Source organism: Flavivirga aquimarina (assembly GCF_030540835.1).
In the GTDB taxonomy this organism is placed as follows: domain Bacteria; phylum Bacteroidota; class Bacteroidia; order Flavobacteriales; family Flavobacteriaceae; genus Flavivirga; species Flavivirga aquimarina.
On sequence record NZ_JAUOEK010000129.1, the window covers coordinates 1 to 45,439 of the forward strand.

Below are 45,439 nucleotides of genomic sequence, written 5' to 3' on the forward strand. Positions count from 1 at the left end.
TCCCGTGAAAACGGGAATCTAAATACAGAATTTCGGTTTTTGACCTTTTTAGGTCAAAATGAAACCAGCGAAATACCTCTATGTCCCGATAGCTATCGGGACTGCCTCGAGGATAGTTGGTTTCAAGAAATTCTTTATTAATTCAAATTTGTCTAGAGAAATTTATAAATTAAGAATAATGAAGAAATTTTGCTCCCTTTTTATAATAAGCATTTTGTTTATTTCCTGTAACGAGTCTATTCCAAAAGATTATAAGGATACTTCCTTGTCTGTAGATGAGCGTGTAAATGCTTTATTACCATTATTGTCTTTAGAAGAAAAAGTAGCCCAATTGCGAATTTTTCATGCTAACATTGGAGTAAAATCAGATAAAGAAGGTCGTTTAGCTTTATCCGATAAAGTGAAAGAAAAACTAAAACTAGGGATCGCAGGGATTAAAAATCCAGCAGAGCATAATAGCCCGTTAGAAGCAGCAACGCTTAATAATGAACTTCAAAAGTATATTATAGAAAATAATCGATGGGGTATTCCTGCATTATTTGTAACAGAATCTTATAATGGTGTTGATGCAGAAGGATGTACTAAATTTGGAAGGCCTATTACATCTGCGGCTTCATTTAATACAGATTTGGTAAAACGTATTTGGGATGTCGTAGGAAGAGAAGCCCGTTTAAGAGGTATGCACATGTGCCATTCGCCAGAGGCAGATATAGTTCGAGATCCCCGTTTTGGTAGAATGAGTGAGGCTTTTGGAGAGGATACTTATTTAACAACCCAAATGGTTACTCATGCTATAAAAGGTGTTCAAGGAGATTATAAAGGGTTAGGGAATGGGACTCATATTGGAGCTGTAGCGAAGCATTTTGCAGGTTACGGACAAGTTTTAGGAGGGACTAACTTTGCGGCTATAGAAATATCACCAAGAACTTTAATTGATGAAATTTACCCACCCTTTGAAGCAGCTGTTAAGGAGGCCAAAACATTAGGGGTTATGGCATCTCATGGTGATTTAAACGGTATTGCCAGTCATGGAAATCCAGCGCTTCTTACAGGTGTTTTAAGAGATCAATGGGGTTTTGAAGGCTACGTCGTGTCTGATGCAAATGATATTGCCCGTTTGTTTTCTTTTATGAAGGTTGCAGAATCATACGAAGAGGCGGCATTAATAGGGTTAAAAGCTGGTGTTGATGTTGATTTGTATTCTGAAGATGCTTATGCGCATTTACCAAAAATGATTCAACAAAACCCAGAAATAGAAGCTTTTATTGATAAAGCTGCGAAACGAGTTTTGAAAACGAAGTTTATTCTAGGGCTTTTTGATAATCCGTATATTGATTTAAATACCGTTGAAGAAAATGTTAGAAAAAAATCTTCATTAGATTTAGCTCAAGAAGCAGATTTAGAATCCATTATTTTATTAAAAAACGAGAATGAAACCTTACCGTTATCTAAGGAAACTAATAAAAAAATAGCTTTATTAGGTCCGTTAGTAAGCGATAATACAAAAGCGGGATTTGAAGCGGTTGCAGGAAACAATATTTCCTTTGTTTCTGAAAAAGGGTTTAAAATTACAAATGAAAAAAGAGGGATTCCAAAATTAACAGTTAATAATGATGAAGCGGTTGAAAAGTTAATTGGAATTGCAAAAAAATCGGATGTAGTTATTCTTTTTTTAGGAGGTGATAAATTTACTTCAAAAGAAGCTTTTTTTGGTAGTGCTTTAGGAGATAGGGCTACTATAGAACCTCTTGGTCCACAGGATGAATTAATTACAAAAGTTAAAGCTTTAGGAAAGCCTACAATTGTTGTTTTAAAACATAGACGAACATTGGCAATCAATACCATATCAGATAAAGCTGATGCTATATTGGATGGTTGGGATTTAAGTGAATTTGGCGATAATTCTATGGCGAAAATAATTTTTGGTGATGTATCACCTTCAGGAAAATCACCAGTTACAATTCCTAAGAATATAGGGCAGTTGCCATTTCATTACAGTGCTAAAGAAATAAATAATAAAAAAGGATATTTATTTATTGAGAATGGCCCGCTTTATCCATTTGGATATGGTTTGAGCTATGCATCATTTAATTATTCTGATTTAAAAATATCTAATCCAGAAATAACGCCAGAAACTGAAATTACAGTAAGTATTAATATTACCAATACAGGACATGTAAAAGCAAAAGAAGTTGTTCAAATGTATATTAAAGATCATATAGGTTCGGTTGTTAGGCCAGATAAGGAATTGAAAGGTTTTGAAAAAATTGAATTGAGTTCCGGAGAAACTAAAACAGTAAATTTTACTATTACACCAAAAATGCTGGAATTTACAGGCTTAAAAATGGATAAAACTCTTGAAGCCGGAGATTATACTGTTATGATAGGAACGTCATCAAAAGAAGTGAGTACGGTAGGGTTTAGGCTAGTTATTTAACGATAGTCAAATCAGATATATTATTTGAATCTTTCTGGAGAAAAGGGTGTTAAATCAACCGAGGTTTTTTGATTGTTTATTGTTTCAGTTACTAATTTTCCTGTAATTGGACCCAAGCTCCAACCCATCATGGCATGTCCAGATGCAATGGTTAAGTTATTGTATTTACTTGTTCTACCTATGTAGGGTAAACCATCAGGAGAAACAGGTCTTAACCCGGATTTGGCATTGTTTTTTTCCTCTTGATTGATTTCTACATCTTTATAATAGTTTTTAGCTGCTCTTGCTATAGCTTCAACGCGTTTTTTTCTTATAATGGTATTGTTTCCCGAAAACTCCATAGTCCCTGCAAATCGAGTGAAATTTTCCATAGGTGTTACCGCAACTTTGGCTTCTAATAATAAAGTTGGTATGGATATACTTGTAGGTCTGTAAACATCTAAACTATACCCTTTGCCACCTTGTATGGGAATATTCAAGTTTAATGAAGATGCTAAGCTTGAAGTCCAGCTTCCGGCAGCAAGCACAAACTCATCAGCTTCAAAAACCGAATTTTGGGTTATTACAGATGAGATTTGTTTTTTGTTAGCTGTGAATTTTTCAACTTTTTGATTTATTTCAAAAACAACACCTTTAGATTTTAGCCAGGTTTTCATTTGGTTCATAAAATGATTAGGCGTTGTATGGGAATCACATTTATAATGTATCGCTCCAATAGCATGATCTGAAAAAACAGGTTCCATATTGATTAATTCAGATTTCGAAAGATAGGCAAGATCTAAGCCTTCTTCTACGGCTCGTTTGGCAATTTTATATTCTTCTTCCTGAATTTTAGTACTGCTAAACGCCATTAATAGGCCTTTTTTTTCATAATGAAAATGAAAATCCAAGGACGCAAGCATGTTTTCATATAGATATTGGCTTTTTAAATTTAGCGCTTTCAATATGGGAATTGATCTTTCTACATTAGATTCAGTAGCCGATTTTTTAAAGCGTATAGCCCACTTAAAAAAATCGAAATCTAATCTGGGCTTAATGTAAAAAGGACTTGAGCTATTTAATAACCATTTTAAACCTTGCGTCATAATACCCGGGGCTGCTAATGGAATAAAATGACTGGGTATTACATAACCGGCGTTAATGAATGAAGCACCTGTTGATATGTCGCTTTTATCTAAAACGGTTACTGCATATCCTTGTTTTAGCAAGTAGTAAGCACTGCATAATCCAGAAATTCCACCTCCAATTATAACCACTTTTTTCATCTTAATTTCTCTTTACATTTGAGGCCTTTATAATACTTGAAACCCATAAGCATAAGGATCGTTATCGTCAATAATAATTCTATTGTACCCTGTAACTTGAGCCCATCCCTGGATACTGGGAATAATGGCTTTTTCGCCAGCTAATGTTGTTTCTGTTTCTATTTTACCGATAAATTTACTTCCAATAAAGCTTTCATGAGTGTATGTCTCACCTAGTTTTAATTTGCCTTTGGCATGTAATTGAGCCATACGGGCAGAGGTTCCGGTACCACAAGGAGAGCGGTCTATTGCCTTGTCGCCATAAAAAACGGCATTTCTTCCTGAAGATTTAGGATCTAAAGGAGATCCGGTCCAGAGCATATGACTTACGTCTCTAATTGTAGAATCTTCTGGATGTACAAACATATTTGGATATTTGGTGTTTATACGTTCTCTAACGGTTTGCGAATATTTAATAAGGTCGCTTGCTGTGAAATTATCAATACCACTAAAGTTTTTTTGAGGGTCTACTATGGCATAGTAATTTCCGCCATAGGCTACATCAAAATTAATGTCGCCCAGTTCGGGGCAATCAACCACTAAGTTTTTAGCTGCTAAATAGGATTTAACATTAACTAATTTTACCCAGTCTACTTTATCTCCAGTTTGTTTGTATTTAATTTTTACTAGTCCGGCCGGAGTTTCCATTTTTATTTCTCCGTGCTTTTTGGGTATAATTATTCCTTCTTCAATGGCTACAGTAATAGTCCCTATGGTTCCATGTCCACACATTGGGAGGCAACCAGAGGTTTCTATAAAAAGAGTTGCAATATCATTTTTGGTATCGTGAGGTGGATATAAGATGCTTCCGCTCATCATATCATGCCCTCTGGGTTCGAACATCAATCCTTTACGAATCCAATCGAATTCTTTAAGAAAATGTTGTCGTTTTTCTTTCATAGTTTTGCCTATAAGGGTTGGTGCGCCACCTACTACAACACGAACAGGGTTACCACAAGTATGCGCATCTATACAAGAGAACGTTTTTTTATCCATTTCTATTTATTGCAAGAGATTTTAATAAATTTACCTTTGTAGGGCTTTAGGTAACAATGTGTTGGGGAAAGATTGGTAACTTATAGGTCTTACCCATCTTTTTATTGAATTGGTTCCAACGGCAGTAAATCTAGAGTCTGTTGAGGCAGGGTAAGGCCCACCATGTTGCATTGAAGGGCAAACTTCTACTCCGGTTGGAACACCATTGAAAATAATTCTACCAACACGATTTTCTAATGCGTCTACAAGGTTTTCAAGCTCTGAATATTCTTCTTCTTCGGCTATTATAGTTCCTGTTAATTGACCTTCTAAGTTATTAATTATTTTAATTAACTCATCTTCATTTTTACTTTTAACAACTAAGGAAAAAGGACCAAAAACTTCTTGATGCATTTTAGGATTTGCTAAAAAGTCTGCTCCAGACACACTCACTATTTGTGATGCTGCATAATTATTTTTTAATTCGTCTTGGGCTTTGCCTATAACTTCAATACCACTTAGAGCTGTAATATTTGTGCTATTTTTATCGAAACCACTTTTAATATTGGGGTGCAGCATACATTGTGGTTCAATGGCAATGGTTTTTTTTGCTAAATCGTTAATGAAGTTTACTGTTTTATCGCTATCGATGGTTAATATTAAACCAGGGTTTGTACAAAATTGCCCTGTTCCTAATGTTATAGAATTAGCATAAGTGCTGGCTATTTCTTCAGATCTTTTATTTAAGGCCTTTGGCGTTATTATTACAGGGTTAATACTTCCCATTTCTGCAAATACAGGGATGGGTTCTTCACGTTGCGATGCTAAATTAAAAAGTGCCCTGCCTCCGGCTATACTTCCTGTAAACCCTACGGCTTTAACTTTTGGATTATTCACTAATGCTGTTCCAACAATTTTACCTCGTCCTATTAAGTTTGAAAAAACACCATTTGGCATTCCTGTTTTTTCTGCCGCTTTAATAATTGCTGAAGCAACTAATTCTGATGTGCCAGAATGCATTTCGTGTGCTTTTATAATGACCGGACAGCCTGAAGCTAATGCACTTGCTGTATCTCCGCCTGCGGTTGAATAGGCTAAAGGGAAGTTACTTGCTCCAAATACAACGACTGGTCCTAAAGGTATTAGAGTTTTTCTAAGATCATTTTTAGGTAATGGTTTTCTATCAGGAATAGCTTCATCTATGGTGTTTTCTCTCCAATCTTCATTAGAAACTAATTCGGCAAATGAACGTAATTGAAATATGGTTCGTCCTCGTTCTCCAATTGCTCTACCTTCGGGTAGGCCAGTTTCCATAGTATAAATGTCTATTAATTCTTGGTCTAAATTTAAAATCTCATCTGCAATGGCATTTAAGAAATTTGCTCGTTGGGCACCAGATACTTTTCTGTATTTTTTAAAAGCTTCAGATGCTAGTTGAACAGCTTCATCAATTTCTTTAATAGTTGCTTCAAAAAAAGGTGTTGGGTTTTCTTTATTTAGTTTAGGGTTTATTGTTTTATGTTGAATGTCACCTTGTGCACTAAGTTTATTTCCAATATAATTTTTGCCTGTAATCATTTTTTATAAATTTTTATAATCTGGTAACGATGGTCTGTTTTTCATAGCTGTGTTTATAATGTTTAAAACACGGTCTCTTTCTAAACCTTGCAAGGGTAACCTTGGAGCTCTAACATTTTCGGTACCAATACCTGTTGCTACTTCTGCTAATTTAATGTTTTGAACTAATTGAGGACTAATATCTAGTTCTAATAATGGCATAAACCAACGATAAATATTTAAAGCGTCTTCAATTTTACCTGCTTTTACTAATTTATATATAGCGACTGTTTCTGCCGGATATGCACAAACCAAACCTGCAACCCAGCCATCTGCTCCTATAACCAAGCTTTCTAAACCAAGCGTATCAACGCCTGTAAATACTTTTAAACGTTCACCAAAGCGGTTTTTTATTCTGATGACATTTGTAATATCTCTGGTAGATTCTTTTACTGCTTGGATGTTATCATATTTTATTAAATCTTCTAACATTTCTAAAGTTACGTCTATTTTATAATCTATCGGATTATTATAAATCATAATTGGTAATGACGTGTTTTTTGCTATTTCGGCAAAGTAAGTTACGGTTTCAAAATCTGTTGCTTTATATCGCATTGGAGGTAAAATCATTAAACCATTGGCACCAACGGATTCGGCATGTTTAGCAACGGCAATAGCTTGTTTGGTACTTTGTTCGGCAATATTAATAATTACTGGAATTTTTCCATCAGTAATTAAAAGTGTCTTTTTTATTAGAATTTCCTTTTCTTCTTGTACAAGCGTACTTGCTTCGCCTAATGTGCCTCCAAGGATTATTCCATGAACACCAGCCTCCATTTGTGCATTGATGTTTTTTTCGAACGTTACAAGGTCTAACTCATCATTACTTGTAAATTTTGTTGTTACTGCAGGCATAACACCTTCCCAATGTATCATAATCTTAATTTATTTGCTTACTTACAAATTTAGATATTTAACGAAAAAGGTACTATAAGGTTGTTAGCGTATTATAATACTATATTGTAATATGGGAGGTAGTCGCTTAATGACATTGGAGGGGTGCTCAAGACAAGCTTTAAGTCGAAACTTCTTTATTTGTTATGATGACTAGTATAAATAGGGGTGAGCGTATATATGTTACTATCGAGACCTTTAATAGTTTTCGTCTTAATTTTTAAGAAGTTTTGTTAGTGTTCTAATTTTAGAGCCTTAATATCTGTAATTAATTGTGCAATTGAGGCTCTGTTTAATCCATTATAGATACCTCGGATGTGTTTGCTGTTATCTATGAGTAAGAAATTTTCGGTATGTAAAAAATCATTCACATCTTTAGGAACACCTAAATCGTTTTCAACGAAATATTGATTTCTTCCCAGATTATAGATGTCTGTTTTGTTTCCTGTTACCATATGCCATTTATTATTATTAACACCATGTCTTTCGGCATACTTTTTAAGTACTGAAACTGAATCTATAGTTGGGGTAACCGAATGTGATAGGAATAATATGTCTGCATCTTCTTTAAACTCTTCTTGTAGGCTAACCATATTGTTAGTCATTTTTGGACAAATACCGGGACAGCTTGTAAAAAAGAAGTTTACTATATATATTTTATTATCGAAGGTTTTTTGTGTAACTGTATCTCCCAACTGATTTATTAATTTAAAATCGGGGATTTTATGAAACGCCTTTTCTTCTTTGCTATTAGGTACTAACCAATGGGGCGTAAAAGATTCATCATCATAATAAGGCAAATATTTTACCCTACTTGTTTCTTCTACTTTTATATGTTCTTTTTTTATTTCTTTTTTACAACTTATAAAAATTGCAAGCAAAAAAATAAATAATAATCTATTAGTTTTTACGACTTCTAACAACGACTTCATCTTTTAGTTGATAACATAAGTTAGAACGCATTAAACCAAAAATGCGTCCGTTTTTAGCTTCATAATTTACATATAATTTTCCGTTTTTTAACCAAGCTTGTTGCATACCGTTTTCTTTTCCATCTTTTAGATGCCTTAATTTAGCTAGTTGCCCATTGGAATGCCATTGCTTTTCTATACCTTGCTTTAGACCATTTATATAGTTGGACTCTTCTCCCAAAGTGCCATTTTCCCACCAACTTTTATAAACACCCACTAACTTATTTTGGTTATAATAGGATTGTACGCGCAATACGCCATTTTTAGACCATCTTTTGGCAACGCCTTCTCTTTTGCCTTTAAAAAAACCGAGTCTTTCTTCTAGAGTACCATTTGAATGAAATTTTACTGAATAACCATTATAGGGTTGATTTTTATAATACCATTTACCTTCAATTTGATTAAGAATCAATTCTTTTTTAGATACTTCGATATCTTCTATAACTCTTGTTTTTTCTTCAACAGTATAGTCCTTGGTTGTGTTTTTTTCTGCCAGTGTTTCCTTGCAACTTGCAAAGGAAATCACTAGCAATATTAATATAAAAGGTTTCATAAGGAGTTTTTTTAGTAACCTTGGTAAGGTCCTGCAAATGCTAAGTAAGACCCAGTGGTAGAATATATTTCATTAATGATATGGTAATGATATTCTTCTTGACCATCTGTGTATTGTGTTGTAGATGTATGTCCTCCGGAAGCATCTAAATCTGTTGGATAAGTTCCTGTAGAATTGCATTTTCTTCCGTAAAGAAAAACACCATCTAACAATATGCCTACTAAGTTATCATCATCATCTGAAAAAGCCTTTGGTTCTAGGTGATAGTGATACACGCCAGGACCTATATGAGCTCCTGTCCAATCTAAGCTTGCAGCTGCAGCGTCTAATGCACCATTACCTTCTTGGTCGTTAAATAGAGATGAACCACTAACGGCTATACCAATAGTGTTTACTTGTGTAGAAACAGTATTTCCTGTTAAATTGGGAGTTGCATCTACTGTTATTGTTACAGCATTATTATTACTGGTCATGATACTTGGTGTTAGTGCAACGCCAGGCTCTTCTCTATAAAGGGCGTTGCCCTCTCCCCAATAAACTGTTTCATGGTCTGGTAAACCGGTAGTCTCTATAACTACGTTAGACCCATCTAAATAAATGGTTGTTGCGTCTGTATTAAATGCTTCGAAGGCAGCATGTAATGTTGCTGTACCTTCATCATCATCATCGTCTGTTGAATCGTTATCACTTGAGCAGGCCATAAAAATTGATACGAGTACTGCTAGTAATGAGCTAAGTTTTAATAAGTTTTTCATAATAATTGTTTTAATGTTTTATATTTAGATGTAATATATTAAAAAAACTTGTGGGTTTTTTTTAAAAAAACACTCAAAAGACTGTTAAAGAGCTCATTAAGAAGAAAAGCTTCATGATATTTACACCATGAAGCCTTTCAAGCTATTAACCAAAATCATAATCAATTTACTGTCACTTTATATAAAGACTAACTGCTACTGTACATAATACAATATGATTATTAATTGGTTTATAGCAGTTAGTAATTGTTTTAGTGTTTTATATTTAGATGTGTTATTTTTTTAAAACTTGTGTTGCTGTTATATTTTTTTTATAATACACAAAAAGATCTCTAATAAGTATATTGAAAAAAGACTCCATGATACTTGTAACATGAAGCCTTTTAATTGATTAACTAATCATTTAATTCAAATAACTACTAACAGCAGCAGCACGTGATACAACATGGGAATTGAGTGTATTTACAGCTGATTGAAAGTCTGAACTTGAATTTAAAAATGTATACCCAGAAATTTCTGAAGTTGCATAAGATTCTATTAATGCTGCATAGGTTGCATAAGTAGATTGTATCGTACTAACGTTAAATGCTCCATCTACGACCTCTTGTACATAAGTGTCGTATTTTGCTTTATAAACATCATCTTCATACATATACCCAATTAAAGGCCATTGTGCTTCGTTTAAATCTGAAAAATTCAATGATAGAGATCCACCTTGTTTACCAGTTTGGAGTGATTCATTATTATCCCATGGAATCCATGTTAATTTACTGGTACCTGGGTTGTTATATAGAAAATAATTATGTGTCATTCTTCCATAGGTATCCCAATTTTGAATCACTGTATTTACAGCTAAATATTTTAAAAATACATCTGTATCGAACACTGCATCTAAATTAGCTCTCCAAGTTGTTGGGGCACTGGTTCTGGTATCATCATTTATAATGGTAAGTAAACTTTGAACGTCAGAAAAATCAGCTTCATCTTCATTTGTTTTCTTTACGTATTCGTCTTCATCAAAAGTACCTGAAGCAAAACAAGCGGCATCACCATCTGGCTTATACAAGTTCCCGTCATCATCAGAAAATTGGGTCTCTATAACGGTATCGTCTACTTCTTCGACTAAGGTGTATAATCCAAAATATATTGGGCCATCTCCATGATCTACATAAACGGTATAAAAAGATGTATGTGATACTGCTAAACCAGCATTTTTAAAGACATCGGCAGCTACTTTTTCTCTTAGCATGGATTTATCGTCGTAATTATTTTTAAGACTAAGTTTTTTAAATCCATAAAAACGTTGATTGTCTATTTGTGGATAGTCATCTTCGAATTCATCAAAATCCAATTTAAATGATAGTTTTAAAATTCCAGCTCTCCATGAACTTGCTAAACTAGAGTTTCCTTTAAAACGAACCCCTACTTTATACCATTCGATTCCATTATAAAAAACGGAAGTAGGAACAAAAACGGGATCTTCATCAGAAAAACCACTATTGCCTCGACTACCAAAAGCCCCATATAATTCAGTCATATCTGCCAGCATAACATCCCAGTTATCTTCTGAAATAACTAAATCAATTCTTTTTACAGCGGTATCATCGAATACTTCGTCAAAATCTGGATCTGCATCTTTACTATGTGTTGCGTCTGTCCAATCTGTAGCTACAAAATCGGTATCATCAATTACAACTTCGGTATCATCACCATCATCAGATCCTTCTTCTGTTTCGGTAACTGTATCATCATTAGAACACCCTATAAATGTATAGGTTGTTAAAAGCATGAAACTTAATAGTATTGATATTTTAAAAATTATTTTTTCCATAATTATTTATTTTTAAATTTATAAGTATATTTTAAACCAATGATATTTGTGGTTTCAGGTATAGTTTCATTTAATTCTTTTTCAAAGCCATAAAACACACCAATTTTCCCAAGGGTTTTAAATTTATATTCTGTTCCTAGTGTTAATCTGTATTTATTGAATTCACTGGCTTCGCCTTTTTCAAAATGATGAAATAACTCTGCCGAAAATTTAGGATCTAGCTTCCATTTTTTAATGTTATAAACAACTGCTGTTTTAAAACGCAAATGCTGATTTGCATAATCACCTTCTGCATTGGAAACTCCTAATTCGTTTTTATTTTGATAGCGTAATCGATATTTTAGTGAGAAATCTGCTATTTCATGTTTATAAGAGGTATCAAAATTAAACCTGAAGTGGTTTTCATAACCTTGTATATTACCTTGGTTATCATTTTTTCGTATATAACGCAGTCCGCCTCCTAATTTGAAATTGTTAAATATCTCGTATTCAGCGTTTAACTCTGTAAAATAGTTGTCAATTTCTGAAACATTATTTTTTAATCGCAATTGTTCTTCTAAACTAAAGCTCCATTTTTTATTTAATTGATATTCTATAGCAATGGTATTCCAACTTGCCAGATCGTTTGTATCATCTGTTTGAGTATAACCGGTATTTGTGAATAATAATGTTAATAGTATTATTTTTAAATATAGTGGTTGCCAAATTTTTAAAACTTTCATAAATCGATCTGTTTAAACGTTTTTTGAGTAATACTTCTCGTTATAGTAATAAATTGTTAATATGGCAGTATCTTTTAAAAAATCTACGTCGCCTAAAGTCACTTTGTTTATTGTTATTCCTGTTCTGTGTTCTAAATCTTTTTTAAGAAGCTCATAGTTTTCTGGTTTAATGTTTTCTATATTTTCGTACACTATTTGCTTGGTTACTTCGTGTTTTAATAGCCAGACACGTTCTATAATTGCTATGGAGATTACTACGATTATGTTACCAAGAATAATTTCTGAATAACTCATTTTTTTATTTGCCAATGAGTTAATTACTGATACGCCTATAACTATAAATAGGTAAGTCATTTCTTTTATAGCAACAGGATCTGTACGGTACCGAATAATACCAAAAATGGCAAAAAGACCTAATGCCATACCTACATCGAGTTCATATTTTTTAAGGGTAAAACATAAAAAGAATACTATTATACTAATCATATAATAAGTAAATAAATAATCTTTTCGTTTTGCTGAACTGTAATATAAATATCGAATGATAATGGTTAAAAATGCCATGTTTATGATAAAACGAAACAGCATTTTATAAAAATCGTCATCAAAAAGGGGTATATCTAAAAACTCCATAATTTAGTTTGTAATTTTATTTATTTTATTTAATTTTTCTTTGAAGCGATTATATTTTAAATCGGTATAGAGATTAACCATTCCAATACAGTATTTACTAATGCTATATGGATGGTGTTGAAACGATTTTAAAATTTTAACAATAGGAGAATTTCTATTAAAGGATTCTTGTTTTACTTCTATTATTACTAAATCATCGTACATCTTTTCGATTTTACCCATTGTGTAATGTATATTTAAATCTATAGTGACTCTTTCGTTAAAACCAATATTAACTAAGGTCATCCGGTTAAAATCGTTCCATAAAGTAGGAGACAGGTCATATGTTTTTAAAGTAGAAGCAGTAATGAAATCTATAGAGTTTTTAGATAAATCTGTTTCAAAATCATTTATAGATGTTCTGGATTTCATCGTTACTCCTTTGCCGTTTTTTTGTTTTATTTCAAGAAAGCAAAGGTTGGATTCTACATACTTCCTAATCCTAATTTTTGTTCTATTATTTTTTCCGTTATGATGGTCTTTATAAAATTTAGTATCATTAGTATCAAAATATAGAGAAGAATAAGTCATTATTCTATGATTATCTATTTCCAACACTTTATAATCATTTTTTATGTTTTCTAAAATTGAAATCAACAGAGACTTATGAATTATAAACTTGGTATCTGTTCTTTTCATTAATGCTACGCTATTCATTTCTTCTAATGAAATAGTAGAAAACATATTTATATTTTTTTTAATGTTTTGTTGCATTTGGGGTACGATCTATAAAAAGTTGTTATTCTTCTTTTGCTGGCCTTTTACCTTTTGGTTTTGGTGCTTTTTCTAATTCTTCTTTTGTGATAAAACCATCTTCATCTGTATCGATTTTTGCAAAATCTTTTTTCAATGGGCCTTTAACTTCTTTTTCAGAAAGTTTACCATCTTCGTTTTCATCCATTTTAGTAAATAACTCATCAATACTCGGGCGTTTTTTGTCTTGTTGATCCCTTTCAGAAGATTGAGCATTTGCATTTAGTGTAAATAAGAATGATACCATTCCTATAAAAAAAGTTGTTTTTAATCTGTTACATTTCATATTATCTATTGTTTATTTGTTAGATACTTTTTAGATGCAATAGTTTTTTTAAACTTGTGCTTTATTTACTTTTTTTGGAAAAAAAATGCAGATTTCTTAACATAGGAAAGTCTTATTTTTAATAAAAAATGGTATTGTTTTTATAGGTTTTTTTAGAATGTTTTTATTAGTTAAAAAGTTGATTATTTGTTGTTTATGAGGGTGTTTCTTGTAGGTTTTAATGAATGTTCTTTTCTGTTTAAACTCTTACAATTTTTGTATTGTTTTTAAGTTGCTTTAATATTAAATTATTTTTAATTTTATGTTAAAACATTAAAAAAGCATTTAAACTACTTTTATGATTGACTTAAAAAAACGTTAATCTTGGATAAGAAAATTTATGTCAGTTTGAATGATTTTTGCAAAAAATCGTATCGAAAACCAATAAATTTTCGTCAAGAAAAGCTTATCGACAGTTCCACTAAGCGCCCTGTGCTGAGCGGATCTGAAGTAAGTCGAAGTGCTAAATTCTTCCAGAATTTCACTAACTGACGTCTTGAACTGTTAAACAAGATTCGCATTAATTAATGTCCGATTATGAACAAAGAATACAAACAAAAACTGTTTAGTAAAAAAAAAGTTTTGGTTTAAGCTTAAACAGGGATGAACTATATGTTTTTTGGGATTTTAACAATTTACACGAATAGAATGATACCTTTTTGTTTCACATAAATACGAATCAGACTTGAGTTTTTATCTTATTGGTAGTGAGGTCTATAAGTGCAATAAGTGTCTGTCTTTTATATGTTATTATTAATTTTTGTTATATACTAAACCAATCTTTCCAAACCACTTCATAACCTTGAGATTGAATCATTTGTTTAATTTGTTTGGTAGTACGATTATCTGAAATTTCAAATTGCTCAAGCGATTCTGGTTCCACACTATAACCTCCCGGATTTGTTTTAGATTCGGCACTAATGGATGTAATACCTAAGTGTATGCCATGATTTCTAAAGGTTTCACTTTCTCGGGTAGATAGTGAGAGTTCTACATCTTCATCTAATAATCTATAAGCGCAAATTAATTGTACCAAATCGGTATCGGTCATTTCTACTTTTGGGTCTAAACCTCCTTGATGTGGTCTTAACCTTGGGAAAGAGATGGAGTATTTCGTTTTCCAATATGTTTTTTGTAAATATTTTAAATGTAAAGCTGTATAAAAGCTATCTACCCGCCAATCTTCTAGACCGAAAAGAGCTCCTAGACCAATTTTATGAATTCCTGCTTTACCTAATCGATCCGGTGTGTCTAAACGGTAATCGAAATTCGACTTTCTACCTTTTGGGTGATGGGTTTTATAGGTGGCTTTATGATATGTTTCTTGATATACTAAAACGGCATATAGTCCAGCACTAATTAAGGTTTCATATTCCTCTTGGTCTAAAGGTTGTACTTCGATACTGATATTTGAGAATTGAGACCGGATTAAGTCAATAGCATGTTTTAAGTAGGATACGCCAACAGTTTTGTTAGCTTCTCCTGTTACTAAAAGAATATGATTATATCCCAGTTTTTTAATATGCTCGACTTCTTTTAATATTTCGGTATCACTTAAGGTTTTTCTTCTAATACCATTATCCATACTAAACCCACAATAGGTACAAATATTTTGGCATTCGTTGGATAGATACATGGGGATATACATTTGGATGGTATTCCCAAAACGTTTTTTTGTAATGGTATTACTTCGTTGTGCCATTTGTTCTATAAATGGTGTCGCTGCTGGAGAAATTAGTTTTTTAAAGTCTTCTAAATCAATTTTCTCTTTGAGAAATACCTTTTCAACATCTTGACTGGTCACTTCGTAAATCTCTTTTTCTAAGGTATCCCAATCGTATTTTTCAAATGTATTTTTAAAAGACATGGTTTGTACTAATTTAAATCGTTTAGAAAAGAGGTGAGTGGACTGCTTGCTTCTGCTTGGTTTTTAATAGGTGCTAGTTTTGCGTTATATGCTATTCTACCAGCTTCAACAGCCATTTTAAAAGCAATGCCCATGTCTACTGGGTTTTGGGATACAGCAATGGCTGTATTTACTAAAACGGCATCGGCACCTAATTCCATTGCAAATGCCGCATGAGACGGAGCGCCAATACCCGCATCTACTATTACAGGTACGTTGCTTTGTTCGATAATGATTTCTAAAAACTCAAGGGTTTTAATGCCTTTATTACTTCCTATAGGAGCGCCTAAAGGCATTACGCATTGTACACCAACATCTTCCAAACGTTTACATAAAACAGGATCGGCATGAATGTAAGGCATCACGACGAATCCGAGTTTTACCAATGTTTCAGCAGCTTTTAAGGTTTCAATAGGGTCGGGGAGTAAGTATTTAGGATCTGGATGTATTTCCAGTTTTATCCAATTGGTTTGAAGTGCTTCTCTGGCCAATTCGGCAGCAAATACAGCTTCTTTGGCTGTTCTTACTCCAGATGTATTTGGAAGTAAATTAATTTGATTCCCGTTTAAATGAACAAGCATATCGTCTGATTCATTTTCTAAATCGACACGTTTCAAAGCGACAGTAACCAATTCACTTTCTGAGGCTATGATGGCTTCTCTCATTTTATTGGCGCTACTAAATTTCCCTGTTCCTGTAAATAATCTGGATTTAAAAGTTTTGTCGGCTATTTTAAGTGTATCTGTTGTCATGTTATATATTTTGATTGGGATTCCAAACCTGTTCTTGCTGTGAAGCACTGTTTAACAGTTTATTAAATTGACTGATTTTATTAAAGTTTTTGGTGATCTCTCCCGAAACAGCGATACCATAAACGCCTGTTTTTAAGATGTCTGGAATATCTTCTATGGTAATGCCTCCAATAGCAATAATTGGTGTTTCTGTTTGTAATGCTTCAAGAATAGCGAGGTAACCGTTTGTTCCTAAAATCGGACTTAAATTATCTTTGGTGGTTGTAAAACGAAAAGGCCCTAAACCTATATAGTTTACTTTTTTTTCGATTAATGTTTTACAGTCTTCAAGTGTGTTAGCGGTACCTCCAATAATTTGCCAGGTTTCCAAATGTTTCTTTGCTATAGTAGGGCAGGTGTCATTTTTTCCTAAATGGATCCCATCTGCTTTTACTTTTTTTGCAATTTTATAATAATCGTTTATGATTAGGCGTGTTTGGTAATGTGCTGTAATTTCTCTGGCTTCCTCGGCAATTTTTAAGATCTTTTTTTCGGATAAGTTCTTTAAGCGTAATTGGACTAATTCAGTTCCCGACGTACATGCTTTTCTGATGTTTTCAAGGTGTTCTTTTCCTGTATTTCCTTGTGATATATAATGTAACTTCGGAATCATAATTTTAACTATTAATTGTTTGAGTTTGGTCAACAGTATTGTATTTGTGCTTTCCTAATAATCCTTTATCAGAATTCAAAAATTGTTCTGTGTACTGTTTAGCATTTTTCGCGGCATCTTCTAATTCAATATTCAAAGCGAAATTACTCGCCAGAGAAGCAGATAGTACGCAACCGCTTCCATGTTTTTCATAAACTTTATCGGTGTTTGGAGGTATGTTTACCTTAACGATTGTATTGTGATATAATGCGTCCCAACCTTTTTTGTCGGTTCGATGCCCACCTTTTAAGTATATATTGGTTAAAGATGATATATGTTCAATGGTATTTTCAATATTTAGTTGAGGATATAGACTTTGTATTTCATCATAGTTTGGTGTTACAATAAAGCATTGTTTCCATATCTCGTCTAATAAATTTTGGCTTTCGGTTTCGTGAAAATCGAAACCTGTACTTGTTTTAATGATTGGGTCTAAAACAATTTTGATATCGGGATTCAATGCATGCAATGTATTTAAAATACGATGTAATACCTCCCAGGATTCTACAATTCCAATTTTTACAGTGTTTATAATAAAGCGTTTAAAAAGTGTTTCAATTTGAGCAATAATTACATCGGCTTTTGTCCAGATGCATTGTTTAAAATCGATATCGTTTTGAACGGTGATGGCTGTACAAACAGACAAGCCATATAGTCCATGTGCTTCAAATGTTTTGATATCTGATGTTAGCCCAGCTCCTCCAGAAGGATCATGGCCGGCAATAGTTAGTATGTATGTTCTATTGTTCATTTATCGCTCAAAATGATTCTTTATCTTTTTAAAAACGTCTATGGGTTTATTACTATTCCAAACACCTCCTAAAACCCCTACACCATTAAAACCTAATGTGTCAAACTCGGTCAAATTATCTGTCGTTACACCGCCCATTCCAATAATGCGTTTGTCGATATGGTTTACATCAAAACCTCTGCCTTCGTAGCCTGTTTTTGAGATTGAAGAGAAAACAGGACTTAGTAAATGATAGTCAAATTCAAATTCACAGTTAGCCAAAACATCGGGTTCATGAAACGAACTACTAATAGTTTTTCCATACATATTTAACCCTTTAAAATACTGTCCGGGATTATCTATGTTATCTATTCTTTTTTGTTCTTGAAAATGTATACCTTTTAGATCGTATGTATTAATTAACTCATGAAAATAATGCACTACAATGCGATTGTGGTATTTAACATCTATTTGGTTTAAATAGTCACAATGTTCTTGATAATTTTTTTCTGGTTTTCTTAAATGATAGTATTCTAAACCAGCTTCGAAAAGCTGATTTAGAATTGCAATTTCATTGCGAATATCTTGTTCGGGAGCAATTAGTACAATCATGGTTTATAAATATACTTCGCTTCCTTTTTCTTTGAATTCTTTCGACTTTTCTTCCATGCCTTTTTGTACGACTTCATTATCTACAATATCATTTTCTGCTGCAAAGTTGCGTACTTCCTGAGAGATTTTCATAGAACAAAATTTAGGCCCACACATAGAACAGAAATGGGCTATTTTGGCACCATCGGCAGGTAAAGTTTCATCATGATATTCTCTTGCTAATTCTGGGTCGAGTCCTAAATTAAACTGGTCTTCCCATCGGAATTCAAATCTAGCTTTACTTAATGCATTGTCCCTGTGTTGTGCTCCCGGATGTCCTTTTGCTAAATCGGCAGCATGTGCTGCTAATTTGTAAGTAACAACCCCTGTGCGTACATCTTCTTTGTTTGGTAATCCCAGATGTTCTTTTGGGGTTACATAACAGAGCATGGCGCATCCATACCAGCCAATCATGGCTGCACCAATTCCAGAGGTAATATGATCGTAGCCTGGAGCAATATCTGTTGTTAAAGGTCCTAATGTATAGAAAGGTGCTTCATCACAAACCTCGATTTGTTTTTCCATGTTTTCTTTAATCATGTGCATGGGTACATGTCCCGGACCTTCTATGAAGCATTGCACTTCTTGTTGGCGTGCAATTTTAGTTAGTTCTCCTAAGGTTTCCAATTCAGCAAATTGTGCTTCATCGTTTGCATCTGCAATAGATCCCGGGCGTAATCCATCTCCTAATGAAAAGGCAACATCATATTGTTTTAGAATGCCGCAAATATCTTCGAAATGGGTGTAAAGGAAGTTTTCTTTGTGGTGTGCCAGACACCATTTAGCCATGATAGATCCACCACGAGATACAATTCCTGTAACACGTTTAGCTGTCATAGGCACATACCTTAATAACACACCTGCATGAATTGTGAAATAGTCAACACCTTGTTCGGCTTGCTCGATTAACGTATCTCTAAAAATTTCCCAGGTTAGATCTTCTGCAACGCCATTTACTTTTTCTAAAGCCTGATAAATTGGAACGGTTCCTACTGGTACTGGGGAGTTTCTAATAATCCATTCTCTTGTTTCGTGAATATTTTCTCCTGTAGATAAATCCATGATGTTATCTGCACCCCATCTACAAGCCCAAACGGCTTTTTCAACTTCTTCTTCAATCGAAGATGTTACTGCTGAGTTACCAATATTGGCATTGATTTTTACAAGGAAGTTTCTTCCTAAAATCATGGGTTCTGCTTCTGGATGATTAATGTTTGATGGAATGACTGCACGACCTCTGGCTACTTCCGAACGTACAAATTCAGCAGTGATCTTAGCAGGAATAGAGGCACCAAAATGTTCTCCTTTATGCTGTTTGCTAATTTCTGTCATTTCGTCAATGCGCTGATTTTCACGAATGGCAATGTATTCCATTTCTGGTGTAATGATACCTTGTTTAGCGTAATGTAATTGGGTTACATTTTCACCTTCTTTAGCACGCAATGGCTTTTTGAGTAATGAAAAACGCATGTGATCTAATGATGCATCGTTTAAACGTTCGTTACTATATTTAGATGTAAATTGATCTAATTCCTCCACGTTATTACGGTCTAAAATCCATTGTTTACGAATAGGATCAATGCCTTTGTGAATATCAATGTCCTTATTTGGATCTGTATATGGTCCCGAAGTATCGTATACAGTTACCGATTCGTTTGGTATTAATCTCCCAGTCATTGAATCTTTAGTATCACTAAGAGATATTTCTCTCATGGCTACTTGTATGTGAGGGTAGATGTCACCTTGCACATAGATTTTTTTTGAATTAGGAAACGGATTTCTTGAAATTTTTCCTTCTTTTGGAGCTGTGTCTTTTGTTTTCATTTCATAAATATTTTTAGTACTGGAATAGCATTAACCTCCCTGTGTTGCTTGAATAATTAAAACATGATCATTTGAGTTGAAGCTATGTGAATCCCATAGCTCTTTCGCTATAATGTTATTGTTAATAGCAAATGCGATGCCTTCTGAGGGCGATTTGATTTTAGTAAGTAGTTTAGAAATGGTGGTGGTTTCTTCAACTTCTAATTCTGTCTCGTTTACAGATATTTTAATCATAAATAATGCATTTTTAATGATTTACCTATAAAACTAAAATGGTCGAGACAGAATACTTTGAAATAGAAGTACAGCTATTATAAATAATGTGTACTTAAATAAGAAGTATGTAAATGCACAAATGATGCATTTTTAACTTTTTCCTTCGTTGGTGCTAACCATATCAGGTTCAAAGGGACTCTCTCAGTTCCAAAAAGGAACACCCCTAAAGTTTATTATACAAACTTATTTAAAATTCTGGATTTAAGCTATGTTTTTTGAATAAACATTAATTATTTGATTGAAGTATAGGGTTTAGTACAAGTAAGACCTTGGTTAAAGATTATTAAACAAAAAAATATGATACAGATATATTTTTCGTCTAAAATCCTTTTGAGATAAGTTTTAATCCGTTTAATATAAGTTTTATCCATCTAAGATAAGTTTTAATCCTTTTAAGATAATTTTTATCGTTGATATTTGTTATTGATCTGAAAATCAAATTATTGACGTTTTATTTCTAGATCGATATCGATCATTTTTATTGATGTTTTTGAAATCTTAATAGATTGTTATTTCATAATACATTTGATTGAAAAAATTATTATCCAAGTCTACTTTATTTTCTTTTTCTAATAGAAAGTTGTCAGTTTCTGGTAGAGCTGTTTATTTATCGTATGGAATTATTAAGTCTAATATTCCACTCAAGGTGTTCATTTTGATTGTGAAATAACGAAAGATATGAAAACAGAAAAAAATAAAAATTCAAATCCGAAAACCTTAATTCTTTTTAGTGTAATAACCATTATTTTGGGAGTAGCTTTTGTTTTTAAGACAACTAAAGAAAAGGAAAAGGTAATGGAGAATTTAAATGTATTGGCTTTTAATAATTTTGAAGATGAAAAATCAAAGAAGTTTGATTATGAACTATTTATTAAAGAAGGTATTATAACTGATAGTATTAGTAAAGCTAAGTTTAATAAGCATAGAAAAAATGTTATGCGCAAAATAAGTAATCTTGAGTTAGAAAGAAAAAATAAGAAAGAAATAGAGCTAAAGAAATTGAATAAAAGATTAAATGAACTAAAAAAAGTTTTAAAATATTTAGATACCCTTGAGTTATCTCCTTGTAGATTTAAACTGAAAGTCCTAGATTCTAAAATTCACCCTATGGCTAATATAACCTATGACACAACTTACAATGCCATATCAATAAATTACTTTAAAAACAATACCGCTAGTTTTGTACATGAAGCGACTCATGCTTATCAATTTACAAAAGGGGATATTGCTTTTGCCCAAAAAACTAAAACTAAATATGATGATGAAATTAATAAGGAATTACCTCTTGCAGTAGATTTATTTGATGAAGTCTCAGCGTATAGAGCTCAATATGCTTATGATCCGGTTACGGTTAAGAGCCTATCCTCTAGTCATAAAATAAATGTATTAGAAGATATAAATGCGGTTTGGGTTAGAAATATAAGGAATAACCATCCTAATGTTAAAGAAGAAGATGTTTACCTTTACAAAAGGCCTCATGTAGCTCTTGATACTGTTAATATTTATACAAGTGTCCATGAATTATGTGATCTATATATTGATAATAAATGGTTTTGTAGATTGCATGGTCCTTTAGTGTTAAAGGATTATGGAATAATAAGTTATTTGGACTGTAATAAATAATTTCATTATAGTATACCTCGTTTCCAAAAACCTCATAAGGTTTATCAAACATATTTTCCCTGATTCTATAAAAAATTCACCTTTTTTTATGTGTTTAATTTCAAAAAATGATGTGATCGTATCTAAAGCTTTATCATCTATACTTATTGTACCAGAAATGCAATGTTTAAGTAACTCCATTATTAATTATTCAAAGATTTAGTTTAGTGGTTTATGTTCTTTTTTAATTTGTGGATTAATACAACTGCGATGGCACCGCCTATAAAGGAAACAAAAAGATTTAAAATTAATAAGCCGATATGTACATTTCCTGATTGAACTATTGCTTTCGGATCAAAACCCAATCGCCCAAAAGATTTAATTAAAAAAACACTACCAAAAACACCGGCTATGGTGTTACCTATTATACCTAATGTATATTTTTTTAAAATATATCCAGAGAGGTTAGAGCCTATAATTCCAAATACAATACTTATTAAGGGAATTAATGTAATCGTCATAACCTTGTGTATTAATGCCCATAATCCATGTGGTCGATTTTTCCGCCCATAAGTCTTTTCTGAATAATCATATATACAACCAGAAGAATAAAACCAATAATACCCCAATTAAGTGCAACCGATAATCCATACTCTGGTGCGGCTGTATTGTAAATAGTTAATGATTCATTAATCGAATTATTAGATGGTAATATAACTGGGAATATGGAAGCTAAGGAAGATGTAATACCTCCAATTATTATTAGTGTGGAACATATAAAACCATAAACCTCTTTTTTAAACTTTTTAATAAAAAACAATCCAGTTAAACCTGAAAGATAAATTATAGGAAATACTATCAAGTAAGGTTTCTGAGTAAAATTACCCAAAGAATTGGGGTTGATAGTCTGCCACACGATTATAGAGAATATGGTTAAAAGGCCTAGAGCTATATTTAATCTGAAAATGACTGTTTTAAGTTGATTATTTATAGAGGAATTCGTTTTTAGAATCACCCAATTGGCACCGTGAATAGCTAAAGTTACCATGGTAATGATGCCGATAATAATTGTAAACCAGTCAATGACTCCAGGTGACTCACTCAATGGGCTAAAATTGGAACTCCATAAGGGCAGGAAAAAGTAATGTCCTTCGTAAATTGACACACCATTTTCGACACCACCTAAATTAACGCCTCTAACAATATTACCCAGGGCTATGCCAAAAAATAACGCTAATAATAAGCTTGAAACACCAAAAGCCTTATCCCAGATATCTTTCCACATTTGATAATTAAATTGCCCTCTAAACTCTAAGCCAATCGCTCTGAATATAATAAGCCATAACACGATGATTAATGGTAGATAAAAACCACTAAAAACCGATGAGTAAAACGTTGGAAAAGCCATAAAGAGCATACCCCCAGCAGCTACTAGCCATACTTCGTTAGAATCCCAGAATAACCCGGCAGATTTAGTAATTACTTCTTTGTCTTTTTCGGTTTTAGCAAAAAATAAATGAATAATGCCCGCTCCGAAATCATAACCATCCAGTACAAAGAATATGACTAAAATTATTGCAATAATAATAAACCAAAATATTTCCATAGTTTAATGTGTTTGGGGGTTAGGGCCTTGATGAATCGTTTTACCAACCAATATTAAAAACAATAAGCCAAGCAATAGGTAAATAGCAACAAAGCCAAGTAATGTGAACAATGTATTTCCTGAGGAAACCGTAGGGGAGATGCCTTCTGTAGTTCTTAATAAACCGTAGACTAAATAGGGTTGTCTTCCAAGTTCGGCAACATACCACCCTGTAATATTAGCGATATAAGGAAATGGTACTAAAAACATGATAACCCAAAGTAAAGGTTGCATATTAAAAAGTTTTCTTCGCCATAAAAAGAACCCGGCTAGCATCATCACTCCAATAAAAATAGTACCCAAGCCCACCATGATATGATATGAATAATAAAGTGCTGGGATATTATCGGGGAGGTCTTCTTTTTCAAATTTATCCATCCCAGGAATTTGTTTATCCCATTTTTGATAGGTTAAAAAACTTAATACGTTTGGTACTGCAATTTTGTTATCCAATTTTTTCTCCACCATATTGGGTTGACCGATTAAAACAATTTCGGCTCCGGCTTCTTCGGTTTCAAAAATACCTTCCATGGCAGCAAAGGATGCTGGTTGATATTTTGCTACATTTTTGGCGTTCCAATCGCCCGTTGGAAAGGCGAGGAGTATACTCGATACTAATCCGAAAACAACACCCACTTTTAATAACAGTTTCCCGTATTCTAAATTTTTATTTCTTAAGATATAAAAAGCACCTATACTTGCTACAACAAATGATGATGTTACTACCGAAGCAAATTGATTATGCAGAAAGGCAGGTAACAGCCAGGGATTGCTAAAAAGGGCAGAAAAGTTTTCTAAAACAAATTTTCCATTATCCAATATCTCATAGCCTACGGGATGTTGCATCCAGGCATTGGTAGCTAGAATAAACCAACCACTTCCCCAAGAGCCCAGAAAGACAAGAAACCCGGTTAGGAAGTGTAGTTTTTGCCCCATGAGCTTTTCACCAAAAATAAAGAGTGCTAGAAAAGAAGATTCCAGAAAGAAGGAAAACATACCTTCCATAGCTAAAGTTTGCCCTATAATACTTCCTGTGAGTTCCGAAAACTTGGCCCAATTGGTTCCAAACTGAAACTCCATAGGTATTCCGGTAATGACTCCCATAGTAAAATTGATAGCAAAAATCTTCATTAAGAATTTGGCAATGTTATTATATTTTTCAACTTTATTAATTAAATATCTCCCTTTAAAATAGACTATTATCAATGACAAGCCCATAGTTAATTGCGGAAATATATAGTGGAACGTGATAGTAAATGCAAACTGCAATCTATCGTAAAAAATCATATCTTCCATCTATATGCTTTTTTTAAATGAACGGATTTGATTGTGAGAAGTAGTACTGTATAAAGGTTCTATTTTAGAATATAAGAGAGACATAATTCTTTAAAATTTATGATAATTTTTCACCCTATAAAGATAGCTAATTTCAAAGATTTATAGTGCTTGAAAAGTGAAAGTATTTGAAGTAGGATATTTTTTAAACGAGTTTAAACTTATTTAATACTGATTGTTGTTAACTTATTGAAAAACAGAATCTTAACACAGGTTAGGTTTACTGATAATATATTTAATTGAAAATGAGAATACTAAGTTTGTATGTCAAATTGAACCTTTCGTCTACCTGCTCGTCTGGCAGGCGGGTGCTTAATGATATTGGGTGAGTGCTTAAGACAAACCAAAGTCGAAACCCATTAAAACTTGTAAACTTTAATAGGCTTCGACTTTAGTTAATACTGAGGGACTTAGCATCATTAGATGATTGTGAGTTCTCTAGTTTTTTGATAATCGATTTTTCCATTAGCTGTTAAAGGAATTTTGTCTATACATTTTATCATTATGGAACTAGAATGAAGATTAAGCTTTTCTCTTAAAATTTTTTTAATAGAATCGTCTGTTAATTTTTTGTTGAGATGGACAATAGATAAATATTTGTCTTCAATTCCTGTACAAATAAAGGTTTCTCCTACTAAATTATTTTTTAAAATTAATTCAACTTCATCTAAATTAATTCTAGTACCAAATAATTTGATAATACGCTTAATTCTTCCCACTATGTAATAATATCCGTCCTCATCCTTTTTAGCAATATCACCAGTAAATAGCTTATTCGATGTATTAAATGAAGCCAAATCATCTAATCCTTGTGCATATCCTCCAAAAACGTTTTCTCCATAATATATCAATTCATTAGTATCTTCTTTAAGTTCAAAACGACCACCTTTAATAGGTTTGCCAATGGAGTATTTTCTATTTAAGAGATCATTAGGGTGTAAAAAAGCGATGCGACCAGCAGCTTCGGTTTGTCCGTACTGAGTATAAAAAGGGATCTTATGTTTTTTTGAATACGCTATTATTACTGAGATCAATTTTTTACTAAGTTTTCCTCCAGCTTGTGTCATGTATTGTAAAAATTCATGTTCTTTTTTAAAGAAACCAATTCTGTTTAGCATTTCGTACGCATATGGTACGCCACTAAGAGTAGAAAATTTATATGTTTTAAAATCTTCCCAAAAGTCTTTTTGTAAAATATCTTTATTTGTACAAACAATGGTATTGGCTTTTATACAATTTGTTGTAAAAATAGATAGACCGTAAACATATGTAATGGGAATATTAAGAGGGACAACATCATCACTTTTTATAGGCATATAGTCTAAAATAGACATGGCATTTTTAACCAAATTATTGTCAGATAGTTTAACAAATTTTGGGTTCCCAGTCGTACCAGATGTACTTAACAATAGTTTGATATCTTTATTAATAGGGTTTTCCTGTTTTGTCTTCCTTTTAAATAAGGTAATTGATTCTGAAACGGAACATTTTTTATATCCTTTAATCTCTGTCCTAGAAGCGTCATAAATATAATAAGGTTGATAAATATCTTCCAGGCTTTGTTTGAATTGAATATTTAATTGGGCATTTAAAAGAGAAATCGTAAAATTACTTTCTAAAAAATTCAAAAACACTTCTATTGAATCAATCTGATTATCACTATAGACAAACCCCAAACCCTGAGAATTTTCTATTGCTATTGATTTATGAAATTCAGTAACCATTGAAGATTTTCCAGATACTGTATCTATGAATCTTAGATTTTTGTTTTGTTGTATTAAATCATACAGTCTCATTATTCTTAATTTTTTTAAACCTGATTAATTTTAGCCTATATCTACAAGCTTATATCATTTCAATGTTCTTTTTTTTCTTATATCATTTCAATGTTCTTTTTTTTCAAAACGTCTTTCAATTTTGCGACCGTACTCATTTCTAAAATATCTTCTGTTTCTATTTCTATGTTATATGCTGTTTCTAGTGCTTCTACAAGTATTAAATGACTCATAGAGTCCCATTCTACTATGCTTTGATATTCTAGTTGATCCGTTATAATTTCAGTAGAAATATCCAAGGCTTTTGCTATTACTTTATATAATTGTTCGGTTGTATTCATTTTTTTAAAATTTAGAATTTATATTTTTATATGTTTCCATTTACCTCTTTTAAAAACGATGATACACATGGTTGATAAAATTAATTCTGAAATAAGAATTGCTATGAAAATACCTTTAGAACCATAATCTAAGTTAATACCTAATAAGTAAGCTAAAGGGATTTGTATGATATAAAACATAATTACATATAATAAAGTAACCGCCTTTACATCACCAGCTGCATTAAGAGCTCTGGAAATAACCATAGTGTAGCCTAATAATACATAGGCAATGAGAATATAATTGAGGTATAAGATCCCATTTTTAATTACTTCGGGGTCTTTAGAGAAAAAACGTACCATAGATTCTGCATTAAGGTTTAAAAGCAAAGTAAGAAAACATAAAAAACACACATTATAAAAACCTGCTTTCCATACAGATTTTTCTGCTCTGTCAAATTGGTTGGCTCCCAAGTTTTGCCCCGTTAATATACCTGCTGCATTTCCTATTCCCCAGGCTGGCATAATTGCTAGATAAGTTATGCGTTGTGCTATAATATACCCTGCAAAGACATCAGCTCCAAGATATGAAATAATTTTAGCCATTAATATCCAACTAGAGGCAGGAACCAGGTATTGTAAAGTTCCATTCATGCCAATTTTAAATATCTTTTTTATTATATCTATGGAAAGTTTTAATTCATTTTTACCAATAATAATAACTGTTTTTCCTTTAATTAAGGCCCAACATTGATATAATAACCCTGAAATTCTAGCTATTAATGCAGCTAGAGCCAAGCCTAATAAACCAAATTCGGGAATTAAACCCCAGCCAAAAATTAAAATAGGACTCAAAACTATATTTATTATATTGGATATAAATATGGCTCGCATGGCTATGGCCGCATTTCCTGCGCCTCTTAAAATTCCGTTTATAGAAACTCTTAGTATAAGAAAAATAAGACTTATAAACATAATCCTTGTAAACCACTTAGCTTCTATGAGGAGTTCTTCTGGAAGTCCTACCAGAAGCAAAATTTGTTTATAAAAAACAACCCCAATAAGACTTAAGAGAATAGACGCTACAAATCCAATATAAAGTATTTGCATGGTAGCTAAACCTGCTTTTCTATTTTCCTTTTCTCCTATCCTCCTAGATATGATAGAAGTAGCTGCTATACCTAACCCTACGGCAATAGAAAATCCAAATTGAATTATAGTCCCTGTTATGCCTACTATATATATGGCATTTGTACCTAATTTGCTTACAAAAAATAAATTAAAGCAAACAAATAACGATTCCATTAACATTTCTAAAGCTGTTGGAATAGCAAGTATTACTATAGCACGGTTAATATTCCCTGTTAGTAAATTTTTCTCTTTGCCCAGAAATGCACCTTTTATTAGATTTGTATAATTTTTTAAACGTAGTATAATACTCATTTTGTTGTTTTTTTACACATTTCGCAAATGATTTTGCTCCGAAATGAAGTGTTATTCCTGTACGATATTCATTCATGGCTCTGTACAGCCTTGACCCAATAATAAGAATTGCCAAGAGGCAGAGGTATTAAGCCTTGATACTGCTAAAAACCAGAATGATCTTGTCTGCCAGCATAGGCAGATTCAACTTATAATTTTAAATATGTCTTGCAGACTTCTTAAAATTTCATCGAGACTAAATGAACAATTGAATTTATTTAGTAGCATGAATTTATGCTTCAATACTAATAACAATTCTTGCTTATAATAAATCTATAACTATTTAAAATTTGCCAAAGGATTTTTTAAAACTCCTGAAAGTTGTTGTTCTTTATGAGAATTAGAGGTGTTTATCATTTTTCTGTTATTTCGTATTTGTAATCTATTTAAACACGTTTTTATAACTTCGGGAGCAAATAAATTACAAGAATCATACTTATCTTTAAACTCAGGGAATTGTTGTTGATATGTATGGATACAATCTGCTGCTATGTGCCAAAAATCATCTTCCTTACAATCACAATGTTCTACAAGAATGGGGGATAAAAACCTAAAAAAGCAATCAAATATTTGTGTGTAAATTGAAAGAATCCTTAATTCATCAGACACCTGCCTTCCAATTCGTTTAACAGACTCGGGAAGTCCCTCTTTTTTATTTACAGCGACTTCTTCCCCTATGTCTTTTAGTATAATATTTACAGGAACATGATCTTCTAAAACTAATATGATATTCTCTCCATGCGGCATAAAGCGCATATCATACTTATAAAAACAATGCAGTAAAGGACTTAAATAGCTATATATATATTTTTTCACCCAATCAGTAACACTAATTTTAGATGCTTTTATAAGCTCAGACAAAAGGGATTCTCCATACATATCTATATGTAATAGAGCGGCCATAGTCATTAATTTTTGATTAGGCTTAATCTTTTTCATAGGACTTTCTCTCCAAAGAGCACATGACATTTTTTTATAATCATTATCTGCCTCTGTTGCATTTTGGTAATACCTATTAGTATATCCTACTGTAGCTTCCTCTTTTAGTATAATAAAGTTACACGCTTGTAGATAGGAATCTTCTATTACTATTTTTTCTACCCATTCATTTATAGAAGGAGTTGTTCGCATATAATAAGGGGACATTCCTCTAGTAAACCCCATATTAAGTATAGACAACGATGTTTTAACATAACGTTTATTAGGACTACTTATATTAAAAAAGGTGCGAATAGATTGTTGCGGTAAATATTTATCTAAGCTACACCCTAAATAAATCAATAAATCATTTGCTATATCGGAAGCAAAAATAATGGCTAGTTTATTATACCACTGCCACGGATGAACTGGAAAAAATATATATTCTTCTGGATTTATTTTTTTTGAAGTTAAAATACTCGTGTAGGATGCATGTAAATCATCTCCAAGTTCTTCTAACATCATATCTTTATAATTTAAACCAGTTACAGAAGTAAACTCCGTATTGCTTTTATGTCCAGCAAGCCATATCAATGAAAAAGGATCTGCAGATTCTGGAGCATATCTTCTATAATCATCTGCATCAAAACCAACACGGCCATTATTCGCTACAAAACAGGGATGACCTGCTATCATAGCATGTTCTATGGTTTGGTAATCGGCTTCTGTTAATTTCTTTGCACTAGGCTCACCCAATGAATAAACATAACAACTACCGTAAAGCGTACTTGAAATTTCTTCCAGATACATAGGTAATACAGCATCACTAAATCCTAAAATATCTTTGAATTCGATAATAAACTTTATGGAATCTAAAGGTTTGCTTATTTCTTTATCATATTTTTTAATTGAATCAACATCTATAAACCAGTGATCCAGATGCATGATTTTTGCTCTAAAATGGTACGCTATTGAAATGTCGTTAGGTGTAAGTTGATATAATCCCCAATCATCTTCTGTAGATAATAACTTGGGTTTTAATAAACATTCATGTGAAAATTCTGAAATGATTTTTTTTAAGTGTAGTCTATTCATTTTAGACCATACTTTATTATCTAAATGTTTAATAGATTCTGAGGGTGAAATAAAAGTCATAATTTTTTTTTTAATTCCCATTGTGTATTTTAATTAAGGATTGAAATCACCATAACAAGTAATCATGTCTATATAATTTAAAATTGAAACCTTAAAATATATACATAAAAGGGAATGATTTTTTATAAAATAAAATTAAGTACATAACAAAATTAATAGTATACCTAATGTCGGTATGAGCTCGGTCGAAAACATTTAAAACATGCTGTTTATAGTATTTCGACCGCACTCAATATGACATTTTCAATTTGCTATGTATTACAACATAAAAGGCATTACACCTCAGGATAAGCCCTGAATCCAATAATTAAGAATCGTCTCAAAGGACGAGGTATTAAACCTTGATCCCATTAAAAATAGGGATGAGCCTTCCTGCTGGCATAAGCAGTTCAACTTACAATTTTGAATACGTCTTGCAGACTTCTCAAAATTAAATTTTCATTATTGTTCTAAGTCTAGTCTTGTAAGCCCACTAAGATCCTTTCCTTTTACAATAGCTCCTTTAGTCGCTGTACCTGTGGCAATATCAATCTGATAAATAGCCACTTCATTTTCTGCAACTATCGTAGGATATGCTTTTCCATCTTCAACAAACACTCCTGTTGGGAAATACCCTGATTTAAATAAAGGAATTCCATCTATGTTAGATACGGTTTGTGCTACCAAATCTATAATGACAAGCGTTTGGTTGTATATGGTATTATAAGCAGACCATGCTTCTCCAACCTCAGGGTTATTAATAATTGAAGCTATGGCCATGTTATTACCTAGATAAGAGAGACCAAATATTTTTCCACCCGTTTTTTCTTCTATGTTAAAGAAATAACTTTCATCAAAATCTGTTTCTCCATTTTTTATTCTCAATATTCCAGAAGGTTTTGTAACGGCTTCAGTATTAAAACCTGCTCCTACGGCTCCACAAGAAAGGGAATATATATCATCTTCCTCAGTTTTTATAAGTGTTGATGTAGATGCATTTACACCTATGTTACAAGTTCTATCATCCTCAATTATTTTAATAGGATTTTCTTCTACATCTGGATAAGAGTAAACTGCCATTAATGCAGAATTGGGTCTTAGAGTTTGCCATTGCCCGCCTACATCATGAACCTGATAAGGAACAAATAATTTATCTCCTCTAATTAAAAGACCTGTTGGTAATGCTACTAAACCTTCTTCTTCTGATTTATAAACATCTGTTTTTACTTTTTTTGTAACTCTAACATCTTCTGTGTCTACAAAAGAAATTTGTCTTTGTTCATATCCAGCTCCCGCTGGAACTTCCATAGCTAAAAGTGTACTACCATCTTCAGAAACAGTAAATCTTTGAAAAACTCTATCATAAAGAAATGGTTTGTCATCTGTATCAATGATACCTTCATTATTTATATAAGAAATGGCATTTAACGTACTGCTGGCGTATCCAAAAGAAAATAATGCTTTGTTTCCTACAGGAACACCAAACCTGTATCCTTCTGGTTCTTCAATACCTTGTTGATCTGCAGAAATTTCTCCTGTCATAAGATCCTCGATATTGTCCTTGCTTATAATATAAGATTGACTTGGACTACTTTGATTTAAATAAAGTTGCATTACAAGCTTTGAGGCTCCTTCATTAATAATAGGTGGCGTTGTTGGGTTATCATCGCTTGAGCATGATGATAAAAATATTATGCCTATTAAAGTTGTTAGTAATAAAAAATTTGCTTTCATTTTGTTCATTTTTGATTTATTTATTTGTAATTTATTTGATCTTATTTTATTCATTTTCCGTTTAGTAGATAAAACCTAAATTTCACAAAAAAGGATCTTCCTGGTTTTTGTATATTAAAATTATCATAAGCTTTGGTGTCAAAAATATTTAAGCATGAAAGAGACAGATTATACATGCCTTTTTTCATCGAATATGCCAAGGTTACATCATTAAGAAACTGTGAAGGAATAATTCTCTTGGTATTTATATCTCCTGAATTTTCTGAAGTAAGAAAAAAATCTTTTGTATATCTACTATCTAAATAAAGGGATAGTTCATTCTTATTTTGAAAATCAAGAGGGGTAATTGTTATTCTGGAATTTGTAAAGAAATAAGGAATATTAGGAACCTCAGTATTATAACTTTCATTAGGTAAACCATTCCTTAATTTTGTTCTATCTATAATTTTCTGGTAGGTAGCATTAACATTAAAGGCAAAATATTTATTTACCCTTAAATCTATATTGGCTTCTATTCCTTGAGACCTGACATTATCGATGTTTTCATATTGGCTATATGGTCCACCCGAAGCACCTAGTTGAATAAAATTTTCTGAAAACCTTAAAAAAATATTTGCTTCAGATTTTATACGTATATCCTTCAATTTAGAAGTATTTAAAACACCTAAATTAATGTTGTTGCTTTTTTCTGGTTCTAAATTTTCGTTATATTCTACAAACACGCCATCTCCCAATATCTCATAATCATTGGGTAGTCTATAGGCATTTTCAAAAGATGTTTTTATTAAGGTATTTTTCGTTGCTTTATAAGAAAATGTTGCTCCGTAGCCTGTTTTGTTAATGTTTTGTTCGTTAGATACAAGTGTTCCTTCTTTTTGGGGCTGTATTTTTATATTTGCTTTATACATAAATCTTTTTGCAAATACCGAAGCTCTAATTTTATTATTATTGCTCTTATAAGCATAAGAAATGCCTCCATAAAATTTATGCAAGTAGTTTGGATTCTGAAATGTATAATTAAATTCATCCACCTTATCCTCACCTTTTCTTTTCAAGTAATTTTGGCTTATGTTTAATTTTATAGCGTTATAGTTATCAATACGATATGAAGAGGATAGGCTGCTTCTTATAATATTATCTGTGATGATAGAAAATCTTTTTCTGTCGAAAATTTCTCCCTTCAAGGAGTTTTCATCTCTAAGAATAGTATCTTCATTCCAATTATATCTAACAGAGGACGTATCAATAGTAGCATTGTTAATTACCCCTTTCACTGCAAAGCCTTTTAGATTAAGATTTCCTATTCTTTTTTCATAATTAATGGAGACTATATTTGTTTCATTTCTAGAATGAAAATCGCCATATACCGTTTCAATGTTACTGTCTGGGTGCTGGTAGTTCTTTCTGTTTTTAGCTCCTATGTACCCTACGTATAGCTTGTCGGCATATTTTTTATCCGTTACCCCTGCCTTTACATTAAACATATAGGATTTATATAAATCGTGAAATCTATTTGTGCTAATAGTTTGTTCATAATTACCCAAATCAAGGTCATAAACATTTACATCATCCATTCTATAATTGTTATCAGAATAATTATTGAAATAAGAAAAAGCTGTAAAAAAACCTTTTTCATGAGCATACTGCCCATTAATAGACGCCTTATGCGTATTAAAGGAGCCAAAAGAATATGAGGCATCTAAATATGTTTTTTTTAGATCAACGGTGCTTATGTTTATAGCTCCTCCTAATGCATCTGCACCTAATTCTATAGGAACAACTCCTTTGTATATTTCTACTTTTTTTATGAGGTTAACAGGAAAATTGTTAAGGGTTAATGATGAACCAAAGTTTTCCATAGGAATACCATCTATAAAAAACCTTATTTTGTTTCCAGACAAGCCGTTTATGGAAAGTTTAAAATTGGATCCCAAACCTCCGGTTTCTCTAATAAGAATACCTGAACTTTGCTTAATTATATCGGTTAGGTTAACAGATTGGTTTTTATAACTACTTGTTTTTATAATATCAACCTTATAACCAGAATTCTTTGCCTTCTGATCTTTTGTTTCAACCAAAGACGTTAAAACGACTTCATTCAAATGATTCATATTTTTAACAAGCGTAAAATTAACCGTCTTTGAATCATTAAAAATCTCAACCTTTTTTTCTTGATATATATAGTTTAAATGATGAACTTTTAAAGTATGAGAACCATTATCAATATCTTTAAAATAAATATATCCCAAAGAATCAGTAATAACACCTTCATTTTCATCCAGTAAAACAGATGCATTTTCTATATATCGACCTTCTTTATCAGTAATCCGCCCCTTGATACTACCTGACTGAGAAAAACAAGTCATTATGAAAAAATTGAGTATACTAAATAAAACTATTTTCATTTTTCTTCTAATATCTTAACATTATGCTTCTTAGCTTCAACTCCAAAATCCTGAAAAGCAATACGCTTTTCTATCTTATACACCTCTCTGCCAGCAATTTGATTAATAATGTGTGAATTACGATATGCTCCCATACCTAGATCAGTAGATATAAGACTATGAGTATGTATCTCTGCATTTTGTACAAAAATATCGTTTGCATGTGCTCCTATATTATAGTTTCGACTAACATCAAACTGCCCATTATCCTTGCGAGAAATGCGCTCACTAATTCCTTGAAGGAACTTTGGTTCACTGTATTTATATCCTGTTCCTAAGACTACATATTCGCTCGTGTCTTCGAATTTTCTTTCCTGTTCTACCTGTGTAAACTGTAATGTATAGCAACCGTTAATATCCTTCTCTATATCATCTAATTGACTATTAGGTTGTATTTTTACATTAACTTCTTTATCCCCTACACTCATCATATATAGCGTATCATATATTTCATTAATAAGGTCATAATTAATTCCCTTAAACTGAGAAAATTGACTGGACAGCATCCCTTTCTGCTTATCTGACGGCATATTGAAGAAGTAATCAACAAAATCTGGTGATGTTAATTCCAGAGTTAGTTTAGAGTATTCCATTGGAAACAACCTATCTGGTCTGGTATACCATTTCAATCTCAGGTTGTCTGGTTTTTGTTGTAAAAGATCATAAAATACTTCTGCCGAACTTTGCCCTGAACCAATGATTGTAACTGAAGTGCTTTCTAGAAGTTCTTCTTTTTTATAAAGATAGTCTGATGTATGAAACACGTTATTTTTCACGTCTTCATTAACAAACTCCGGAACAGTTGGTTTAGTTCCTGTTCCTAAAACCAGATTTTCTGCATAATAAATAACGCTCTTATTTTCTTTTAGGTTCTGAACCGTTACTTCATAAACGCCATCTTTATATGCCAAAGAAGATACCCTATGAGAAAACTTACAACTAGATAATTGTTGCGACACCCATTTGCAATAGAGGTTGTACTCTTTTCTTAGAATATAAAAATTCTCTCTAATAAAAAACTTATATAACCGCCCTGTTTGTTTTAAAAAATTCAGAAAACTATAAGGATTAGTAGGGTCTGCCATAGATACACAATCACACAAAAAAGGTGTTTGCAGGGTTACATAATCTAACATTAAACCTGGGTGCCAATCAAACGCTTCTACTTGATCAAAAAAGATTGCTGATAGCTCTTCAATTGGATCTATTAATGCTGCTAATCCTAAATTAAAGGGGCCAATCCCAACCCCAATAACTGAATATATTTTGGTACTATTCATTTTATATTAAATTTTCAGATGTTTCTTTTGGTATAGGGCTTATTACTATGTTTTTATTTTGTGGAAATTTTGCCCAATACCATTCTCTATAACAGAAGTTTAAATTTGCTTTTTTATGAGGCATTTCAATAACTTTTTCAATTTTAAAGCCTACATGCGTTTTATTCATCATAGAAGCCAAAGAGTTTACAGCTCCTTCTCCAACCATTTTACCCACTTCTGGTTGAGCAAAAACGTAATCGACCATACACTGGGTAAACGGAGATACAAATTTTTTCTTTGGATCTGTTGGTGCGATAAATTGATGGGTTCCATAATCTGTAGGCAATACATCATAGTAATCTCCTACTTGATCTCTGGTTGTCCAATACACTTCAAAATTACATGTAGGTTCCCCATTAGCCTCACCTATGTAACTGCATAACACATTACCAGCAATCATCGTTCTGTAATACACTTCTAACTCACGAATTGGCCAATCCATTTTCCATATTTTCTTAGCATGATCACGATGAAACCATTCGTGCAACATTTCTAAATCCCGATCAAGATCCATAGGTCGGATACTTATAGTAACATCTGCTTTTGGAAAATAACGGCTGTATATTGTTTCTTTTCCAGCAGGAAAAATTAATTGTTTCGATAAAAAATGATTGTGTAATATATTTGGATAATCTACTTGAACAACTGAAGAAGGCGCTGCTCCTCCATCAATATTTGTAAGCGCTGTGAGTAAGTTTCCTTTTACTTTCCAGTATCTATTATTTAAAACATAATCGACAAACCCACTGGTATCTTTAGCTTTATTAATTTCTGTATATACAATATCTATTAACTGGTTTTCTGTGGTTAACCCATTACATCCAAATACATTAATAAGACTTGTGATATTACTAATTATAAAGTAGTGAGACAATAAGCTAAATAGTCTATCATCTGGGATAAACGCTTTGCTATGCTTTGCTAAATCTGGTACTATCGAAATCAGTTCTTCTTCCTTGCTCTTTCTAAATAAAAATCCTTGATTATCTCTAAAGTATATTCTTGATGGAAATAACGCTTCATCAAATTCTACCAATACATTTTGTTGATGTAATTCACAAGCGACTCCATGCTTGTTAAAAAGGTTGATCGTAGCAGGTAAAATTAATGCGATATATTTCTGAAACCATGCAATGGCAGTTTCTTGTACAGGCAGTGATTTTCGTTTTGCAGCCTCTTCAATAATATTCACAATTCTAGCTGGTTCACCTAATATCTCATCTTGACAAATAGAAGCCAATACTGCTATATTTTTATCGGCATTCCTTCCTTTAAAAGGGTTATACCGTATCGAAGTATTAAACCCATCTATAACTTTACCTTTATAAGACACCGAGATAAAACCAGGATCACTAATTATAGTAATATCAGGGTATTCATTTTTCAAGTTTTCTCCCCATGGTGTTTTTAATAAGCGAGAAAAATCATAGCCTCTATACAATTCATGTAAATAATTAACGCGTTCTGCACTCGTTATTTTTACATGTAGTGAAAATTTAAACATCCAATCACTTTCTTCATTATACACTGTTCTTACAGAAGATGTAGGAGTATATAAAGCTCCCCAAGCTCCTAAATCATATAATAATTTATTTGATTGCATCTCCTTAACATCAGGTTGAACTAGTAAAAAATTAGCCTCCCAAGGGTGAACAGGAACCACTTTCCATTGCGGGTTCTCCTTTAGTAATTGTATAACACTTTCATCTTCTATCGCATACTTGCGCAGTTCATCTTTTAATATCTCTGAAAATAGTTTTTCTTCCACGCTCTCTTCTGTAACATGGTTGTGATGTATTAAAAAATAATGAAGCTGAAACCTACCTTCTGTTTCTGGAGAGTAATTAATAAGATCCTCATTAGAAAACCCTGACCTTCCTTTGGTTAAAGGATGAGTGCTATGTCCTACTGCTAATAATTGCTCGGACTCAATAAATGACATCTCTGCTTTATTAACTTCCTTTTTTGTTTCTTGAAAATGTTTTAGATACGCTTCTATATTATCAATACTATTATGTAAACGATCTTTAATACTATCTACACTTGCATTAGGATATTCAAAACGTGCATGAGAAACAACTAACTCGAGAAAACGATCAATATCGATTTCCTTTAGCTCCTCTGTTTCCAAATTACGAGCTACTACCGGGAAATGATACAAATGCCTTTTACTTTCTGAAACATAACGTAGTGGGACATAAACTTCTGTGGTTTCTGATAAGAAATCTAACTTAAGATGTAAATCATGCCCTGTCTTTCCAAAATATTCAGAAAGCACCTTATCATATTTTGGGATTCCAGAATAGTACGTATTATTATTAAACTCTCTACAACAATTATTAATAAGTATAGTAAAATTTAGTTCTTCTGCTTCTTGACGTATTTTAGATAGCTTGTAAATACTCCTGCCCATAACTTCTTATTGTTTTTATTATATTTTTTGTATGATTTATTGTAGTAATAGGATTAAGTATTGTAAACTTGAGATAAAACTCGTCGTTTACTTTAGTACTAGCTACCAAAACCTCTCCCGAAAAGAACATCGTTTTCTTGATGTGTTGATTCATCATGCAAGTGCTATGGGCTTTATTACTTTCTGGACGGTAACGAAAAACCAATGCCCCTAAATCTGAATGAGATAATAATTCAAAATCATTCTCAGTATCCAGCATCACTGCGGTTTTTTTAGCAGTCTCAATAATCGTTTCTGTATACTCACCTAACTTATCTCTACCTAATAAACGTAGTGTACACCAGAGTTTAAGAGCATCAAATCTACGAGTACTCTGCATAATAGATTTATTGATTTGGGCAGGAAGTTCATCATAATCCTGGTCTTTGGGATTAAGGTAATCTGCATGATGCTTAATGATATTAAGATGAAGTTTATTTTTAACAATAAATGCACTACTACTTATAGGTTGAAAAAAAGATTTATGATAATCTATAGTCACAGAATCTGCTGATTCTATTCCGTTTAAAAGATGTCTGTATTTGTTGGTAAGCAATAATCCGCACCCGTATGCGGCATCAATATGATACCATAAATTATAAGCCTTAGCAATTTTACCTAAATCATATAGAGGATCTAAGTTCCCAAAATCAGTTGTACCAGCTGTACCAATTATGGCAATAGGAATATTTCCAGATTTTTGTTCTTTTACTATTGCTTTCTCTAGTAAATCTGGAATCATTCTAAAGCGATCATCCGTTTTTATTTTTATAATGGCTTGTTCCCCTAATCCCATCAATGAAGAATTTTTGAGATTGCTAAAATGTGCTTTTTCAGAAACGAAAATTTTAAACCGCTTCGCTTCTGGAGGGTTTCCATCTATCTTTATATTATGTTTTAAATATTTTATAGCGTAATAATCACGAGCCAGTAAAAGCCCCATAAGATTACTTTGGGATCCACCAGCATTAAAAACCCCATCACAATCAGTACCAAACCCTACTTGGTTTCCTGTCCAAGAAATTAATTTACGCTCCATGAATGTACCTCCCGCACTCTGGTCGTAAGTATCTTGAGATGAATTTATGGCACTAATCAATACTTCTGCAGCAAGAGCAGGGATAACCACTGGGCAATTTAAATGGGCTATATAATTAGGGAGGTGAAAAGCCGTTGCATGATTAACATATAGTGTTTCTACTTCTTCAAAAAGGCTTTCATAACTCTCTAATGGTTTATCAAAATCAATTGTATTAAAAATGGATTGTAACGCTTCTGGTTTTATACCACTAAAAGGAGTTTTATTATCTTTTAAAAAATTAGAAACACATGTTCTGGCAATTTGGATTGCTTTTTTATAGTTCTCGTTTGAATCTTCGTGAAAAATATCATCATATAAATACTGTGGGTTTTTAGCTAAAACTGTTGTAGATTTGAGTGTTTGATTGTTCATGTTTAGTGTTTTAATATTGATTTTAGGTTAACCAAGTAACTTTTTTATATAGTGCAGTTCTCTTTTTTTTAGAGATATGGTTTACATGATCAAAATGACCGATATAAAAGAGCCCCAACGATTTTTCATTATCTTTAAGTCCCATTGTCTTTACATAATCTATGTCACCTTGCGATGTACTCCAATAAGATCCCAAATTATGAGCTGTGCATGTTAAAGCCATATTTTGTACTGCCGAAGAAATGGCAGCAATTTCTTCCCATTCTGGTAAGTTTATTTTAGAATTTCGTACCAGAATAAGACCAATAACACAAGCGGCATTTAAGGGGTATTCTAACAAAAAATGGTGTTTCTTAACCGCTTCATCTTTAGATAGTTTTTCGGCATAATAATCTTTATAATATTCGGACATATAGTAGCCCAGTTTCTTTAAATATTTTTCTTTAAAAACAATAAACCGCCAAGGTTCGGTCATTTTATGAGTGGGAGCCCAAGTCGCATTCGTTAATATTTCTTCAAGGGTATTTTTAGGAATTTCTTTTTTAATAAACGCATCTGCAAATATGCTTCTACGCTTACGAATAATAGTTGTTATTGTATTTTGCTCCTTTTCATTAGAAGGACATAAAGTAGACTGGGACTTGTTATTTCTCATGAATTAATAGCTACTATTTTTTTAAATAAAAATGTATATTTATCAGACATTATTATTCTACAGGGTTTTCAATTAATTTCTCACAAATTTATATAATTATTTTTATTCAGTCTAAATAAAAATAATATATTTGAAAATACATTTATATTTTAGACTCTAAAACATGAGCACAATTCACTACCAGATTAAAAAATTAGAAGGACATAAAGTAGGCTAGGACTTGTTATTTCTCATGAATTAATAGCTGCTATTTTTTTAAATAAAAATGTATATTTATCCGACATTATTATTCTACAGTGTTTTCATTTATTTTACTACAAATTTATATAATTATTTTTATTCAATCTAAATAAAAATAATATATTTGAAAATACATTCATATTTTAAACTCTAAAACATGGGCACAATTCACAACCAGATTAAAAAATTAGAAGGACCTAAAATAGGTTGGGACTTGTTATTTCTTATGAATTATTAATTGTTATTTTTTTGAATAAAATGTATTTATCCGACGTTATTATTTTACAAGGTTTCTGATTAATTTCTTACAAATTTATGTAATTATTTTTATTTAGTCTAAATAAAAATAATATCTTTGAAAAGATATTCACATTTTAAACTCCAAAACATGAACTCAATTCACAACCAGATTAACAAAACAAACCATGATGAATTATTAATCAATTCAAATGCACATACCCCTCCTATGGGACCATTAATAATTGAAATTACACCCAAAGAGCAAAATACTATTATGAGGGTGGGACGTCTTCTTGCTCAAGCTTTCGATAGTTATGAAGATTTTGACTATATCTCTAAAATTCATCTTTATGCTTTTCAATTTCTCCCAGAACGTATTACCAGGCTTTTAAATAATTTTAGTACGGATTTTTCACAAAATCAATATGGAGCGATTGTTTTTAGAGGGTTAGTAGATGTTGACCAAGAAGCCTTGGGGACAACACCTCCAAATTGGCAGAATACAGACTATAAAAAATTAAATATCTACGGATTTATTTGTTCGTTGCTACATGGCGCAATTCCTTCTAAACCTGTACAATATTTTGTTCAAAGAAAAGGGGGAGGGATTATGCATGCCATAATACCAGATGCAAATATGGATTACTCTCAAACTGGATCTGGATCTAAAACAGATTTATTTGTGCATACAGAAGATGCCTTTTTATATAACCAAGCAGATTTTATAAGCTTATTATATTTACGTAATGAAGAAGAAGTGCCTTCTGCATTATACTCAATACGATCACATGGGGCTATGGATAATGACATGGACGCATTGTTCGAAGAAATTTACAAATGCCCTAAAGATGGAAATTATACTATTGAAAATGAAAAAACTAATAGTAAACTAACATCTATTTTATACGGAAATAGAAAATGGCCTTTCATGAGATTTGATGCAGCAGAACAAATTTTTAATGAGAAAGTAGAGCAAAGTCCAAAAGCCATGAAAAATTTATTAAGTTTTTGGGATAAGGCTAAGAATTTGATTTATGATAAGTTTATTCCTGATTCTGGTGATATGATTTTTGTTAATAATCATTTATGTGCTCATGGAAGGAATTCGTTTGTTGCTGGTCAAAAAAGAAAAAACGGCAAAATTATACAATGTGAAAGAAGGCAAATGTTAAGAATGATGAGTAAAACCAGTTTAATTAATATCCGACATGTAACACATATTAATGATCCTTACCTAATTATAGAAGAACACTATGGAGACCTCTTCGACCTAGAAGAATAATTTCGAAATTATTCAGATATCCTCTTTTTTAAAATTGTTTAACTAGCTATATAAATTAACATATGTATAGAATAGTTGAAAAACAGTGTGTTATGATATTCAATTAATTTATTCTTTTTTTTCCTAAAAATTAATAGAAAAATAGATTGGATTTCTAAGCAATTAATCTAATTTTGTTGTTTTTATTTAGACTAATTAAAAATAACAATTATAACAATTATGAAAAAAATTTGTACTAGTATAACCATATTATGTTTCCTTGTTTATGGTTTTGGACAAACTGGCAACATTAAAGGAAAAATAATTGATACGGAGGGAAAACCTGTCGAATTCGCGAATGTGATATTAAATAATACACAAAAAGGAACTATGACAGATATTAATGGGAACTATTCTATTAAAGCCATAGAAACAGGAGAATATATCCTATCTGCCTCTTACATTACTTATAAAACATTAGAAAAAAGCATTATAATAAAGGGAGGTGAAACTCTAGAAGTAGATTTCATACTTGAAGCAAATGACATTGAATTATACGAAGTCGTAGTATCAGCTGGTAGAACCTCAGAAAAACTATCGGAAGTTCCAGCTTCAATTACAGTTGTAGGCTTAAAAGAATTAAAAAACTTGGGTACTAACACGACCAATATTAGTGATATTTTGGAATTTGCTGTACCAGGGCTGGCTCCAAGCACGGGTACTTTTTCAAGTTGGGGACAAAGCTTACGTGGTCGTAGAGCATTAGTAATGGTAGATGGTATTCCACAATCTACACCTTTACGTAATGGACTGGTTGATATAAAAAGTGTGCTGCCTAATGACATTTCAAGAGTTGAAGTTCTAAAAGGAGCCGCTGCTATTTACGGTAATGGTGGCGATGGCGGTATTATAAACTATATTACAAAGAATGCAAATAAAAACATTCCAATTACAGGAAGTTCTAATGTATGGACTACAAGTAATTTATCAAAAACAGATGACGCTTTTGGCTGGGGAGTTCAGCAATCATTAAATGGTGGTTTAGATAAAGTTTCGTATTATATATCAGGAAGTTTTGAAAAAACGGGGACTAAGTATGATGGTAATGGAGACATAATATCTCCAACTTATGGTTTGGATAATACCAAAATATTTAGTGTATTAGGAAAAATAGGCTACGAGATTAATGATAAACAGACTGTTGATGTTATGTTTAACCATTACAAGTCTAGTCAAGAAACGCCTTATGTAGCTCAGTTAGGAGCGCTAGAGATATATAACGCTTCTGGTGACTATAAAATCACTCCAACTATAGGTATTTTGCCCACAGCAGAAAACCCAATATCGGAGGAAGCTGTAGGCTCTGGAATTACAACTACGAATGCACAATTAAAATATGAATTAAGTGAAATATTTAATGGTACTACCAAGTTTGCTGCAGATTTATATTATCAAAAGGGGAAAAATATTTTCTTTTATGATGCCACCTATTTTGATGGGGGAGGACAAACAGTTGTAAATACAGATAAATTAGGTTTTAGACCCATTTTAAACACTAAATTAAATTTAGAATTCCCTCTTACAATATCATTTACTTATGGGCTTGATTTATTAAAAGACAAAACCAACCAAGGTTTGTTAGATGGTCGTATTTGGGCACCAAACTTAGATTTATTAAGTATCGCGCCATTTGTTCAGGCAAAATTTAAATTTAAAGAGGATTGGGTTTTTAAAGCAGGCCTGCGTTACGAAGATATGAGTGTAACCATTAAGGATTTTTCTACTTTACCAGTTTCACCAACTAGAGATGATAATTTTACCAACCCCATTGATATTGAAGGAGGAGAGTTAGAATTTTCCAACACATCTTTAAATGTAGGTATTAGGTATATTAAAAACGATGAATTTATTCCGTATGCCAGCTTTTCCCAAGGGTTCACGCTCCCAGATATTGGAAGGGTAGTTAGAGGTGGAACTTCTACAAATGTTAATAATATTAACCCACAAGCTATAAAAACTAATAATTATGAATTTGGTTTCTTATCTAAATTTAAACATGTAAGATTTGAAGCAGTCGGCTACTATAGTACTTCTAATCTGGGACTTAATCTTATTAGAATTGAAGATACCGATCAACTGGTACAGTCCATGTCACCACAAAGTGTTTATGGGGCAGAGGTTTCGACAGATTTTACATTTTTAGATGACCATTTACAATTTGGCGTTTCGTATTCGTATGTAGAAGGCCTGGAACACGATCCTGAAGATGCGACTACCCTTACTTATATAGGTGGCGATGTTATTTCTCCTGCAAAAACAACAGCTTATATAAATGTTAGACCTTTAAAAAAGCTATCAACCTCACTAAGGTTGATACATGTTGGAGATAGAGAACGATTCAATGTAAACGAAAACGAAGGTGTTTTTACTTATAGTTATACCGAAGTGCCTGTAACAGGATATACATTGGTTAATTTTTCGAGCAGTTATAAAGCAACAGAAAAAATATCTATTTCATTGGGTATAAATAATTTATTTAATAAATTTTTCTTACCTCCTAGGTCGCAATGGGCATCAACAACAAGAACTTATAATTCAGCAGGAGAGGGAGTCAACGGTAGATTAGCTGTTAGCTATAACTTTTAAAACATTTAATCGAAAAGAATTCCTCGAGGCTCTGCCTCGGGGTTTCCGTTGAAATTGTCATTCCCGTGAAAACGGGAATCTAAATACAGAATTTCGGTTTTTGACCTTTTTAGGTCAAAATGAAACCAGCGAAATACCTCTA

Annotated in this window: 36 protein-coding genes and 1 riboswitch; of the genes, 4 read left to right on the top strand and 32 right to left on the bottom strand. The window is 32.2% G+C overall.

Annotated features, from left to right (window positions below; all coding sequences use genetic code 11):
• Positions 1-178: 178 nt before the first annotated feature.
• A complete protein-coding gene (locus Q4Q35_RS12780) occupies positions 179-2,437 on the top strand; it encodes a glycoside hydrolase family 3 N-terminal domain-containing protein (protein WP_303278376.1) in 2,259 nt (752 codons plus the stop codon).
• Between the two features lie 20 nt (positions 2,438-2,457).
• Here Q4Q35_RS12780 and Q4Q35_RS12785 read toward each other — a convergent pair whose 3' ends face one another.
• From Q4Q35_RS12785 to thiS, 19 genes are all read right to left on the bottom strand, one after another.
• Positions 2,458-3,702 carry an NAD(P)/FAD-dependent oxidoreductase gene (locus Q4Q35_RS12785; protein WP_303278378.1) on the bottom strand — a complete coding sequence of 415 codons (1,245 nt, stop codon included), beginning with the start codon at positions 3,700-3,702 and terminating at the stop codon, positions 2,458-2,460.
• Positions 3,703-3,729: 27 nt separating this feature from the next.
• The gene (locus Q4Q35_RS12790) at positions 3,730-4,737 is read right to left on the bottom strand and encodes a 4-hydroxyproline epimerase (RefSeq protein ID WP_303278379.1); all 1,008 of its coding nucleotides are present in this window, start codon (positions 4,735-4,737) and stop codon (positions 3,730-3,732) included.
• Positions 4,738-4,767: 30 nt separating this feature from the next.
• Complete coding sequence (locus Q4Q35_RS12795; protein ID WP_303278380.1) at positions 4,768-6,294, bottom strand: aldehyde dehydrogenase (NADP(+)); 1,527 nt, start codon at positions 6,292-6,294, stop codon at positions 4,768-4,770.
• 3 nt (positions 6,295-6,297) lie between these two features.
• Entirely contained in the window at positions 6,298-7,209 is a 912-nt protein-coding gene (locus Q4Q35_RS12800; protein ID WP_437439746.1) for a dihydrodipicolinate synthase family protein, read from the bottom strand.
• 251 nt (positions 7,210-7,460) lie between these two features.
• Positions 7,461-8,159: an SCO family protein gene (locus tag Q4Q35_RS12805; protein WP_303278381.1), complete on the bottom strand. Its 699-nt coding sequence runs from the start codon at positions 8,157-8,159 to the stop codon at positions 7,461-7,463.
• Positions 8,128-8,751 (bottom strand): toxin-antitoxin system YwqK family antitoxin, encoded by a 624-nt coding sequence (locus Q4Q35_RS12810; RefSeq protein WP_303278382.1) that lies wholly within the window; start codon positions 8,749-8,751, stop codon positions 8,128-8,130. Before Q4Q35_RS12810 ends, Q4Q35_RS12805 begins: the two co-directional genes overlap by 32 nt.
• Before the next feature lie 11 nt (positions 8,752-8,762).
• The gene (locus Q4Q35_RS12815; protein ID WP_303278383.1) at positions 8,763-9,506 is read right to left on the bottom strand and encodes a YHYH protein; all 744 of its coding nucleotides are present in this window, start codon (positions 9,504-9,506) and stop codon (positions 8,763-8,765) included.
• Positions 9,507-9,909: 403 nt separating this feature from the next.
• Positions 9,910-11,337, bottom strand: a complete 1,428-nt coding sequence (locus Q4Q35_RS12820; protein ID WP_303278384.1) for a CotH kinase family protein — start codon at positions 11,335-11,337, stop codon at positions 9,910-9,912.
• Positions 11,338-11,339: 2 nt separating this feature from the next.
• Positions 11,340-12,059, bottom strand: coding sequence for a DUF2490 domain-containing protein (locus Q4Q35_RS12825; protein ID WP_303278385.1), 720 nt, complete (start codon positions 12,057-12,059; stop codon positions 11,340-11,342).
• A 12-nt stretch (positions 12,060-12,071) separates the two neighbouring features.
• A complete protein-coding gene (locus Q4Q35_RS12830; RefSeq protein ID WP_303278386.1) occupies positions 12,072-12,692 on the bottom strand; it encodes a DUF4956 domain-containing protein in 621 nt (206 codons plus the stop codon).
• A 3-nt stretch (positions 12,693-12,695) separates the two neighbouring features.
• A complete protein-coding gene (locus Q4Q35_RS12835; protein ID WP_303278387.1) occupies positions 12,696-13,415 on the bottom strand; it encodes a polyphosphate polymerase domain-containing protein in 720 nt (239 codons plus the stop codon).
• Between the two features lie 55 nt (positions 13,416-13,470).
• Positions 13,471-13,770, bottom strand: a complete 300-nt coding sequence (locus Q4Q35_RS12840) for an EF-hand domain-containing protein (protein ID WP_303278388.1) — start codon at positions 13,768-13,770, stop codon at positions 13,471-13,473.
• A gap of 802 nt (positions 13,771-14,572) precedes the next feature.
• Positions 14,573-15,676, bottom strand: coding sequence for a 2-iminoacetate synthase ThiH (gene thiH, locus Q4Q35_RS12845; RefSeq protein WP_303278389.1), 1,104 nt, complete (start codon positions 15,674-15,676; stop codon positions 14,573-14,575).
• Positions 15,677-15,684: 8 nt separating this feature from the next.
• Complete coding sequence (locus tag Q4Q35_RS12850; RefSeq protein ID WP_303278390.1) at positions 15,685-16,467, bottom strand: thiazole synthase; 783 nt, start codon at positions 16,465-16,467, stop codon at positions 15,685-15,687.
• A gap of 1 nt (position 16,468) precedes the next feature.
• Complete coding sequence (gene thiE, locus Q4Q35_RS12855; RefSeq protein ID WP_303278391.1) at positions 16,469-17,119, bottom strand: thiamine phosphate synthase; 651 nt, start codon at positions 17,117-17,119, stop codon at positions 16,469-16,471.
• A 4-nt stretch (positions 17,120-17,123) separates the two neighbouring features.
• The gene (locus Q4Q35_RS12860; RefSeq protein WP_303278392.1) at positions 17,124-17,909 is read right to left on the bottom strand and encodes a hydroxymethylpyrimidine/phosphomethylpyrimidine kinase; all 786 of its coding nucleotides are present in this window, start codon (positions 17,907-17,909) and stop codon (positions 17,124-17,126) included.
• A complete protein-coding gene (locus tag Q4Q35_RS12865; RefSeq protein WP_303278393.1) occupies positions 17,910-18,500 on the bottom strand; it encodes a thiamine phosphate synthase in 591 nt (196 codons plus the stop codon).
• Between the two features lie 3 nt (positions 18,501-18,503).
• Complete coding sequence (thiC, locus tag Q4Q35_RS12870; protein ID WP_303278394.1) at positions 18,504-20,363, bottom strand: phosphomethylpyrimidine synthase ThiC; 1,860 nt, start codon at positions 20,361-20,363, stop codon at positions 18,504-18,506.
• 30 nt (positions 20,364-20,393) lie between these two features.
• The gene (gene thiS, locus Q4Q35_RS12875; protein ID WP_303278395.1) at positions 20,394-20,597 is read right to left on the bottom strand and encodes a sulfur carrier protein ThiS; all 204 of its coding nucleotides are present in this window, start codon (positions 20,595-20,597) and stop codon (positions 20,394-20,396) included.
• Positions 20,598-20,720: 123 nt separating this feature from the next.
• Positions 20,721-20,814: riboswitch (TPP riboswitch) on the bottom strand.
• Between the two features lie 503 nt (positions 20,815-21,317).
• On the opposite strand from thiS, the gene Q4Q35_RS12880 reads away from it, so the two are divergent.
• Positions 21,318-22,262: a hypothetical protein gene (locus Q4Q35_RS12880; RefSeq protein ID WP_303278396.1), complete on the top strand. Its 945-nt coding sequence runs from the start codon at positions 21,318-21,320 to the stop codon at positions 22,260-22,262.
• A 203-nt stretch (positions 22,263-22,465) separates the two neighbouring features.
• Here the strand turns inward: Q4Q35_RS12880 and Q4Q35_RS12885 are convergent, their stop codons facing one another.
• From Q4Q35_RS12885 to Q4Q35_RS12945, 13 genes are all read right to left on the bottom strand, one after another.
• The gene (locus Q4Q35_RS12885) at positions 22,466-22,762 is read right to left on the bottom strand and encodes a hypothetical protein (protein ID WP_303278397.1); all 297 of its coding nucleotides are present in this window, start codon (positions 22,760-22,762) and stop codon (positions 22,466-22,468) included.
• Between the two features lie 11 nt (positions 22,763-22,773).
• Positions 22,774-23,847: a cytochrome d ubiquinol oxidase subunit II gene (cydB, locus tag Q4Q35_RS12890; protein ID WP_303278400.1), complete on the bottom strand. Its 1,074-nt coding sequence runs from the start codon at positions 23,845-23,847 to the stop codon at positions 22,774-22,776.
• A 3-nt stretch (positions 23,848-23,850) separates the two neighbouring features.
• Positions 23,851-25,182, bottom strand: a complete 1,332-nt coding sequence (locus Q4Q35_RS12895; protein WP_303278401.1) for a cytochrome ubiquinol oxidase subunit I — start codon at positions 25,180-25,182, stop codon at positions 23,851-23,853.
• A 458-nt stretch (positions 25,183-25,640) separates the two neighbouring features.
• Positions 25,641-27,017, bottom strand: coding sequence for an AMP-binding protein (locus tag Q4Q35_RS12900; RefSeq protein ID WP_303278402.1), 1,377 nt, complete (start codon positions 27,015-27,017; stop codon positions 25,641-25,643).
• A 77-nt stretch (positions 27,018-27,094) separates the two neighbouring features.
• On the bottom strand, positions 27,095-27,337 hold the full coding sequence (locus tag Q4Q35_RS12905) for an acyl carrier protein (protein WP_303278403.1): 243 nt from the start codon (positions 27,335-27,337) through the stop codon (positions 27,095-27,097).
• An 18-nt stretch (positions 27,338-27,355) separates the two neighbouring features.
• Entirely contained in the window at positions 27,356-28,759 is a 1,404-nt protein-coding gene (locus tag Q4Q35_RS12910; protein WP_303278404.1) for an MATE family efflux transporter, read from the bottom strand.
• Between the two features lie 318 nt (positions 28,760-29,077).
• On the bottom strand, positions 29,078-30,871 hold the full coding sequence (locus Q4Q35_RS12915) for an IucA/IucC family protein (RefSeq protein WP_303278405.1): 1,794 nt from the start codon (positions 30,869-30,871) through the stop codon (positions 29,078-29,080).
• Between the two features lie 441 nt (positions 30,872-31,312).
• Complete coding sequence (locus tag Q4Q35_RS12920; RefSeq protein ID WP_303278406.1) at positions 31,313-32,584, bottom strand: DUF4374 domain-containing protein; 1,272 nt, start codon at positions 32,582-32,584, stop codon at positions 31,313-31,315.
• Between the two features lie 50 nt (positions 32,585-32,634).
• Positions 32,635-34,950: a TonB-dependent receptor domain-containing protein gene (locus Q4Q35_RS12925; RefSeq protein WP_303278407.1), complete on the bottom strand. Its 2,316-nt coding sequence runs from the start codon at positions 34,948-34,950 to the stop codon at positions 32,635-32,637.
• 35 nt (positions 34,951-34,985) lie between these two features.
• Positions 34,986-36,308: a lysine N(6)-hydroxylase/L-ornithine N(5)-oxygenase family protein gene (locus tag Q4Q35_RS12930; RefSeq protein WP_303278408.1), complete on the bottom strand. Its 1,323-nt coding sequence runs from the start codon at positions 36,306-36,308 to the stop codon at positions 34,986-34,988.
• A 1-nt stretch (position 36,309) separates the two neighbouring features.
• A complete protein-coding gene (locus Q4Q35_RS12935) occupies positions 36,310-38,763 on the bottom strand; it encodes a GNAT family N-acetyltransferase (RefSeq protein ID WP_303278410.1) in 2,454 nt (817 codons plus the stop codon).
• Positions 38,735-40,255 (bottom strand): pyridoxal phosphate-dependent decarboxylase family protein, encoded by a 1,521-nt coding sequence (locus Q4Q35_RS12940; RefSeq protein ID WP_303278411.1) that lies wholly within the window; start codon positions 40,253-40,255, stop codon positions 38,735-38,737. The genes Q4Q35_RS12935 and Q4Q35_RS12940 overlap by 29 nt, the downstream gene beginning before the upstream one ends.
• A 22-nt stretch (positions 40,256-40,277) precedes the next feature.
• A complete protein-coding gene (locus tag Q4Q35_RS12945) occupies positions 40,278-40,910 on the bottom strand; it encodes a nitroreductase family protein (protein ID WP_303278412.1) in 633 nt (210 codons plus the stop codon).
• Positions 40,911-41,538: 628 nt separating this feature from the next.
• Between Q4Q35_RS12945 and Q4Q35_RS12950 the strand changes: the two genes are divergently transcribed.
• Together Q4Q35_RS12950 and Q4Q35_RS12955 are read left to right on the top strand one after the other, a co-directional pair.
• On the top strand, positions 41,539-42,672 hold the full coding sequence (locus Q4Q35_RS12950; protein WP_303278413.1) for a Fe(II)-2OG oxygenase family protein: 1,134 nt from the start codon (positions 41,539-41,541) through the stop codon (positions 42,670-42,672).
• Positions 42,673-42,891: 219 nt separating this feature from the next.
• Positions 42,892-45,297 (top strand): TonB-dependent receptor, encoded by a 2,406-nt coding sequence (locus Q4Q35_RS12955; protein ID WP_303278414.1) that lies wholly within the window; start codon positions 42,892-42,894, stop codon positions 45,295-45,297.
• Positions 45,298-45,439: the final 142 nt, after the last annotated feature.

Bases quoted from the DNA above. Each gene is read 5' to 3' on its own strand.
- Q4Q35_RS12780 (WP_303278376.1), top strand. From the start codon at position 179: ATGAAGAAATTTTGCTCCCTTTTTATAATAAGCATTTTGTTTATTTCC.
- Q4Q35_RS12785 (WP_303278378.1), bottom strand. From the start codon at position 3,702: ATGAAAAAAGTGGTTATAATTGGAGGTGGAATTTCTGGATTATGCAGT.
- Q4Q35_RS12790 (WP_303278379.1), bottom strand. From the start codon at position 4,737: ATGGATAAAAAAACGTTCTCTTGTATAGATGCGCATACTTGTGGTAAC.
- Q4Q35_RS12795 (WP_303278380.1), bottom strand. From the start codon at position 6,294: ATGATTACAGGCAAAAATTATATTGGAAATAAACTTAGTGCACAAGGT.
- Q4Q35_RS12800 (WP_437439746.1), bottom strand. From the start codon at position 7,209: ATGATACATTGGGAAGGTGTTATGCCTGCAGTAACAACAAAATTTACA.
- Q4Q35_RS12805 (WP_303278381.1), bottom strand. From the start codon at position 8,159: ATGAAGTCGTTGTTAGAAGTCGTAAAAACTAATAGATTATTATTTATT.
- Q4Q35_RS12810 (WP_303278382.1), bottom strand. From the start codon at position 8,751: ATGAAACCTTTTATATTAATATTGCTAGTGATTTCCTTTGCAAGTTGC.
- Q4Q35_RS12815 (WP_303278383.1), bottom strand. From the start codon at position 9,506: ATGAAAAACTTATTAAAACTTAGCTCATTACTAGCAGTACTCGTATCA.
- Q4Q35_RS12820 (WP_303278384.1), bottom strand. From the start codon at position 11,337: ATGGAAAAAATAATTTTTAAAATATCAATACTATTAAGTTTCATGCTT.
- Q4Q35_RS12825 (WP_303278385.1), bottom strand. From the start codon at position 12,059: ATGAAAGTTTTAAAAATTTGGCAACCACTATATTTAAAAATAATACTA.
- Q4Q35_RS12830 (WP_303278386.1), bottom strand. From the start codon at position 12,692: ATGGAGTTTTTAGATATACCCCTTTTTGATGACGATTTTTATAAAATG.
- Q4Q35_RS12835 (WP_303278387.1), bottom strand. From the start codon at position 13,415: ATGTTTTCTACTATTTCATTAGAAGAAATGAATAGCGTAGCATTAATG.
- Q4Q35_RS12840 (WP_303278388.1), bottom strand. From the start codon at position 13,770: ATGAAATGTAACAGATTAAAAACAACTTTTTTTATAGGAATGGTATCA.
- thiH (WP_303278389.1), bottom strand. From the start codon at position 15,676: ATGTCTTTTAAAAATACATTTGAAAAATACGATTGGGATACCTTAGAA.
- Q4Q35_RS12850 (WP_303278390.1), bottom strand. From the start codon at position 16,467: ATGACAACAGATACACTTAAAATAGCCGACAAAACTTTTAAATCCAGA.
- thiE (WP_303278391.1), bottom strand. From the start codon at position 17,119: ATGATTCCGAAGTTACATTATATATCACAAGGAAATACAGGAAAAGAA.
- Q4Q35_RS12860 (WP_303278392.1), bottom strand. From the start codon at position 17,909: ATGAACAATAGAACATACATACTAACTATTGCCGGCCATGATCCTTCT.
- Q4Q35_RS12865 (WP_303278393.1), bottom strand. From the start codon at position 18,500: ATGATTGTACTAATTGCTCCCGAACAAGATATTCGCAATGAAATTGCA.
- thiC (WP_303278394.1), bottom strand. From the start codon at position 20,363: ATGAAAACAAAAGACACAGCTCCAAAAGAAGGAAAAATTTCAAGAAAT.
- thiS (WP_303278395.1), bottom strand. From the start codon at position 20,597: ATGATTAAAATATCTGTAAACGAGACAGAATTAGAAGTTGAAGAAACC.
- Q4Q35_RS12880 (WP_303278396.1), top strand. From the start codon at position 21,318: ATGAAAACAGAAAAAAATAAAAATTCAAATCCGAAAACCTTAATTCTT.
- Q4Q35_RS12885 (WP_303278397.1), bottom strand. From the start codon at position 22,762: ATGACGATTACATTAATTCCCTTAATAAGTATTGTATTTGGAATTATA.
- cydB (WP_303278400.1), bottom strand. From the start codon at position 23,847: ATGGAAATATTTTGGTTTATTATTATTGCAATAATTTTAGTCATATTC.
- Q4Q35_RS12895 (WP_303278401.1), bottom strand. From the start codon at position 25,182: ATGGAAGATATGATTTTTTACGATAGATTGCAGTTTGCATTTACTATC.
- Q4Q35_RS12900 (WP_303278402.1), bottom strand. From the start codon at position 27,017: ATGAGACTGTATGATTTAATACAACAAAACAAAAATCTAAGATTCATA.
- Q4Q35_RS12905 (WP_303278403.1), bottom strand. From the start codon at position 27,337: ATGAATACAACCGAACAATTATATAAAGTAATAGCAAAAGCCTTGGAT.
- Q4Q35_RS12910 (WP_303278404.1), bottom strand. From the start codon at position 28,759: ATGAGTATTATACTACGTTTAAAAAATTATACAAATCTAATAAAAGGT.
- Q4Q35_RS12915 (WP_303278405.1), bottom strand. From the start codon at position 30,871: ATGACTTTTATTTCACCCTCAGAATCTATTAAACATTTAGATAATAAA.
- Q4Q35_RS12920 (WP_303278406.1), bottom strand. From the start codon at position 32,584: ATGAAAGCAAATTTTTTATTACTAACAACTTTAATAGGCATAATATTT.
- Q4Q35_RS12925 (WP_303278407.1), bottom strand. From the start codon at position 34,950: ATGACTTGTTTTTCTCAGTCAGGTAGTATCAAGGGGCGGATTACTGAT.
- Q4Q35_RS12930 (WP_303278408.1), bottom strand. From the start codon at position 36,308: ATGAATAGTACCAAAATATATTCAGTTATTGGGGTTGGGATTGGCCCC.
- Q4Q35_RS12935 (WP_303278410.1), bottom strand. From the start codon at position 38,763: ATGGGCAGGAGTATTTACAAGCTATCTAAAATACGTCAAGAAGCAGAA.
- Q4Q35_RS12940 (WP_303278411.1), bottom strand. From the start codon at position 40,255: ATGAACAATCAAACACTCAAATCTACAACAGTTTTAGCTAAAAACCCA.
- Q4Q35_RS12945 (WP_303278412.1), bottom strand. From the start codon at position 40,910: ATGAGAAATAACAAGTCCCAGTCTACTTTATGTCCTTCTAATGAAAAG.
- Q4Q35_RS12950 (WP_303278413.1), top strand. From the start codon at position 41,539: ATGAACTCAATTCACAACCAGATTAACAAAACAAACCATGATGAATTA.
- Q4Q35_RS12955 (WP_303278414.1), top strand. From the start codon at position 42,892: ATGAAAAAAATTTGTACTAGTATAACCATATTATGTTTCCTTGTTTAT.